Raw genomic sequence first — 57,671 nt, 5'->3', positions numbered from 1 at the left:
TTGCCCCGGCGAAAGCGCTAGTGCAGCTCAATGTGCCGGGCTGGCCGCGCTCGGTGGCGATCGATCTGGTCTGGAATAAACGCTCCCCACCGGGGACGGCAGGCAACTGGCTGCGCCATTATTTACAGCAAAAAGCGGATCCGCGGTGATCTCTGCCCCCCGTCAGTGGCGACATTAAAACGAACTACACTTAGCGGAGTGCAATGACTGACTGAGAAGAGACCATGACTGCTAAAGAGACAATCACGCCCCGGACGCTGATGCTCTCCGCCAGAGACTGGGTGCCGAATAATCCCCATTTGCCGGTGCTGCTTTATAAAGGGGTGATAACGGATGGCGATCGCGCAAGCCAGTTTGAACAACGATTTGCCGACAACGGTTGGCCGCCTCAGTGGCGCGATGGGGTTTTTGATTATCACCACTACCACTCTAATGGGCATGAAGTCTTAGGTATTGCCCGGGGCGCGGCGCGCCTGATCGTTGGCGGACCAGGGGGCGAAGAGATCGAAGTAGCAGCGGGAGACGCACTGTTATTGCCTGCCGGAACCGGGCACTGCCGGATATCTGCAACCGACGATTTTCTGGTGGTGGGAGCCTATCCGCCGGGTACGGATGTGGATCTCTGCAAGCAGGCGGCAACGCCAGCAATGCTGGCGCGGATCGTGGCGTTGCCGTTTCCTGAGCAGGATCCGGTAAATGGAAACTCGCCCGCCTTAACCCAGTACTGGAGATCTTGACCCGCTTTGCCCTGCGCCCGCGCAGGGTAAGTTTCCCGGTATCGGCAGAACATTCATTTCTCTCGGCCCTCCAGAATCCTTTGTGATAAAACTCACTTTTTTTAAACAATTACATCATTAGTTGATAACAATCCTCTACTATGAGCGGTGTCATTTTGCGCAGAGGTAGAGATGAAAGACGTCGTGATAGTCGGTGCATTGCGTACCGCAATCGGCTGTTTCCAGGGAGCGCTCTCACGCCACTCGGCGGTTGAGTTAGGCAGCGTGGTGGTTCGCGCGCTGGTGGAGCGCAGCGGCATTGAGGCACACGAGATCGACGAAGTGATCCTCGGTCAGGTGCTGACCGCAGGCGCCGGGCAAAACCCTGCCCGTCAGGCCGCGCTGAAGGGCGGATTACCCAATACCGTCTCTGCCATTACCATCAACGACGTGTGTGGCTCCGGTTTGAAGGCGCTGCATCTGGCGACCCAGGCGATACAGTGCGGCGAAGCCGATGTGGTGATCGCCGGCGGCCAGGAGAACATGAGTCGTGCCCCGCACGTGCTCACCGACAGCCGTACCGGCGCCCAGCTGGGTAATAGTCAGCTTATCGACAGCCTGGTGCATGACGGGCTGTGGGATGCCTTCAACGATTACCATATGGGCGTCACGGCGGAGAACCTGGCGCGCGAATATGGCATCTCCCGTGAGCTGCAGGATGCCTATGCCCTCAGCTCCCAGCATAAGGCCCGGGCGGCCATCGACGCGGGCCGTTTTCGTGACGAGATCGTCCCGGTTGTCGCCCAGAAGCAGGGTGGGGAGAGCCTGCTGGTGGATACTGATGAACAGCCGCGCACCGATGCCAGCGCAGAGGGGCTGGCGCAGCTGAACCCTGCCTTTGAACTCACCGGTTCGGTCACTGCCGGGAATGCCTCCTCAATTAACGACGGGGCCGCCGCGGTGATGATGATGAGCGAGAGCAAAGCCGAAGCGCTGAATCTGCCGGTGCTGGCGCGCATCAAAGCCTTTGCCAGCGTGGGTGTCGATCCCGCCCTAATGGGCATCGCCCCGGTCCATGCCACGCGCCGCTGCCTTGAGCGGGCAGGCTGGCAACTGGCGGATGTTGATCTGATCGAAGTGAATGAAGCCTTTGCTGCCCAGGCGCTGTCGGTGGGCAAAATGCTGGAGTGGGACGAACGCCGGGTGAATGTCAACGGCGGAGCGATCGCCCTGGGCCACCCCATTGGCGCATCGGGTTGCCGTATTCTGGTCTCACTGGTGCATGAGATGGTGAAACGCGATGCGCGTAAAGGGCTGGCTACGCTCTGCATCGGCGGCGGGCAGGGCGTGGCATTAGCTATAGAAAGATAATTCGCGTTGATATATATCAACCCAAATAAGCCTCCGACCCCGGAGGCTTATTTGTTTGTGAGCACCGTCATATTTTACCCTCCTGTAAGTAAAATCTTAAGCACCCGCAAAATATTTAACGTATTCGCTGAATCTGTAATAACGATTTAGTGTGATCGTGATCCGTTAAATTCCGCTTAAAAGGCCTGTTTTGTTGATATTGCTCACGGCTGGGTTTGCCAAAAAAAATGAAACAAATAATTACGATCGCGATCACTAAAATTACGTTTATTAAAAAATAAAATGCAATTCCATAAAAACGAAACATCATTTTAAACGAGGGTTTTTCCATGTTTAAGAAATCTCTGGTCCTTGCTTCACTTATTGGCGCTTCTTTCGCAGCTCAGGCTGTCACCGTGGATCTGCGTCACGAATATATCGATAGCGGCTCGAACGCAGACCGTGTTTCGGTTTCGCACCGTTTCGAAAATGGCTTTGGTTTCTCTGTAGAAGCAAAATGGAAATCTGGCGGCGATAAAGCTGACCAGCCATTTGCGGACGTGGTGGGTAACGGCCACGAAGATCAGATTAGCTGGCGCTGGAAAGCGAACCAGAACATTGCGTTAACACCAGGCTTTACGCTCGAAAGTAAAGACAGCTTCACTATTTATAAACCTTATCTGCACGCGCAATATAGCTTCGATAATGGCTTCTATGTGGCAGCCCGTTATCGCTATGACTACACCCGTTATCCGTCAAACGCGAATAAAGACGACGATAAAGTTAACCGTGGCGATGCCTGGGTTGGTTGGGTAATGGGCGACTGGCGTACCGAGCTGAACTACGTATACGCGAAAAGTACAGAAGGGAATATTCGTAACAACAATAAAGATTACTCCCAGGAATATAACGTCAAGCTGGCGTACAAAATTGATAAGAACTGGGCTCCGTATGGCGAAGTGGGTAACGTCGGTGTGAAAGATACCGATGAGCGTCAGACCCGTCTTCGTGTCGGCGTAGCTTATTCATTCTGATAACAAGCAGTACCTCCGGGATAAACCGGCTCTCAGGAGCCGGTTTTTTTACGCCTGTACTTTATTATTTTTTGCCGTCTCTACCGAATCAGCCAATAAAAAAAGCCCTCCATAAAGGAGGGCAAGGCCAGTTACAGGAACACAAACACAAACATTATTCTCGCAACAGTTCTGGTTGCTCAGGAAGCTTCGCAATATAGAGAGCAGGTTTGCCATCTTTATCGGAACTAAACAGCACCGCTTTATCATCCGGAGTAAAGGAGGGATGCGGGTGGGTGACCTGGCGGCTATTTGCCACGGTTGCCCAGGAAGTATCGTGACGCGCGATGCGGAAATAAGCCTTTTTCGCCACGTCGAATGCGTAGAGATACGGGTCGTTGTCGATGGTGTAACCGCTGGTATCTTTCACATCGACCGGCGTACCGGAACCATCCCCTACCAGCAGCGTACCGTCAAAGTTACTCATCAGGTGTGAACAGGCTGGCATCTTCATTACCGCGCGGTTCTCACCGGTATCCGGGTTGAAGCTATATACGGTACGCCCTTGCTCACCCTTCAGGTAAGAGACATAGACCAGCGCTGAGCCGTTCGGTACCCAGAACTCATGGGTGCAGCTTTCGCCTTCGGCGTGCTCTTTCACCTTGCGAACGTTGCTGCCGTCTTCGTTGACTATCCACATACGGGCATCCACCAGATCGTGCGGGCCTTCATGACAGAACGCGACGGTGTTGTCGTCAAACGGACGGTAAATCGGGTGACCCAGCCAGTTCTTCTCTTCGTGGATGACGCTGCTTTCACCGGTCTGCAGATCGACCCGCAGCAGGCGGCAGTGTGGGCCTTTATGGAAGAAGTCGTGGAAGATTTTCCAGTCGTTGAGCGGCGTCCAGTCGCTTTTCGCGATTTCAATGCCCACCAGTTTGGTGCAGTCGCTGTTGGCTACCCAGGTGCCATAGCCGACCCAGTCGTCGCTGACGCGATAGACTTCACGCTCTTCGAGAGTGGTCAGATTGACTTCCCGCAGGGTGCGATCATTCTTAACGTAATAGAGGGATTTATCATCCGGTGAGAGGAAACCGCCAAAGGTGTTATCGCCAGCGCCTTCGGTTAACTGCACCGCTTCGGCCTTTTTCAGATCCAGCAGATAGTAGTTCCAGTGGCCATCGAATTCACCCGCAAACAGCAGTTGGCTGCCATCGTTGAAAAAGCACTTTTGATAGAAGTAGTTACGGTGACAAGTAACTTCAGGGGGGGTCAGGCGGGTCACTTCCACGCCTGTATCCGGATCGCGGCTGACCTCATAGTTCAGTTTGACCCGCATACCTTTTGCCATGATGCGCTCCTTGAATTCGACGGCAGGATCGCGCCTGCGGTCCGATCGGTAAAATATGAATTTAAAAACTGGGTGTTAAAATATCAAAACAATGTTTCACTATGTGTGACTGGTGGCGCACTTCTGAAGGAAAACCCTGCGGATTCATCAATATCTTTAAATTCGTTCAGTTTTTTCTGATGGCTGCACCCATTTTTTATTTTTTCATAACCTTTTGTTTATTATAAAAAATAAGAAGGGGTATTTAAAAAAATGGTGAAGGAAAGCCTTGTCAACTCCCTGACAATCGTGATCGAAACTACAGTTTTGAGATTAACTTGCAGAAAAAGTGAAACATCGTTTTGAATGTAATTGAAAACCTATTTCACAGCAGATAATATGTGCTCATCATGAAAACGGAACACCGTTTTGTTAATTATCCAGGCCGTCGGGGCCGATAAATTCTGGAGGTTAATGTGGAAGTCAGACAAAGCATCCACAGCGCGCATGCAAAAACGCTGGATACCCAGTGTCTGCGTGATGAGTTTTTAGTCGAGAAAGTGTTTGTCGCAGATGAATACACCATGGTGTACAGCCACATTGACCGCATCATCGTTGGCGGCATTATGCCGGTTGCCAAAACGGTTTCTGTGGGTGGGGAAGTGGGCAAGCAGCTCGGCGTCAGCTTCTTCCTGGAGCGTCGCGAGTTGGGCGTGATTAACATTGGCGGCCCGGGCACCATCACCGTTGACGGCCAGTGCTATGAGATCGGCCATCGCGATGCGCTGTACGTCGGGAAAGGCGCGCAGGAAGTGGTCTTTGCCAGCGTCGATAGCAACAAACCGGCGAAGTTCTACTATAACTGCGCCCCGGCACACACCACCTACCCAACCAAAAAAGTGACCCCGGCTGACGTTGCTCCGGTCACTTTGGGTGACAACCTCACCAGCAACCGCCGCACCATCAACAAATACTTCGTTCCTGATGTGCTGGAAACCTGCCAGCTCAGCATGGGTCTGACCGAGCTTGAGCCGGGCAACCTGTGGAACACCATGCCGTGCCATACCCACGAGCGCCGCATGGAAGTCTACTTCTACTTCAATATGGAAGAGGACGCCTGCGTATTCCACATGATGGGTCAGCCGCAGGAGACGCGCCATATCGTGATGCATAACGAGCAGGCGGTTATCTCTCCAAGCTGGTCTATTCACTCCGGCGTAGGCACGCGTGCCTATACCTTCATCTGGGGCATGGTGGGTGAGAACCAGGTCTTCGATGATATGGACCACGTAGCCGTTAAGGATCTGCGCTAGTCGCGGACAGTTAAGCACAAACTTGCCTGTTCGTTCAGGCGCTGAAAGACTAAGGATAAAAAAATGATTCTGGATGCATTTTCTTTGCAAGGTAAAGTTGCAGTCGTGACCGGTTGTGACACTGGCCTCGGTCAGGGCATGGCGTTGGGTCTGGCGGAAGCGGGCTGCGACATCGTGGGTATCAACATCGTTGAACCGCAGGAGACCATCGAGCGTGTAACTGCGCTGGGCCGTCGTTTCCTGAGCCTGACCGCTGACCTGCGTAAGATCGACGCTATTCCTGAGCTGCTGGATCGTGCGGTTGCGGAATTCGGTAAAATCGACATTCTGGTGAACAACGCCGGTCTGATCCGTCGTGAAGATGCGATCAACTTCAGCGAGCAGGACTGGGACGACGTCATGAACCTGAACATCAAGAGCGTGTTCTTCATGTCTCAGGCGGCGGCGAAGCACTTCATTGCCCAGGGCAACGGCGGCAAAATCATCAACATCGCCTCCATGCTCTCCTTCCAGGGTGGCATCCGTGTGCCTTCTTATACCGCTTCCAAGAGCGGCGTCATGGGCGTAACCCGTCTGCTGGCGAACGAATGGGCGCAGCACAACATCAACGTGAACGCCATTGCGCCGGGTTACATGGCCACCAACAACACCCAGCAGCTGCGTGCTGACGAAGAGCGTAGCGCAGCTATCCTCGAGCGTATCCCTGCGGGTCGTTGGGGTCTGCCAAGCGATCTGATGGGGCCGGTGGTGTTCCTGGCCTCCAGCGCATCTGACTATATCAACGGCTACACCGTAGCGGTTGACGGCGGCTGGCTGGCGCGTTAATTCCTGCTCAGGTCAAAAAACCTCTGCCCCAGGGCAGAGGTTTTTTTTGACCTGGATAAGCCATTGTCCATATTCAAAAAAGAGAAAAATCCATAAGCATTTTACGAAAATTGCATGGATCACACATTTACCATCCAGAAATCAGTTGATTAACAATAATTGAGTAATTTTTACCCTTCTTTTAAAGTGTAATGTCCATCACAGATCGAACCCTGCCAGCTGATATATCCATATTTTCACGTTTTACGACCTGACACTTTTTCAGGGTTTCTCGTAATTTCGATTAACGTCTTACGCTGTTCAGGCAGGAAAATATGACATCTATAAATGACTCTACCTTTATGCCCCGCGCCCTTCGCGATACCCGAAGGATGAATATGTTTGTTTCTGTTTCCGCGGCGGTGGCCGGTTTACTGTTTGGGCTGGATATCGGCGTTATTGCCGGTGCGTTACCCTTTATCACCGATCACTTTACGCTCAGCAATCGCCTGCAGGAGTGGGTGGTGAGCAGTATGATGCTGGGCGCAGCGGTGGGAGCCTTGTTCAATGGCTGGCTCTCGTTCCGGCTGGGGCGGAAATACAGCCTGATGGTCGGCGCCATTCTCTTTGTCGCCGGCTCGATAGGATCCGCTTTCGCCACCAACGTGGAGGTGCTGTTGCTCTCGCGCGTCCTGCTGGGCGTGGCGGTGGGGATTGCCTCCTATACCGCTCCCCTTTATCTGTCAGAGATGGCGAGCGAGGACGTGCGCGGCAAAATGATCAGCATGTACCAGCTGATGGTGACCCTTGGAATTGTGCTGGCCTTTCTTTCTGATACATATTTCAGCTACAGCGGCAACTGGCGCGCCATGCTGGGTGTACTGGCATTACCGGCAATAGTGCTGATTGTGCTGGTGATTTTTTTGCCCAACAGTCCACGTTGGCTGGCGCAAAAAGGGCGCCACGTCGAAGCGGAAGAAGTGCTGCGGATGCTGCGCGACACCTCCGAGAAAGCGCGTGAAGAGCTGAACGAGATCCGCGAAAGCCTCAAGCTTAAGCAGGGCGGCTGGTCGTTGTTCAAAGTCAACCGCAACGTGCGTCGCGCGGTATTCCTCGGCATGCTGTTGCAGGCGATGCAGCAGTTTACCGGCATGAACATCATCATGTATTACGCGCCACGTATTTTTAAAATGGCCGGATTCACCACCACCGAGCAGCAGATGATCGCCACACTGGTGGTGGGGCTGACCTTTATGTTTGCCACCTTTATTGCGGTATTTACCGTCGATAAAGCGGGCCGTAAGCCTGCCCTTAAAATTGGTTTCAGTGTGATGGCGCTGGGGACGCTGATCCTGGGCTACTGCCTGATGCAGTTTGATAACGGTACGGCGTCCAGCAGCTTATCCTGGTTGTCCGTGGGTATGACGATGATGTGCATTGCCGGTTACGCGATGAGTGCCGCGCCGGTGGTGTGGATCCTCTGCTCTGAAATTCAGCCACTAAAATGCCGCGACTTTGGGATCACCTGTTCCACCACCACGAACTGGGTGTCGAACATGATCATTGGCGCCACCTTCCTGACCCTGCTGGATGCGATCGGCGCGGCGGGAACCTTCTGGCTTTATACGGTGCTGAACGTGGTCTTTATTGGCATCACCTTCTGGCTGATCCCGGAAACGAAAGGTGTCACCCTGGAGCATATCGAGCGCAAGCTGATGACAGGGGAGAAGTTACGCAATATTGGGGTATAGCAGATTGCCCGGCAGCACTTGCCGGGCATGGGGTTTTGTAGGCCGGGTAAGGCGTAGCCGCCACCCGGCTTTTTTACACCCGGGCGAGATAGAGCGCCGGCATCCCTTCTTCGTCGGAGGTGTACAGCACCCACTGATTATCCGGTGAAAACGACGGATGCGGATGGGTCACCTGGCGGTCGCCGTCCAGCACTTTCCAGCTGGTGTTGTGCTGGCAGATGGCGGTTTGCGTGCCTTTGGCAATATCGAACACCCAGATAAAGGGATCGTTCAGGCTGATATCACCGGTGTTGTGTGGCGCACCATCGCCGACGATCAGCGACCCGTCGTGGTTACTCATCAGATGGGAGCAGGGCGGGATCGCCATCAGCTGGCGGTTTTCCAGGGTGGCGGGATCGGCGCTGAACAGATAGCGCTGAGGATCGTTCTCCTTGTGCGCCACGTAATAGAGTGCGGAGCCGTCCGGCACCCAGAATTCGTGGGTAAAGCTCTCCCCCTCAGCATGCTGGCGCACCTTGCGCAGATTGCTGCCATCTTCGTTAATCAGCCACATGCGGGCGTCGATCGCATCGCGTGGCCCTTCGTGACAAAACGCCACGGTATTGTCGTCAAAAGGACGGTAGATCGGGTGTCCGAGCCAGCGCTTTTCCTGCAAAATCACGCGGCGCTCGCCGGTTTGCAGGTCGATATTGATCAGGCGACATTCCGGATTGGTAAAGTAAAATGCGCGGAATTTGCTCCAGTCGGTGAGCGGCTGCCAGTCGCTTTTTTTAATCTCGATACCCACCAGCTTCGTGCAGTCCGAGTTCGCCACCCAGGTACCGTAGGCGACCCATTCGTCATCGGCCTCATAGACCACATACTCTTCCAGACTCTCGAGGTCGACGCGCCGCAGTTCGCGGCTGTTTTTCACATACCACAGCGAGCGATCGTCCGTGGAGAGGAAGCCGCCAAAGGTGTTATCTCCGGCGCCGTCGGTAAGTTGGGTTGCCTGTTGCTGCGCAATGTCCAGCAGGTAGTAGTTCCAGTGGCCCTCAAAGGCACCACCAAAGATGAGCTTGCTGCCATCGCGGGTAAAGCATTTCTGATAGAAGTAGTTACGGTGACAGATGATGTGCGGCGGCGTCAGCCGTATCACCTCATGTCCGGTTTCACTGTCCTGACGAGGCCGAAAACTCAGGGGAATGATTTTTCCTTTCATAATATGTTCCTTCAGATAAAAAAATACCCCACCGCAGTCGCGGCAGGGTATTGATAACGTATGGGAATTAGCGCATTGCGCGTTTCAGGATACGTTCAGCCTGACGCTGGAAATCAGCAGCCGTCTCTTCAACGGTTTTCTGGCCATAGTCGATGTACTGCAGCGAAGTACCGAACTGCGCCACGATCTGCGGGTCATCGAAGTATGGCGACACAGAGAGTTTCGCTGGCAGAGATTGCGCCAGACGCAGACCCGCAACCGCCGGATCGTCCTCTTTGATAGCGCCGTTTTCGGTCAGGTATTTCACCGCTACTTTGCTCAGCGGTACGCCACGCTCCAGGCCCAGCGTCTCAACGCCTTCTTTGCTGTTCAGCAGGAAGTTGATCACTTTCGCGGCCGCTTCCGGGTTCTTGGTCGATTTACCGATAGAGAGCATCTGTGCTGGTTTGAAGAACAGACCGGCATCGGTTGCGCCCGGCAGCATTGGGTAGCTGCCCAGCTCCAGCTTCGCTGGTGGCTTCAGGTTGTCGGAATATTTTTTGATGGTGGAGTTCCACATGTAGGTGCCGCCCCATTCACCCTCGATCCACGGCTTCATCTCATACATGTTGCTCTTACCGAACGACGCATAGTACTTGGTGTCCGGCATCACATGGCTGTCGATCAGCTTTTTATAGGTCTGGAAGAACTCAACCCACTGCTCTTTGGTGTAGGAGAATTTTTTCGCCTTCTCGTCCACCGCCGGGATGTTGTACTTCTGGATCATGTAGGAGTTCAGCAGCGCCAGGGTATCCTGATGCTCGAGAATAACCGGGTAGTACTGTTTTCCCAGCTTGCTCTCAAAGGCTTTACCCGCCGCCATCAGCTCATCCCAGGTTTTCGGGTATTCGACGCCCGCTTTTTTCCAGGTTTCATCGTTGAAGTAGAAGACGCGCGCGGTCACGGAGATCGGAATACCGTTCAGCTTGCCGTTGACCGTGGTCGACTGCAGCTCTTTTGGATCGAACTGGGACAGATCGATCACATCCTTCATTTTGTTCAGATCGTAAAAGCCGTCGCCGGTTTTAGAGAAGATCGGCAGCCAGTTCCAGTTGGTCTGCATCACGTCCGGCTCGGTGCCGCCCGCAATCTGCGTGGTCAGACGCGACAGGTGACCATCCCAGCCGGTGTATTCCGACTTCACGTTAATGTCCGGGTTCTGTTTGTGGAACTCTTCCAGGGCTTTCAGTGTGACCTGGTGACGGCCATTGCCGCCCCACCAGGACATACGCAGATCGGTGCTGTCCGCAGCAAAAGTGGGTAGGGCACTCATTCCAAAGGTAGCGGAGATAACGGCGCTTAAAAGCACTTTTTTCATTTTTATAACTCCATTAAAGAGAGATGTTCTGTTCAGTTTTTGCGTCAAAAATATGACACTTATTCATATCAAACTTAAAGTAAACCTTACGGTGAAGGCCCTTGTTGATCATGGGTTTAGCTTCATCGGAAGGAATTCGGGCTGTCAGTTCGTACTCGCCAACTTTCAGGTATACAAAGAATTCATGGCCCATATTTTCGGCGCGGACCATCTCACCGGTGCAGCAACCTTCAGCGAACGGCTCATCGGAGATAGAGACAAAATCAGGGCGAATGCCGTAGAAAATCTCCTTATCCGCGTGGCCGGCCACTTTCTCTTTCAGCTCCGGGCTTAACGGCATGGTCTGGTTGCCGATGGTCAGGGAGAGTTGACCATCCTGTTGCACCAGCTTGCTGGCGCGGATGTTCATCTCCGGTGAGCCGATAAAGCCCGCGACGAACATGTTTTTCGGTTTGTGATACAGGTTGTCCGGGGTATCTACCTGCATGATGTGGCCGAGCTTCATCACGCAGATGCGGTCGCCCATGGTCATCGCTTCGGTCTGGTCGTGCGTCACGTAGACGGTGGTCGCCGGTTTGCCGGAAGCCTTCAGCTGCTTGTGCAGATCCGAAATACGGATACGCATCGAGGCACGCAGTTTGGCGTCGAGGTTGGAGAGCGGTTCGTCGAACAGGAACACGTCTGGCTTTTTCACAATCGCGCGGCCGACGGCCACACGCTGCGCCTGACCACCTGAAAGCTGGCGCGGCAGGCGGTCGAGCAGCTCTTCCAGCTCAAGGATTTTTGCCGCTTCGTTAACCTGGGTCTCAATCTGCGCTTTAGGCAGCTTGCTCAGCTTCAGGCCGAAGGCCAGGTTTTCCCGCACGGTCATGTGTGGGTAGAGCGCATAGTTCTGGAACACCATCGCAATCCCGCGCTCTTTTGGCGCGAGGTTGTTAACGATCTTGTCCCCGATACGCACTTCACCGCCGCTGATGGTCTCCAGACCGGCCAGCATACGCAGGGTAGTGGACTTCGCGCAGCCGGAAGGGCCGACGATAACCATGAACTCACCTTCAGCGATTTTCAGGTCGATAGCATGTACCGCTTTGAAGCCGTTGGAGTAGACCTTTTCCAGTTTGTTGAAAATAACTTCAGCCATGATATTTCCCTCTTAACCTTTAATTCCGCTGCTGGTTACGCCCTGTACGAAGTAGCGCTGTGCCAGGAAGAAGACAATGATGGATGGCAGGATGGAGATGCTCGCCATTGCCAGAATTTCGTTCCACGGCGCCCCTTCGGTGACGTCGATGGACATTTTCAGAGCCAGTGCAATCGGGTATTTATCCACGCTGTAGACATAAATCAGCGGCCCGATAAAGTCGTTCATTGACCACATGAACTGGAACAGCGCCACGGAGATGATGGCTGGCTTCAGGATTGGCACCACCACGTACCACAGCACCTGAATAGAGTTACAGCCGTCAATCTGCGCCGCCTCTTCCATGTCACGCGGTACGCCGCGCAGGAACTGGATCAGCATGAAGACGAAGAACCCTTGCGTGGCGAAGGCCAGCGGCAGGTAGAGCGGCATATAGCTGTTCAGCATGCCCATTTCACGGAACATCAGGTACTGCGGGATCAGCAGTACGGTGCTTGGCAGCAACATGGTGGTAATCAGCGTCGCGAACCAGAACTTCTTCCACGGGATCTCGAAGCGGGCAAAGCCGTACGCCACGATGGTGGAGGAGATAATGGTCAGGATCACTTTCGGGATTACATACTTAAAGGTATTCAGCATGTAATGGCCGAAGTTGTACTCAGTACCGGTTTTCCAGCCGTTTACAAAGCCGTCCCAGGTGGCGTGTGCGGGCCACAGGCTGAGGGTGGTGAAGATCTCGTGGTTCGGTTTGAACGACGCCGAGAACATCCACACCAGCGGATAGAGCATCAGCAGGCCAACAAACAGCAGGATCACATAGCGAATGGTGGCGCTAATTTTTTCACGACGCTGAGTACGCGCCACTTCACGCTCTGCGATGCTTCTCGCCGTGGAGAGTTGTTGAATATCAGCCATTTTTGCCTCCCTTATCGGCGGAGTAGAAGACCCAGTATTTCGAAGACTTAAAGGCGATAGCGGCAAAGACAGCGACCACCAGGAACAGGATCCAGGCCAGCGCAGCGCCGTAACCCATGTCAAAGTACTTAAATGCGGTATCGTAGATGTAAAGTGAGAACAGGTAGGTGGAGTAGGTTGGTCCACCGCCGGTAATAACATACGGACCGGTAAATTCCTGGAACGCCTGGGTGGTCTGCATGATGAAGTTGAAGAAGATAACCGGCGTGATCAGCGGCACGGTCACTTTCATGAACATCTGCCATTTGGAGGCACCGTCAATCATCGCCGCTTCGTACTGCGACTGCGGCACGTTCTGCAGGGCAGCCAGGAAGATCACCATTGCAGAGCCGAACTGCCAGACGCGCAGCAGGGTCACGGACATCAGCGCCAGAGACGGCTCGCCGAGCCAGTTCACCGCGTCGAAACCAAAGACGCCAATGAAGCTGTTAAGCAGGCCATCGATCGCGAACAGCGCACGCCACAGAACGGCAATGGCAACGGAGCTGCCGAGAATAGACGGAATATAATAAGCGGTACGGAAGAAGCCGATGCCGCGCAGTTTAAAGTTCAGAACAAACGCAATACCCAGCGCAAAGGCCAGCTTCAACGGGATAGTCAAAAATACGTAGGCAAAGGTCACGCCCATGGATTTCCAGAAGAGGGTATCTTCCGTAAACATGTAGCGATAGTTTTCTACGCCGTTAAATACGGGCGGGCTCATCAAATCGTACTCAGTAAAACTGAGGAAGAAAGATGAAACAAAGGGGAAAGCGGTGAAGAGTATCAACCCAATTATGTAGGGTGATATCCAGGCCAGCCCCAGCATCTTGTTTTCATTCATACATACCTACCTGGTAATTAATGGTTTAAAACGGAATCTGCCCGGCTCTGCCCGCTTAACAGCAAGCGAACAGCGGAATGCGTCTGGTGCGAAATTTCACTGCGGTATCTCCTTCTACCTGTTTATGAGTGCCGGTAATGCCGGGCGCATCCTGCCCGGTTAAGCAATTTTTTAAATCTTATGAACCACCGTTTTCAATTTGTAAAACGACGTTTTAATTTATTTTATTGTGATTTAAATCCACGTCATTCGATAAATAGTGGAAATGTGATCAAGGTCGAAACAGCGTTTCAATAAGGTGAGATGGGTGGCATTTTTATCGGTATGCGCGAAAAAATGAGGGAAGAGGGCCAGCTAAACGAGGACTTAGCTCACATATTCTGGGAATTATTGATAGCAGATACAAACTACTAATATTTGTAGCAAAACTGTAACATGAGAAGTAAGGTAGCGAGGATATAATTAACTTATTGAATGATTCTTCGCGGAAATAAAGTGAATTGCACTTAAGAAGAAAAAGGCGATGCCCGCGCATCGCCCTATTTTTTTATTTGAGGAAATCTTCACGAACCGGGGTGAAGGTATCCAGCAGTGTACCCGGTTTCAGGCAAACGCAGCCGTGCATAATATGCGGCTGCTTATAAAGCGTATCCCCGGCGGTCACCACATGCTTTTCTTCGCCGATGGTAAATTCAAACTCACCGGACAAAACATAGGTCAGCTGCTCATGGGGATGGTTATGCATTGGGCCAACGGCGCCTTGCTCAAAATTGACCTCTACCGCCATCATTTTGCCATCGTGCGCCAGAATACGGCGTGTCACGCCATTACCCAGATCTTCAAGCTGCGTCTCTTTATGGAAAATAAACATGCTCATGTCCTGTTATATAGTGAAACATCGTTTCATTTAATTTATCCCAGAGCCAGCTAAAAGGAAATGTTGAACCAGAGAACTGGAAACTCGATCACAAGTTTGCTTCACTGGATGAAACCGGAAAGGAGAGCAAGATGAAAACGATTGGCCTGTTGGGAGGAATGAGCTGGGAGTCCACCATTCCCTATTATCGTCTGATCAACGAAGGGGTAAAACAGCGCCTCGGGGGATTACACTCGGCCAGCCTGCTGCTGCACAGCGTCGATTTTCATGAAATCGAAGCCTGCCAGTCCAGCGGCGACTGGGGAAAGGCGGGAGAGATCCTGGCGGAGGCAGCACTGGGCTTGCAGGGTGCCGGGGCGCAGGCCATTTTGCTCTGCACCGACACCATGCACAAAGTCGCTGAGCAGATTGAAACCCGCTGTTCCCTGCCGTTCCTGCATATCGCCGATGCCACCGGGCGGGCGATTACCGCGGCGGGCATGAACCGCGTGGCGCTGCTGGGTACGCGCTATACCATGGAGCAGGATTTTTACCGCGGGCGGCTGGCGGCGCAGTACGGCATCGAGAGCCTGATCCCGGACGAGGCGGACCGGGCCTGGATCAATCAGATCATCTTTGAAGAGCTGTGTCTCGGCACCTTTAGCGAGACGTCACGCCACTACTACCTCAGCGTGATCCGCAAGCTCGCCGATCGAGGGGCGCAGGGGGTGATCTTTGGCTGCACCGAGATTGGCCTGCTGATCCCGGCGGATGAAAGCCCGATCCCGGTGTTCGATACCGCCGCGATCCACGCCGCCGATGCGGTGGAATTTATCCTTTCGTAACGGGCGAGGCTAAAAGCTGTTCCAGCGGGTCGGTGATCGCCGCCAGCCCCTGTTGCAGATGCGCGCTGAAAGCGTCCACCAGCGCCGAGGCCGGGCGGTGCAGCGGGCGGATCAGGCTCACCGTAAACGGCACCGAGATACTGAAGCGGCGAATAACAATCCCGCTGTCGGCATAATCCAGCGCCGTCAGCGGATTGACCACCGAAATCCCCACCCCTGCGCGCACCATCGCACAGATGGAGGCCGCGCTGTGCGTCTCCACCACCATGCGTCGCTTCACCTGATGTTCGGCAAAAAGCTGGTCCAGTAGCTGGCGATAACTGTCGGTGCGCGAGAGGCTGATGTAGTTCTCGCCCTGAAAATCACCCGGCGTCAGCACCGCTTTTGCGGCGAGGGGATGGCTGGCGGGCAGGACGCATACCTCATCTAAGGACAGCAGCTCGTGACGCGCGGTACCCGCTGGGGTCGCCAGGGTTTCGGTCAGGCCGAGATCGTGACGCTGGGCCGAGAGCCACTCCTCCAGCAGGGGCGACTCCTGGGGCACGATGGTCAGGTTCACGTCCGGGTAGCGGGCAAGAAACGGCTGTAGCAGGGCGGGTAAAAACGACTGGGAGAAGACCGGCAGGCAGACGACGGAGAGCTCGCCCTGGCGAAACTCTCGAAGGCTGTCGGCGGCGCTGACGATGCGGTCCAGCCCGTACCAGGAGCGCTGCACCTCTTCGAAGAGCCGCAGCCCCTGCACCGTAGGGTGCAGCCGCCCGCGGGTGCGCTCGAACAACGTCAGGCCGATCACCTTCTCGAAGCGCGCCAGCTCGCGGCTCACCGTCGGCTGCGAGGTGTGCAGCAGGCGTGCGGCTTCGGTCAGGTTCCCGGCGGTCATCACCGCGTGGAAAATCTCAATATGGCGTAAATTTACAGCGGGCATGGCAGCAACCTGGTTGAACATAATCCATATCATTTTTGCATAGAGTGGCGATAAAACGATATTTTTTATTCTCTTCGCGCTGTGGCGTAATCATAAAAAACGTATTCCCGGAGAGCACCATGCCACGCCCGCTGAACAACACCGATACCGATCTCAATGCCGACAATTTGCTGCGCCTGCCTGCCGAGTTTGGCTGCCCTGTCTGGGTGTACGACGCGCAGATCATCCGCGACAAAATTGCCGCCCTGTATCAGTTCGACGTGGTGCGCTTTGCCCAGAAAGCCTGCTCCAACATCCATATTCTGCGCCTGATGCGCGAGCAGGGCGTCAAGGTTGACTCCGTGTCGCTGGGTGAAATCGAGCGTGCGCTGGCGGCGGGATACGATCCACAGATCGATAGCGATGCGATTGTCTTTACCGCTGACCTGATTGACAGCGCCACCCTGGCGCGGGTGCATGAGCTGCAGATCCCGGTCAACGCCGGTTCTGTGGACATGCTGGAACAGCTCGGTCAGGTGTCGCCGGGCCATCGCGTCTGGCTGCGGGTGAACCCGGGCTTTGGTCACGGCCACAGCCAGAAGACCAATACCGGCGGCGAAAACAGCAAACATGGCATCTGGTACAGCGATCTCCCTGTGGCACTGACCGTACTGCAACGCTATAACCTGAAGCTGGTGGGCATTCATATGCATATCGGCTCCGGCGTGGATTACGGTCACCTTGAGCAGGTGTGCGGCGCCATGGTGCGCCAGGTGATTGAGTTTGGTCAGGATCTGGAGGCGATCTCCGCGGGCGGCGGGCTGTCGATCCCCTATCGTGAAGGGGAAGAGGCGATCGATACCGATCACTACTACGGCCTCTGGAATGGCGCCCGCGACAAAATCGCCGCCCATCTCGGCCACCCGGTGAAGCTGGAGATCGAGCCGGGGCGTTTCCTCGTCGCCGAATCGGGCGTTCTGGTGTCGCAGGTGCGCAGCGTGAAGGCGATGGGCAGCCGCCATTTCGTGCTGATCGATGCAGGCTTCAACGATCTGATGCGCCCGGCCATGTACGGCAGCTACCACCACATTTCGGCGCTGGCTGCCGATGGCCGCGACTTATCTCAGGCCGATCTCGTGGAGACGGTGGTGGCCGGGCCGCTGTGCGAATCCGGGGATGTGTTTACCCAGCTGGAGGGCGGAAAAGTGGAAACCCGCGCGCTGCCGCCGGTTGTACCGGGGGATTATCTGGTGCTGCACGATACCGGCGCATACGGCGCGTCTATGTCATCTAACTACAACAGCCGTCCGCTGCTGCCGGAAGTGCTGTTCGATAAGGGCGCGGCGCGGCTGATCCGCCGCCGCCAGACCATTCAGGAACTGCTCGCCCTCGAACTGTTCTGATCGCACCAGGGTCCCGTCGCCACCGAATCGCGTAACACCAGCGTGCCGGTGAAGGGCGGGATCGCTTCGATAGGCTCGTTTTTGACCAGCCGGATGGCCTGATCGATAGCGGTGGTGATCATGTTGTCGATGGGCAGATAGACGGTAGAGAGCCCCGGCTCCAGCCACTTCGCACAGGGTGCGTCATCGAAGCCGAACAACGACACATCCTGTGGAATGCGCAGCCCGGCCTGGTGCAGCGCCTTCGACGAGCCCAGCGCCATATCGTCGTTACAGGCAAACAGGGCGCTGAACGTCACCTTCTCGTTCAGCAGCTCCTGACACAGCTCGTATCCGCGCGTCATTCCCGAATCGCCATACTTCACCCGGTTCTCATCCCAGGGAATGCCGTGCTTCTCCAGCGCCTTGCGATAGCCCGTCAGCCGCGCCTTGCCGGTAGGGGTGTGGATCGGCACGGTTATGCAGGCGATCTCCCGGTGCCCCTGGCTTATCAGGTACTCCACCGCGTTGAAGGCCGCCTCCTGCTGCTCGAAGAAGACGCAGCGCTCCCGCGCCTGGCTGACGTCACGGTTGATCACGATAAGCGGCATCTGCACGCTGTTGATGAGCTTCATGATCGCTTTTTCGCTCATGTAGCGGGTGTAGAGCACGATGGCATCGCACTGGCGATCGGCCAGCATCTGCACCGCTTCCTCTTCCCGCTCCGGGGTGTCGTGACCGTCGGTGACAATCAGCTGCTTGCCGTGCGTTTCGGTCTGTCTTGAGGCCTGCTGCAGCAGGCGACCAAAGTAAAAACCGTCAAAGGTTGAGACCACCAGACCAATGCTGTTGCTGGTCCGGTTCGCCAGCGATCGCGCCAGGAAATTGGGGCGATAGCCCAGCTCTTCCATCGCGTTAAACACCTGCTGACGGGTGCTCTCTTTTACCTGACCTGTGCCGTTCAGTACGCGCGATACGGTGGCTTTCGACACGCCCGCACGCAGTGAGACATCCAGCATTGTTGCCATTCGATATTCCTGCTTCCACGTTATGCACGGAAGTTTATCACAGACGTTCAGAGGCATAAGCCGGGCGGGAGGGTGAAACCCCCATCACGATCACGCTTTCCGGCAACAGATGAGGGAGTAACGACAAGTGGCATACCAAAGTGATGATAAATCATACTCCGGGATACCTCTTATCGCGTTGGGAGCTTAATCACAGAACAAATCTTTACCAGAAGCTATTTTTGGTATGCCAATAGAAGCCGGCTGAACACCTAAATCCCAATAAAGGCCCTTTTACTGAGGTACTACCCTATGGCATTACAGGAAAAACTGATCAACTCTCTGGGCAGTTTCGCCACAAAGTTTAACAGTTATCGCTATATCATGGCGATAAAGTCCGCCTTCATCACCTTAATGCCGGTCATCATTGTTGGCGCATTTTCGGTGCTGATCTCCAACATGGTGCTGGATCCGAAAAACGGCTTAGCCAGCTTTGAGTCGCTTTCGTTTCTCGCCACGCTGAAACCGATCACCAGCGCCCTGAACTACGCCACGCTCAACTTCCTCAATATTGGGGCCGTGTTCCTGATCGGCATTGAGCTGGGGCGCATCAACGGCATTAAGTCGCTGTTCCCGGGGCTGCTGGCGGTGATCTGCTTTATCTGCGTCACCCCGACCACCGTTGAGATGATGGTCGATGGCGAAATGCACATGGTTAAAGATGTGCTCCTGCGCCAGTTCTCGGATACCCGCAGCCTCTTCCTCGGCATGTTTATCGCCATCCTGTCGGTAGAGATCTACTGCTGGCTGGAGGGGCGTCCGGGATTGAAAATCAGAATGCCGGACACCGTGCCGCCAAACGTCTCGGCCTCGTTCTCGGCCCTGATCCCAGCGATCATCACCACCACTACCATTGCCACCTTCGGCTTTGTCTTCCATCAGCTCACCGGCATGTATCTCTACGATGCGGTATACCAGGTGGTGCAGCAGCCGCTTGAGCGGGTAGTGCAAAGCCTGCCGGGGATCCTGCTGCTAATGTTCGTGGCCCAGCTCTTCTGGGTGATAGGGATCCACGGCAACCAGATGATCAAACCGATCCGCGAGCCGCTGCTGCTGGGGGCGATCACCGTCAACATGAGCGCTTTTGAGCAGGGCAAAGAGATCCCGAACATCATCACCATGCCGTTCTGGGATGTCTATATGAGCATCGGCGGCTCGGGTCTGACCATCGGCCTGCTCGTCGCGGTGATGATCGGCACCAAACGCAAAGAGATGAAGGAGATCGCCAAGCTCTCCATCGGCCCGGGGATCTTTAACATCAACGAGCCGGTGATCTTCGGTATGCCAATCATGCTCAACCCGATTCTGGCGATCCCGTTCATCATCACCCCGCTGGTGAACGGCACCATCGGCTACTTCGCCACCGTCACCGGCTTTGCCGGCAAAGCGGTGGTGATGGTGCCCTGGACCACGCCGCCGCTGATCAACGCCTGGCTCTCTACCGCCGGGTCGATGGGCGCGGTCGTAACCCAGCTGGTCTGCATTATCACCGCCGTACTGATCTATCTGCCGTTTGTGAAGATCGCCTCCCGCCGGGCAGAGCAGGCCGCGATGCAGGCCGCGAACCAGGAGGCGACGAATAACGCATGAGCATTAAACAGATGGCTATCCCCGAGGGGTTTATCCTTGGGGCCGCGGCCTCCGCCTGGCAAACCGAGGGCTGGAGCGGCAAAAAAGCCGGGCAGGATTCCTGGATCGATCTCTGGTACAAAAACGATCGTCAGGTGTGGCACAACGGCTACGGCCCGGCGGTGGCGACTGACTTTATCAACCGCTTCCGTGAAGATGTGGCGCTGATGAAGCAGGCGGGGCTGACCCACTACCGCACCTCCATCAACTGGTCGCGTTTTCTTACCGACTACGAAAACGCCACCGTTGATGAGGAGTACGCTGCGTATTACGATGCCCTGTTTGCCGAGATGCACCGGCAGGGCATTGAGCCGATGATCTGCTTCGAGCACTACGAGCTGCCGGGCACATTGCTGGAAACCTACGGCGGCTGGGCGTCGAAGCATGTGGTCGAGCTGTTCACCCGCTATGCTGAACAGGTCTTTGCCCGCTATCACCACGTGGTGAAGCGCTGGTTTACCTTCAACGAGCCGATTGTGGTGCAGACCCGGGTATACCTCGACGCCCTGCGCTGGCCCTATGAGCAGAACACCCATACCTGGATGCAGTGGAACCACCACAAAGTGCTGGCGACGGCGAAGGTGGTGAAGCTGTTCCGCGAGAAGGGCTACAGCGGCAGCGTAGGCTGCATTCTCAATCCGGAAGTCACTTATCCTCGCTCCCGGGCCGCCCACGACATAAAGGCTGCGGAGATCTACGATCTGTTCTACAACCGGGTGTTCCTCGATCCGCTGGTGCATGGGCGTTATCCCCAGGAACTGTTGACCCTGCTGGAAAAACATCAGGTGCGGTGGGAGTACAACGATGACGAACTGGCCCTGATTGCGGAAAACACCGTCGATGAGCTGGGGATCAACCTCTATTACCCGCACCGGGTGAAGGCGCCGTCCCGGGCCTGGCATCCCGAGACGCCGTTCCATCCGGCATACTACTACGAGCCGTTTGACCTGCCGGGGCGAAGGATGAACCCCTCCCGCGGCTGGGAGATCGCCCCGCGCATCATCTACGACATGGCGATGCGCATCAAAAACGACTACCGCAATATCGACTGGTTCGTGGCCGAAAGCGGGATGGGGGTGGAAAACGAAGGCCAGTACCGTAACCGCGATGGCATCATCGAGGACAACTACCGCATCAACTTTATCAGCGAACACCTCTATTACACGCTGCTGGCGCGGGAGGAGGGGGCCAACTGCCACGGTTACATGCTGTGGGCCTTTACCGATAACGTCTCGCCGATGAACGCCTTTAAGAACCGCTACGGCCTGATTGAGATCGATCTGGCGGACAACCGCGCCCGACGCCCCAAAAAATCGGCCAGCTGGTTCCGGCAACTGCGCGATAAGCGCGTGCTGACCCTGACCATTGATGATGAATGGAAGTAGGCGAAGAGTGCGACGCTTCTGGTAACATAGGGCACAAACTGGCCGGGAAGCTGCCCGGCCCGCGCATTAACTCTCAGTACAGGTGATAACGTGGATAAGGCTGTCGTCCCGGCGGAAAAGAAGCAGTACCAGGAGATTGGCGAGGATTTACGCGCCCAGATCGTCCAGGGGCACTATCCCGTGGGCTCACGTCTGCCGCCGGAGCGCAACATTGCGGAAACCTACGGCGTCAGCCGTACCATCGTGCGTGAGGCGCTGCTGATGCTGGAGCTACAGGGCACCGTGGATATTCGCCAGGGTTCCGGCGTCTACGTGATGCGCATTCCTGAAGAGCATGAGAACGAGGAAGAGCGCTTCTTTCACAGCGACGTTGGCCCGTTCGAGATTTTGCAGGCGCGCCAGCTGCTTGAAAGTAACATTGCCGCCTTTGCTGCGAAGATGGCGACCCGGGCAGATATCGACAACCTGCGTCGCATTATCGAGCAGGAGCAGCGGGCGATTGCCGCCAACGACAACAGCCAGGACAACAGTAAGATGTTCCACCTGGTGCTGGCGGGGGCCACGCAGAACCAGATGCTGCTGGCGACCGTAGAGAGCGTCTGGCACCACATGGACAGCAGCCCGCTCTGGCAGCAGTTCAACGCCCATATCGCCAGCCGGGCATATCGCCTGAAGTGGCTGGGCGACAGACAAACCATCCTCGCCGCCCTGCGCCGTCGTGACGTGATGGGTGCCTGGCAGGCGATGTGGCAGCATCTGGAAAATGTCAAAAAGAGCCTGCTGGAGCTCTCCGACGAGGACGCCCCTGACTTTGACGGCTACCTGTTTGAGTCGGTACCCCTTTTCCAGGGGAAACTGATGTGATTATTCAACCGCTGTACGCGGCTCCGCATCACGCGGAGCAGGTGATTGACTGGCTGTGGCAGGCTTTTGGTGATGGACTGTCGCGTGACTTTTTTGCCAGCGTCGTGACCTATAGCCAGACCCCCGGCGCGCTGCCGCTCACCTTTATTGCTACCGAAGGGAAACGCCTGCTCGGCACGGTGGGACTTTGGCGCTGCGATCTGATTACCCGCCAGGATCTCCATCCCTGGCTGGCAGCGCTGTATGTGGACGACGCGGCGCGCGGACAGGGGCTGGCGGGGAAGTTACAGCGGCACGTTCAGCGCTACGCCGCAGAGAGCGGCTTTAGCGAACTGCATCTCTGGTCTGCCTGCCGCGATTTTTATGAGCGCTACGGCTGGCATTACATCGGTGACGGTCTGGAGTACCCGGACAAAACCGTTCATCTCTACCGCTATTCGCTGGCGGACTCTGCCGGCGGCACAACGGAGTGACGGCGCACCAGCGTCGGGCTGAATAGGTGGGTGATCTCCGGCGGCTGGCGTTTATCCGCCAGTGACAGCGCCAGCTCCGCCGCCTGGGTCGCCATGGTGACGATAGGATAGCGCACCGTGGTCAGGCGCGGGCGCACATAGCGGGAGATGAGAATGTCATCGAAGCCAATCAGCGAAATATCCCCCGGCACGTCAATGCCGTTATCGTTCAGCACCCCCATCGCCCCGGCGGCCATCGAGTCGTTGTAACAGGCGATCGCCGTAAAGTTACGCCCCCGTCCCAGCAGCTCGGTCATCGCCTGCTCGCCGCCGCGCTCGTCAGGTTCACCATAAGTGACCAGGCGATCGTTGCAGGGCAGGTCATTCTCACGCAGCGCATCGTAATAACCCTGCAGCCGATCTTCGGCATCCGAAATGGGGTGGTTGGAGCAGAGATAGCCGATACGGGTATGCCCCTGCTGGATCAGATGGCGGGTGGCAAGCCAGGCGCCGTAGCGATCGTCCAGCGCCACGCAGCGCTGTTCATAGCCGGGAATAATGCGGTTCACAATCACCATGCCGGGGATCTGCTTCATCAGATGGACTAACTCGTCATCCGGCAGCTTTTTGGCATGCACCACCAGCGCCGCGCAGCGATGGCGGATCAGCTGCTCAATCGCCTGACGCTCTTTCTGCTCGTTGTGGTAGCCATTGCCGATCAGCAGAAAATTACCGGTCTGGTAGGCGACCTGCTCGACGGCTTTGACCATCGCGCCGAAAAAGGGATCGGAGACATCGCCCACCACCAGCCCGACGGTATCGGTAGACTGCTGAGCCAGCGCCCGGGCGTTGGCGTTGGGGTGATAGTTCAGGGATTCCATGGCGGTCAGCACCGCCTGGCGGGAGGTTTCACTGGCTTTCGGAGAGTTGTTGATCACACGTGAAACCGTGGCGACGGAAACACCCGCCAGTCGGGCCACATCCTTTATTGTCGCCATTCTCTACCTTCTTGTTAGGGTAAGCGTTTACACACTCAATAGTGTTGCGGAAAAGTGAGGTGTATTCAAGCGCAGGGCGGTGAGGCAATTCACAAAGGTGAGAAACACCGGCGGAAACGGTGTAATCGTTACACAGCGAAGCGTGACAGAAGAGGGTGAATTTGAATCTTTGGTTACACTTTGCCTCAGGCTGTTGCGATTGTCTGCTGGCGGGGGTTTGGGCCGCGTTGCTACATTTGAGATCCCAGAGGTATTGATAGGTGAAGTTGACCCCGGGTTAACTGACACGCTTTACACCAGCCTGCGTTCTTACGCAGGTTTTTTTTGCTTGTTGTTCAACATGTAACAGCCAGGGAGAAAATTCACACCTGGTTGCACTTCGGCTCATTCCCTTGCTTTTTTGCGCTGGTGAAGTCGAGGGCCCGGAGCCACAATCAAGATCCCAGAGGTATTGATTGGTGAGAATTCTTAGTACGTACTGCGTACTCATCTCTTGCACCAACCTGCGCAGATGCGCAGGTTTTTTTTTGTCCCTATCCGGTTGTCGCTCCCACCGCACTTCTCGTGTAATCTGCCACAATTTACCGTAACCCGGCTAATTGAAAAGCAAAGGGAGTTGAAATGCTATTTGGGTTTTTCCGCACACTGTTTCGTATCCTCTTTCGCGTCCGTCTGACTGGCGACACCCAGGCTCTGCACGCTGAACGCGTTATTATTACCCCCAACCATGTCTCTTTTATTGACGGCATTCTGCTGGCGCTGTTTTTACCCGTGCGCCCGGTCTTTGCGGTCTACACCTCCATCAGCCAGCAGTGGTACATGCGCTGGCTGTCGAGCGTGATTGAGTTCGTTCCGCTCGATCCCACCAAACCGATGATGATCAAACATCTGGTGCGTCTGATCGGGCAGGGACGCCCGGTGGTGATCTTCCCGGAAGGGCGCATCTCCATCACCGGCTCGCTGATGAAAATTTATGACGGCGCGGGCTTTGTGGCGGCGAAATCGGGCGCGACGTTAGTGCCGGTGCGCATTGAAGGCGCGGAGCTGACCTTTTTTAGCCGCCTGAAAGGACTGGTGAAGCAGCGCCTGTTCCCGCGGATTACCCTGCATCTGCTGCCGCCAACCACCTTGCCGATGCCCGATGCGCCCCGCGCCCGCGACCGACGTAAGATCGCCGGGGAGATGCTGCATCAGATCATGATGGAAGCCCGCATGGCGGTGCGTCCGCGTGAAACGCTGTATGAGTCGCTGCTGACGGCGATGTACCGTTATGGCGCGAAGAAAAACTGCATCGATGACATCAATTTTGCGCCTGATACTTATCGCAAGCTGCTGACCAAGACGCTGTTTGTCGGCCGTATTCTGGAGAAATACAGCCAGCAAGGGGAGAAGATTGGCCTGATGCTGCCGAACGCCGGGATCAGCGCGGCGGTGATCTTTGGCGCCGTCTCCCGTGGCCGTGTCCCGGCCATGCTCAACTACACCGCAGGGGGGAAAGGGCTCAGCAGCGCTTTCACCGCCGCGCAGATCAAGACCGTCTTCACCTCACGCACGTTTCTTGATAAAGGCAAACTCTGGCATCTGCCGGAGCAGCTTACTCAGGTACGCTGGGTCTTTCTGGAAGATCTTAAGGCGGAGGTCACCCTCGGCGACAAGCTGTGGATCTTTGCTCACCTGCTGATGCCGCACCTGGCGCAGGTTAAACAGCAGCCGGAAGATGCCGCCGTGATCCTCTTTACCTCCGGCTCGGAGGGGAACCCGAAGGGGGTGGTTCACAGCCACAAAAGCCTGCTGGCTAACGTCGAGCAGATAAAGACCATCGCCGACTTTACCGCCCGGGATCGCTTTATGTCGGCGCTGCCGCTGTTTCACTCCTTTGGCCTGACGGTGGGGCTGTTTACGCCGCTGCTGACCGGTGCCGAAGTATTCCTCTACCCGAGCCCGCTGCACTATCGCATCGTGCCGGAGCTGACCTATGACCGTAACTGTACGGTGATCTTCGGCACCTCGACCTTCCTTGGCAACTACGCCCGTTTTGCCAATCCGTATGATTTCCATCGCGTGCGCTACGTGGTGGCCGGGGCGGAAAAATTGCAGGAGAGCACCCGCCAGCTGTGGCAGGACAAATTTGGTCTGCGCATTCTGGAGGGCTACGGCGTCACCGAGTGCGCGCCGGTGGTCTCTATTAACGTGCCGATGGCGGCCAAACCGGGAACGGTAGGACGCATTCTGCCGGGAATGGATGCCCGTCTGCTCGCTGTGCCGGGCATTGAAGAGGGCGGACGTCTGCAGCTGAAAGGGCCGAACATCATGAACGGCTATCTGCGGGTGGAAAATCCGGGCGTGCTGGAAGCGCCAACGGCGGAAAACGCCAACGGCGAGGTGGAGATCGGCTGGTACGACACTGGCGATATCGTGCGCTTCGATGACCAGGGCTACGTGCAGATCCAGGGGCGGGCGAAGCGCTTCGCCAAAATCGCCGGTGAAATGGTCTCGCTGGAGATGGTGGAGCAGCTGGCGCTGGGGGTATCCCCTGACAAAATGCACGCCACCGCGGTGAAGGCCGACGCCAGTAAAGGTGAAGCCCTGGTGCTCTTTACCACCGACAGCGAACTGAAACGCGAGCGACTTCTGCAACAGGCGCGCGAACATGGCATCCCTGAACTGGCTGTGCCGCGTGATATTCGTTATCTCAAGCAACTTCCGGTGCTGGGCAGCGGTAAACCGGATTTTGTCACCCTGAAAGGCATGGTTGAACAGGCGGAGCCGCATGATGAGTGAGTCAGTACCTACTAACACATCCATCTGGTCGAAAGGGATGATGGCGGTTATCGCCGCCCAGTTTCTCTCTGCCTTTGGTGATAACGCGCTGCTGTTTGCCACTCTGGCGCTGCTTAAAGCTCAGTTTTACCCGGACTGGAGCCAGCCGATCCTGCAGATGGTGTTTGTGGGCGCTTACATCATTTTTGCCCCTTTTGTCGGCCAGGTGGCGGACAGCTTCGCCAAAGGGCGGGTGATGATGTTTGCCAACAGCCTGAAACTGCTGGGGGCGGCGAGTATCTGCTTTGGCGTCAATCCGTTTGTGGGCTATACGCTGGTGGGCGTCGGAGCGGCAGCCTACTCCCCGGCTAAATATGGCATTCTCGGGGAACTCACCACCGGCGATAAGCTGGTGAAAGCCAACGGGCTGATGGAGGCCTCCACCATTGCGGCGATCCTGCTGGGCTCGGTAGCCGGCGGCGTGCTGGCGGACTGGCACGTGCTGGCGGCGCTGGGGGTCTGTGCCGTGGTGTATGGCGGGGCGGTGATTGCCAACCTGTTTATCCCGAAACTGCCGGCGGCGCGTCCGGGGCAGTCCTGGCGCTTTACGCCGATGACCGCCAGCTTCTTTAACGCCTGTCGCGTACTGTGGCGTAACGGCGAAACCCGTTTCTCACTGATGGGCACCAGCATGTTCTGGGGTGCAGGGGTGACGCTGCGCTTCCTGCTGGTGCTCTGGGTGCCGACGGCGCTGGGCATTACCGATAACGCCACGCCGACCTATCTCAACGCCATGGTGGCGGTGGGGATCGTGCTGGGCGCGGGGGCCGCGGCGAAGCTGGTGACGCTGCAAACCGTCGCCCGTTGCATGCCTGCCGGGGTCCTGATCGGCCTGGTGGTGCTGATCTTCGCCCTGCAACATGCGCTGTTGCCTTCCTATGCGCTGCTCTTCCTGATGGGGATCTGCGGGGGCTTCTTTGTGGTGCCGCTGAACGCGCTGCTCCAGGAGCGCGGGAAGCATACCGTCGGCGCGGGAAATGCCATCGCGGTGCAAAATCTCGGCGAAAACGCCGCCATGCTGCTGATGCTCGGTCTTTACTCGCTTGCGGTGAAGGTGGGCGTGCCTGTAGTGGGCATTGGCGTCGGGTTTGGCGGACTGTTTGCGGTGGCGATAGCGGCGCTGTGGGTGTGGCAGCGTCGGCGATGATGTGGCGGCGGCTACGAAATCCGCCTTTGACCTTGTAGGCCCGGCAAGCGAAGCGCCGCCAGAGCGACAGGTCGGGTGGCGGCTTCGCCTTACCCGACTTGTGAAACTAAAAAGGCAACTGTCGTTGCCTTTTTGCGTTTATTACGGCGCCGGATAGGTATATACCTGATGCACCGCCTCAATTTCCGCTAACACCTCTTCGCTCAACTCCAGATGGAAGCTTTCGATATTCGTTTTCAGCTGCTCCATGGTGGTCGCGCCCAGCAGGGTGCTGGCGACAAACGGCTGACGGCGCACAAAGGCCAGCGCCATCTGCGCCGGATCGAGCCCGTGACGTCTGGCGATATCGACATAGGCTGCCACCGCTTTTTGCGTCTGCTCGCCGCTGTACCGGGTAAAGCGGCTAAAGAGGGTATTACGCGCTCCCGCCGGTTTTGCGCCGTTAAGATACTTACCGGTCAGCGTACCAAAGCCCAGGCAGGAGTACGCCAGCAGCTCAACGCCTTCATACTGGCTCACCTCCGCCAGACCCACTTCGTAGCTGCGGTTCAGCAGGCTGTACGGGTTCTGAATGGTCACGATACGCGGCAGGTCGTGCTTGTCCGCCAGGTGCAGATAACGCATCACGCCGAACGCCGTTTCGTTAGAGACGCCGATGTAGCGGATTTTGCCCGCGCGCTGGCACTCGGTTAACGCTTCCAGGGTTTCCAGCAGCGTGACGACTGGGGCACTGTCGCTCCAGCTGTAGCCCAGTTTGCCAAAGCAGTTTGTTGCGCGCTGCGGCCAGTGAACCTGATAGAGATCGAGATAATCGGTCTGCAGACGCGTCAGGCTGGCGTCCAGCGCGGCGCGGATGTTTTTACGATCGAGGACCTGATTCGGGCGAATGCCGCTGTCGTTATTGCGGGAGGGGCCGCTGACCTTGGAGGCGACAATCAGCTTTTCGCGATTACCGCGCTTTGCCAGCCAGTTGCCGACGTAGGTTTCAGTTAAGCCCTGCGTTTCAGGACGTGGCGGAACCGGGTACATTTCCGCGACATCAATCAGGTTAATGCCCTGGCTGACGGCGTAATCGAGTTGTGCATGGGCATCGGCTTCGCTATTTTGTTCACCAAATGTCATCGTGCCCAACCCCAGTTGGCTTATCTCAAGAGCGCTATGGGGGATACGGTGATAATGCATAGCCGGCTTCCTTATTTGACATGTTATCTGCGTCAGGAAATTCCCGACAAAGGACTATAAACATGACAGAGGGGAAGGGAAAAATCAAAAGGCCAGCAAGCCGCTGACCTTTATTATTATCTTTCTATAATCTGTGAAACTTCGTCGCGGTTAATCTGCATATTGTTACCCTGCTGATCGCGGTAGCTGACCAGCCCGGTATCATCGTCGACTTCGGGTTTGCCGTCGGTCAGAATCATACGACCATCTTTGGTCGCCATGACGTAGTCGCTGCTACAACCAGAAACGGCAAACGCTAAACCAACTGCCGAGATTATCACTGCCCATTTCTTCATTCTTGTTACCTCCGCCTGGCTCGTGTTAGTTATCAGTGTAGTAATAACTCTGCCGTTGTTTTTCTGAAAGTGGTCAATTCTGAAAAAACAGGGAAATGTGTGATAAAAAGCAACATTCTGGCTAAAAAGTCAGGTATTCAGAAGAAAGTGACGTGCCAGTAACGCGCCCGTGAAGTTTTTTTTCAAATAAAAGCCCCGAGGCAGGGTGAGGATCGGTTCTCCGCGTGCGCCAATGGCCTCGGTGAGCGCTTTACTGTTTGCGGCTTTTGGCCGTAGCTGGAGCACCTCGCCGTGGCGGGCAGTGATGCGCTCAACCTGACCCAGGACGATCATGTCCATCAACTCCTCCCAGTCCAGACGCAGCTGACGATCCTCTTCTTCGTTCGGGCTCCAGATCAACGGCGCCCCGACGCGACGGGCGGCCAGCGGGATCGCGCGATCCCCCTCAACCGGGATCCACAGCACGCGTTTCAGCTTATGCCGCACGTGACTGCTCTCCCATGTGATCCCCGTATTGCCGGTTAGCGGCGCCACGCAGACAAACGTCGTCTCCAGGGGGCGGCCTGCGCTGTCGATGGGGATGGTCTTGAGCTCCACCCCTAAGGCGGCAAAATCCTGTTCAGGCTTACTGCCCGCGCTGGCACCCAGCCACAGCTCCAGCAGAACGCCTGTCCAGCCTTTATCGCGCTTAAGATCGGGCGGAATGGGCAGGCCTGCCAGGGCAGCGAGTTCACCCAGCGAATAGCCCGCCAGACGCTGCGCTTGTTGTAGTAACACCGCTTCTGTAGCAGGAGGCGAAGAGAGGGGAGCGAGGGGAAGCATGATAATTGCCTTTTGGTTAAAAAATGAACAGCAGTTTTCCACCGCACTGAGAGAGTTTATCTTTTTCTTTTTGCATGTGCCAGGTTAATGATTTATATGTATTTTTATGGGCATTTTCCCCTGCGCTGCCAGTCGGTTATCCAGGTTGTCCAAATCTGGTCACTGACAATAAACAGGATCTTACACCCAGTTATCCACAGAAAAATGGGATAACTGGGAATAACCCCCACTACTGTTTCCATTTACAGCCTTGACGCGCGACGAAAATCGAAAATTCAGACAAAATGTGCCTAACTTATTGGCACAATCTGTGGATAAAACCGACGTTGCTCGATCTTTCATCAGCACAACGATCTTTCAGGTGACCTGCATCACACAATGCTGTGCATTTCACAGATAATCTCATTTAAACTAATGAAAAATAGAGAGTTGTAAAAAACGCTAATCTCTGCAATATTCAGAGTGATCTGGGTTGTCCATCGGTAATTCCATACTTCTTCACAACTCTATCCACAGAAAAAGTGTATAAAATTGCCCTTCCGGGCGTTCATCTGTTTATAACTCCGATGATAATTGTGAGTTATTCAAATGTTATTCGGCTCCAGGCCCGAAAGAGAGTGGTTTACCGCCTCACTGGAGTGTGAAACAATCATTTATATATAAGGTTTAGTTTGGGGTAGTCCGGTGATTGATGACGATGGCTACCGCCCGAATGTAGGTATCGTAATTTGTAATCGCCAGGGGCAGGTCATGTGGGCCCGGCGATATGGTCAGCACTCCTGGCAATTTCCCCAAGGCGGGATTAACCCTGGAGAGTCCGCAGAGCAAGCGATGTATCGGGAGCTGTTCGAAGAAGTTGGCTTAAGCCGCAAGGATGTTCGCATTCTGGCTTCGACCCGCAACTGGTTGCGTTACAAGTTACCGAAGCGTTTGGTGCGTTGGGACACAAAGCCGGTATGTATCGGCCAGAAACAGAAATGGTTTCTTCTGCAATTGGTGAGCAGCGATGCGGATATCAATATGCAAACCAGCAGCACGCCTGAGTTTGATGGCTGGCGCTGGGTCAGCTACTGGTATCCCGTTCGGCAGGTCGTGTCGTTTAAGCGCGATGTTTACCGCAGGGTGATGAAAGAGTTCGCAAGTGCCGTAATGATGCTTCAGGAGGTTCCTCCTAAGCCCCAGAGCGCACCTGCCTGGCGACGTAAAAGAGGTTAAGCTACGCACATTATGCTCACCCGCCTGCGCGAAATAGTCGAGAAGGTGGCCAGTGCCCCACGGCTCAACGAGGCGCTGGATATTCTGGTCACTGATATCTGCCTTGCGATGGAAACCGAGGTCTGTTCGGTCTATCTGGCCGACCACGACCGCAGGTGTTACTACCTTATGGCCACGCGCGGATTGAAAAAACCGCGTGGTCGTACCGTTGCGCTGGCGTTTGATGAAGGCGTAGTGGGTCTGGTCGGGCGTCTGGCCGAACCCATCAACCTTGCCGATGCGCAAAAGCACCCCAGCTTCAAATATATCCCCTCCGTAAAAGAGGAGCGTTTTCGCGCCTTCCTGGGCGTACCGATCATCCAGCGTCGTCAGCTGCTGGGTGTGCTGGTTGTGCAGCAGCGCGAACTGCGTCAGTACGACGAAAGCGAGGAGTCATTCCTCGTTACGCTGGCCACGCAAATGGCGGCTATTCTCTCCCAGTCCCAGCTCGCGGCACTGTTTGGTCAGTACCGGCAGACGCGCATTCGCGCCTTGCCGGCCTCACCCGGCGTCGCGATCGCCGAAGGGTGGATGGACGCCACGCTGCCGCTCATGGAGCAGGTTTACGAAGCCTCCACGCTGGACACCGCCCTTGAGCGCGAACGTCTGACCGGCGCGCTGGAGGAGGCTGCCAACGAATTTCGCCGCTACAGCAAGCGCTATGCCGCAGGTGCGCAAAAAGAGACGGCAGCGATCTTCGATCTTTATTCACACCTGTTGTCTGATGCCCGGCTGCGTCGGGAGCTGTTTGACGAGGTCGACAGGGGCTCGGTGGCGGAGTGGGCCGTCAAAAAGGTCGTCGAAAAATTCGCCGAACAGTTTGCCGCCCTGACCGATGGCTATCTGAAAGAGCGTGCCGGGGATCTGCGTACCTTAGGTCAGCGTCTGCTGTTCCATCTCGATGATACCATTCAGGCTGCCAATACCTGGCCGCCGCGCTTTGTGCTGGTGGCGGATGAACTCTCCGCCACCACGCTCGCGGAGTTGCCGCAGGACAGACTGGCCGGGATCGTGGTTCGCGACGGCGCCGCCAACTCCCATGCCGCCATTATGGTGCGGGCGCTTGGGATCCCGACCGTAATGGGGGCCGATATTCAGCCCTCCGCGCTGCACCGCCGAACGCTGGTGGTGGACGGTTATCGCGGCGAGCTGCTGGTCGATCCTGAACCGGTACTGTTGCAGGAATATCAGCGCCTTATCAGCGAAGAGAATGAGCTGAGCCGTCTGGCGGAAGACGACGTCAACCAGCCCGCGGCGCTGAAAAGCGGTGAGCGCATTAAGGTAATGCTCAATGCCGGGTTAAGCCCGGAACATGAAGAGAAGCTCGGCAGCCGTATTGATGGTATCGGTCTCTACCGCACCGAAATCCCGTTTATGCTGCAAAGCGGCTTCCCCTCTGAGGAGGAGCAGGTGGCGCAGTATCAGGGCATGCTGCAGATGTTCAACGACAAGCCGGTGACGCTACGTACGCTGGACGTTGGCGCAGATAAGCAACTGCCGTACATGCCTATCAGCGAAGAGAATCCCTGCCTGGGCTGGCGAGGGATCCGTATTACCCTCGATCAGCCGGAGATCTTCCTGATCCAGGTGCGCGCCATGCTGCGCGCCAATGCTGCGACCGGCAACCTCAGTATTTTGCTGCCGATGGTCACCAGCATTGACGAAATCGACGAAGCCCGCCGCCTGATCGAGCGTGCCGGACGCGAAGTCGAAGAGATGATCGGCTACGAAATACCGAAGCCGCGCATTGGCGTGATGCTGGAAGTCCCGTCGATGGTCTTTATGCTCCCGCAGCTGGCCACGCGCGTCGACTTTGTTTCGGTGGGCACCAACGACCTGACCCAGTACATGCTGGCGGTGGATCGCAATAACACCCGGGTGGCGAGCATCTACGACAGCCTGCATCCGGCGATGCTGCGCGCGCTGGCGATGATTGCCCGCGAAGCGGACGCCAACGGTATTGATCTGCGTTTATGCGGCGAGATGGCGGGCGACTCAATGTGTGTAGCGATCCTGATTGGTCTCGGCTTCCGCCACTTGTCCATGAACGGACGTTCCGTTGCCCGCGTGAAGTATCTGCTGCGCCATATCGACTTTGAAGAGGCTCAGCAGCTGGCGAAACGCAGTCTTGAAGCCCAGCTGGCAACGGAGGTGCGGCATCAGGTGGCGGCCTTTATGGAGCGTCGCGGCATGGGCGGGCTGATCCGCGGCGGACGTTAGGCACCAGGTATCCCTCAGCGTCTGCGCCGGGGGATACAAACCCCTATACACATCTTTTACATCTCTGGCGCAACCTCCACGCTCGCTTGTGCTATGATTCGCAACTTTGGAGCGCAGGGTACTCCTCTGCGCGCTTCTCTACCGCTGTCCACTTTCAGCGGAATAACAACATCTTGTGGTGACAGATGAACAGTGGCTATCTGCATTTTCCGGAGTTTGATCCGGTCATTTTCTCAGTAGGACCCGTCGCGCTGCACTGGTACGGATTAATGTATCTGGTCGGTTTCGTCTTTGCCATGTGGCTGGCTGGCCGTCGCGCCAAACGCCCGGGCAGCGGCTGGACCAAAGACGAAGTGGAAAACCTGCTGTATGCCGGTTTCCTCGGCGTTTTCCTCGGTGGGCGTATCGGCTATGTGCTGTTTTACAACTTCCCGGTCTTCCTGAACGATCCGCTCTACCTGTTCCGCGTCTGGGACGGCGGCATGTCCTTCCACGGTGGCCTGATTGGCGTCATTCTGGTGATGGTCATTTTCGCGAAGCGCACCAAACGCAGCTTCTTCCAGGTCTCTGACTTTATTGCGCCGCTGATCCCGTTCGGTCTGGGCGCAGGCCGTCTCGGTAACTTTATCAACGGCGAGCTGTGGGGCCGCGTCGACCCGAGCGTACCGTTTACTATGCTGTTCCCGCAGTCCCGTGCCGAAGATATGGCCCTGCTGCCGTCGCACCCGGAATGGCAGTCGATTTTCGACACCTACGGCGTCCTGCCGCGCCATATGTCGCAACTGTATGAAATGGCGCTGGAAGGGGTGGTGCTGTTTATCATTCTGAACCTGTTCATCCGTAAACCGCGCCCGACGGGCTCCGTCTCTGGCCTGTTCCTGATCGGTTATGGCGCGTTCCGCATTATCGTGGAATTCTTCCGCCAGCCGGATGCGCAATTTACCGGGACATGGGTCCAGTACATCAGCATGGGGCAGATCCTCTCCATTCCGATGATCGTCGCGGGTATCGCAATGATGGTCTGGGCGTACCGTCGTCCACAGCAACAGGTCTCCTGAGGAATCATGAAACAGTATCTTGAACTGATGCAAAAAGTGCTCGATGAGGGCACGCCAAAAAACGATCGTACCGGCACCGGTACTCTCTCCATTTTTGGGCACCAGATGCGCTTCAACCTGCAGGAAGGCTTTCCGCTGGTGACGACCAAGCGCTGCCACTTACGCTCAATTATTCACGAGCTGCTCTGGTTCCTGCAGGGCGACACCAACATCGCTTATCTACGCGAGAACAATGTCTCTATCTGGGACGAATGGGCAGACGAGAACGGCGACTTGGGCCCGGTATACGGCAAGCAGTGGCGCGCCTGGCCGACGCCGGATGGCCGCCACATTGACCAGATCACCACCGTGATGAACCAGCTGAAAAACGATCCCGACTCGCGCCGTATCATCGTGTCGGCCTGGAACGTGGGCGAACTGGACAAGATGGCCCTGGCTCCGTGCCATGCGTTTTTCCAGTTCTATGTCGCGGATGGCAAGCTCTCCTGCCAGCTCTATCAGCGCTCCTGCGATGTCTTCCTCGGCCTGCCGTTCAACATAGCCAGCTATGCGCTGCTGGTGCATATGATGGCCCAGCAGTGCGACCTGGAAGTGGGTGATTTTGTCTGGACCGGGGGGGATACCCACCTCTACAGCAACCATATGGAGCAGACCCACTTGCAGCTGACTCGCGAGCCGCGCGCGCTGCCGAAGCTGATTATCAAACGTAAGCCGGACTCCATTTTCGACTATCGCTTTGAAGATTTCGAAATCGAAGGCTACGACCCGCATCCGGGGATCAAAGCGCCTGTAGCGGTCTGATGCTGCAATCCTGACACAACCGGCGCACTCTGCGCCGGTTTTTTTATGCCTGTCGTCGTCTTTTGCGAGCCTGCTTCCGCGAGAATTGCAACGGGCTGCAATCCCCCATAAAGCGCGGAAAGCGCCTCGTAATTCGCCTAATGTCGCCTCGACCTGTTTCTTTCCCCCCGGCACACTGCCGCCATGAAAAAGGAAAAGGGGTTTACCCTCATGGAAATGCTGATCGCCCTCTCGCTCATCATGACGCTGAGCGCTGCGGGGCTGTACGGCTGGCGATCCTGGCAGCAGCAACAGCAGCTATGGCAGACGGCGCGCCAGGTGCGCGATTTTCTGGTGATGCTACGCAATGATGCCTGGCGAAATAACCGCGACCATATCGTCACACTCAAACAGGACGGCAAGCGATGGTGCCTGTTAAAGACGGGGATTCCTGCGTGTGAGGCGGACAACGCCTTTGTGCTAATCCCGCAGTGGGCGGATATCAGCCTTACTGAGTTAACGCCGGGGTTGGGATTTTACGGTTTGCGGGATACCGCCTGGGCCGGAAGGGTGCGTCTGCAAAGCCAGGCCGGCGAGTGGCTTATTCTCATCTCCTCATGGGGACGTATTCGGATGTGCAACGGCAAGGGAGCGTTCGCATGTCGGTAAAGCAGCGGGGATTTTCCCTCACGGAAGTGCTCATCGCGATGGCGGTAAGCAGCGTGCTGCTGTTAAGCGCAGCGCGGTTTTTGCCCGCGCTACAGCAGTCAGTCACGCGGCTCACGAAACAGCAGGAGCTTGAAGAAGAGCTTTGGCTACGCATAACCACTATCGGTAAACATCTGCAGCGGGCGGGGTATTGCGCGGGCGAGTGCACTGGCGAGGCGTTAAAAGTGGGGCAGGGTGGTGAATGTGTCATTGTGCAGTGGGACGAAAACAGCAATGGCCGCTGGGAAACCTCCCCGCCTGCCGCGGCGGAACAGACCGGGTTTCGCCTGAACGGCGGTGCGCTGGAAACAGTGCGCGGCGCGACACAGTGTGAAGGTAAGGGGTGGGAGAGAATAACCGATCCCGACCGGATCACGGTCCTGCGTTTTCAGGTGCAGCGCATTGCCCGCGCAGGCTTTGCGCCGGAGCTGAGTCTGATGCTCGCGGCCGCCGTCAACGGGCAGCGTGACGGCGGCGTTGAGGTGCGCCACATCGTTACCGGATTTAATTTATGAGCCGCGAGCGGGGAATGTCATCGCTGGCGCTGGTGCTCCTGCTGTTAATTCTGGGTAGCCTGATGCTGGCGGGACTTAACCAGCAGCTCGACGCGCTACTGCGTATCGTCAGTGCAGAACGGCAGGCGATACAGCATCAGGCTGCCGCCCAGTCGGCGCTGGAGTGGGGAAGAACGCTCGACTGGCAAACGCAGGTGGACTACGCGTGCCAGCAGCATCCTCTGCAGCCCTGGCGAGTCTGTTTGCGTCTGACCGGGGGGCGCGCACTGCTTATCGCCAGCAGCGACAGCATCACGTTGTGGCGGCAGGGCGAGCTAAAGGCAGACGGCGTACATTTTTTGCCCCACGGCTGGAGCGATTTTTGTCCCCTGAAGGAGAGGGCGTTATGTCAGCCACAATAGCCAGACAGAAAGGGTTCAGCATCGTGGAGGTCCTGCTGGCAATGGTGCTGATGGTCATGGTCGTCACCGCGCTGGCGGGTTACCATCGTGTTTTAGCCAGTCGGTTTGTCACGCTTGAGCAGTATCGCCAGCTCTGGCGTCATGCTCAGACGCTGTCCCAGCTGAGCGCCGGGGATGCGCCTGGCGGCTGGCAGGTAAACAGGATGCAGACAACACAGGCTGGATGTGTCAGCATCTCGGTCAAACTTATTTCTCCTCGGGGTCGGCAGGGTCAAATGACACGCCTGCACTGCCCGGTTAGCCAGTAGTTGGAGCAGCAATGTTAAGGGTCTACCACTCAAACCGTCTTGATGTGCTGGAAGCACTGATGGAATTTATTGTCGAGCAGCAGCGGCTCGACGATCCCTTTGAACCAGAGATGATCATGGTTCAGAGCACCGGTATGGCGCAGTGGTTACAGATGTCCCTTTCACAGAAGTTTGGTATCGCCGCCAATATTGATTTCCCGCTGCCGGCCAGCTTTATCTGGGATATGTTCGTCCGCGTACTGCCGGAGATCCCAAAACAGAGCGCATTCAGCAAACAGAGCATGAGCTGGAAGCTGATGTCGCTGCTGCCTGAGATGCTGACCCATGACGAGTTTGTCATGCTGCGCCACTACCTGAATGACGATACCGATAAACGGAAGCTGTTCCAGCTGGCGTCACGTACGGCGGATCTCTATGACCAGTATCTGGTCTATCGGCCGGAGTGGTTAACGCGCTGGGAGGCGGGCGAGCTTGTCGACGGTCTCGACCAGGCGCAAATCTGGCAGGCGCCGCTGTGGAAAGCGTTGGTCGCCCATACTGAGGCGCTGGGCCAGCCGCAGTGGCACCGCGCAAATTTATATGAGCGTTTTATCGCGACCCTGGAGTCCGCCTCTGAGACGCCTGCCGGTTTGCCGTCCCGGATCTTTATCTGCGGAATATCCGCACTGCCGCCGGTCTACCTGAAAGCGCTGAATGCCCTGGGCAAGCATATCGACATTCATATTCTCTTCACCAACCCCTGCCGCCATTACTGGGGAGATATTCAGGATGCCCGCTGGCTGGCCCGCATGGTGACGCGCCAGCGTCGTCGCCTGTTTGACGACGGCACGGTACCGCTGTTTAAAGACAGCGAGACGGCCTCTGAACTCTTTGACGAACAGGGGATCCAGCACTTGCCGAACCCGCTGCTCGCCTCCTGGGGCAAGCTGGGGCGCGACTATATCTATATGCTCTCGGAGCTGACCGCCTCCGGGGAAGGGGATGTCGACGCCTTTGCGGATATCACCCCGGACAGCCTGCTGCATAATATACAGCGGGACATTCTGGAGCTGGATAACCGCGCGGTGACAGGCATCACCGCTACGGAGTTTGCCCGCAGTGACAGCAAACGCCGGCTCGATCCTGACGATCGCAGCGTGACCGTTCACCTGTGCCATAGCCCGCAGCGCGAAGTGGAGGTGCTACACGACAAACTGCTGGCGATGCTGGAGGAGGATCCGCAGCTGACGCCGCGCGATATCGTGGTAATGGTGGCGGATATCGACAGCTACAGCCCCTATATCCAGGCCGTTTTTGGGAGTGCGACGGGCGACCGCTACCTGCCGTTTGCCATATCAGACCGTCGTGCGCGTCAATCGCACCCGGCCCTGCAGGCGTTTGTCAGCCTGCTCTCTCTACCGGACAGCCGCTTCGTCCCGGAAGATGTGCTGGCCCTGCTGGATGTCCCGGTCCTGGCGGCTCGTTTTGATATTGATGAGGAGGCGCTGCGCTACCTGCGTCAGTGGGTTAACGAGTCGGGCGTGCGCTGGGGCATGGACGATGACAACGTGCAGGAGTTTGAGTTGCCCGTCACTGGCCAGCACACCTGGCAGTTTGGCCTGACGCGTATGCTGCTCGGGTACGCCATGGAGAGTAGCCAGGGGGAGTGGAATGCCGTGCTGCCTTATGATGAGTCCAGCGGCTTAATTGCCGAGTTGGTCGGGCATCTGGCGTCACTGCTGATGCAGCTTAACCGCTGGCGTCGGGAGCTGATGAAAGCCCGCCCGCTCGACGAGTGGATGCCGGTATGTCGCGAAATGCTTAATGATTTCTTCCTGCCGGATCAGGAAACCGAAGCGGCGATGGCGTTAATCGAGCAGCAGTGGCAGGCGATCATCGATGAGGGGATCTCCTCGCACTATGGTGAAGCGATCCCCCTGTCGTTGTTGCGGGATGAATTAACCCTGCGTCTCGACCAGGAGCGTATCAGCCAGCGTTTTCTCGCCGGGCCGGTAAACATCTGCACCCTGATGCCGATGCGATCCATTCCGTTTAAGGTCGTCTGCCTGCTGGGCATGAACGACGGCATTTACCCACGCGCGCTGGCGCCGCTGGGCTTTGATTTAATGAGTCAGAATGCGCAGCGCGGCGACCGCAGTCGTCGCGATGATGACCGCTATCTGTTTCTTGAGGCGCTGATCTCCGCGCAACAGCAACTCTATATCAGCTATATCGGCCGCTCTATCCAGGACAACAGTGAACGGTTCCCCTCCGTGCTGGTGCAGGAACTGGTGGACTACATCGGGCAAAGCCACTACCTGCCGGGCGATGAGGCGCTCAACTGTGATGAGAGCGAAAAGCGCGTAAAAGCGCATATCACTTGTTGTCACAGCCGTATGCCGTTTGATGCGGAGAACTACAAAGCTAACGAGCAGCAGAGCTATGCCCGGGAATGGCTGCCCGCCGCGAAACGGGAGGGCGTAGCCCATGGCGACTTTATTCAGACGCTGAAGCCGTTAGCGCTTGATACCGTTCCCTTTGAGCAGCTTCAGCGTTTCTGGGCGCACCCGGTGCGGGCGTTTTTCCAGATGCGGTTGCAGGTTAACTTCCGCTCCGAAGAGAGCGAGATCCCGGATGCCGAGCCGTTTACGCTGGATGGCTTAAGCCGCTACCAGCTCAATCAGCAATTGCTGAATGCGCTGGTGGAGCAGGAAGATGCGCAGAAGCTGTTCCGTCAATATCGCGCGGCAGGTCAACTGCCCTATGGCGCCTTCGGCGAGATCGTCTGGGAGGCTCAGTGTCAGGAAATGCAGGCCCTGGCTGGTCGGGTGATTGAGTGCCGTCAGCCGGGTACGAGCATGGAGATCGATCTCAATTGCAACGGTGTGAATCTGACGGGATGGCTACAGCACGTGCAGCCCGACGGGCTGTTGCGCTGGCGACCGTCAATGCTCAGCGTTTCGCAAGGTTTGCAACTTTGGCTGGAACACCTTGTCTACTGTGCGAGCGGTGGCGAAGGTGAGAGCCGGTTATTTGTCCGCAAAGAGGGTGAATGGCGCTTCCCGGCGCTCTCTGCTGAACAGGCCATGAACTATCTGTCGCAGCTGGTTGAGGGTTACCAGCAGGGGATGAACACGCCGCTGCTACTGCTGCCAGAAAGTGGGGGGGCATGGATTAAAACCTGTTATGACGCCACAAATGATGCCATGTTAACGGATGAGGCGACCCTGCAAAAAGCGCGCAGCAAATTTTTGCAGGCCTACGAAGGCAACATGATCGTCCGCGGGGAAGGTGACGACGTCTGGTATCAACGCCTGTGGCGAACCCTTGAACCTGAGTACTTCGAGGCCATCACCGACGAGGCCCGACGCTACCTGTTACCGCTGTATAAATTTAATCAGTCCTGACGCCTGTATAAAAATTGCACGGATTTGGGCATTCATTTATGATGCGCAACTTGTCATGGACTGATGTACCAAAACAAAGAGATGCTGGCGTGTCCGGCACGAAGCTTGTTAATGATGATGTCCGTGATGAAGAGGTAGTGAATGCCAGGCAGCACCTTGTTGAAAACGTTAGTTTTGTTCGTCGCTCTTTGGGCCCCCCTCAGTCAGGCAAATACCGGTTGGCAACCCGTTCAGGAAACGATCCGCAAAAGTGATAAAGATACCCGTGAATATCAGGCGATCCGCCTTGATAACGGGATGGTCGTGCTGCTGGTTTCCGATCCTCAGGCCGTAAAGTCACTGTCGGCGTTGGTGGTGCCGGTGGGCTCGCTGGAAGATCCTGAATCCCATCCAGGGCTCGCACACTATCTTGAACATATGACCCTGATGGGCTCAAAGAACTATCCGCAGCCTGACAGCCTGGCCGAATTCTTGAAAATGCACGGTGGCAGCCATAACGCCAGCACCGCGCCGTACCGTACGGCTTTTTATCTTGAAGTGGAAAACGATGCGCTGGAAGGTGCCGTCGATCGTCTGGCGGATGCCATTGCTGCCCCGCTGCTGGATAAAAAATATGCCGATCGTGAGCGCAACGCCGTGAATGCGGAGCTGACGCTGGCGCGTACCCGGGACGGGATGCGGATGGCGCAGGTCAGCGCCGAAACCATCAACCCCGCGCACCCTGGATCGCGCTTCTCCGGCGGAAATCTTGAGACGCTGAGCGACAAGCCGGGTAGCCCGGTGCTTGATGCGCTGCACGCGTTTCGCGACAAATACTACTCCGCTAACCTGATGAAGGCCGTGGTCTACAGCAATAAGCCGCTGCCGGAACTGGCGCAGCTGGCTGCCCAGACCTATGGCCGGGTGCCGAATAAAAATATCACCCGCCCGGAAATCACCGTGCCGGTGGTCACCGACGCGCAGAAAGGCCTGATCATTCACTATGTTCCCGCGATGCCCCGCAAGGTGCTGCGCGTGGAGTTCCGTATTGATAACAATACGCCGCAGTTTCGCAGTAAAACCGACGAGCTGGTTAACTACCTGATTGGCAACCGTAGCCCGGACACCCTCTCCGACTGGCTGCAAAAGCAGGGGCTGGTGGAAGGTATTCGCGCCGACTCCGATCCCGTCGTCAATGGCAACAGCGGTGTGCTGGCGATCTCCGCCACCTTAACCGATAAAGGTCTGGCCCATCGCGATGGCGTTGTCGCCGCGATTTTTAGCTACCTTTCGCTGCTGCGTGAAAAAGGGGTGGATAAACGCTACTTTGACGAGCTGGCGCACGTGCTGGATCTCGACTTCCGTTATCCTTCCATTACCCGCGATATGGACTACGTCGAGTGGCTGGCCGATACCATGATCCGCGTGCCGGTTGAGCACACACTGGATGCGGTCAATATCGCCGATCAATACGATGCCGACGCCGTCAAAGCCCGACTGGCGATGATGACGCCGCAGAACGCCCGTATCTGGTATATCAGCCCGAACGAGCCGCATAACAAGACCGCTTACTTTGTGAACGCCGAATATCAGGTGGACAAAATCAGCGAGCAAACTTTTGCCGACTGGCAGAAGAGATCCGCCGGGATCGCCCTTAAGCTGCCGGAGGTGAACCCTTACATCCCGGACGACTTTACCCTCATCAAACCGACTAAAGATTATCCACAGCCGCAGCTGATTGTGGATGAGCCTGACCTGCGCGTGGTCTATACCCCGAGCCGCTATTTCGCCAGCGAGCCAAAAGCCAACGTCAGCATGGTGCTGCGTAACCCTGCGGCGATGAATACCGCTAAAAACCAGGTGATGTTTGCGCTGAATGACTATCTGGCCGGTATCGCGCTGGATCAGCTCAGCAACCAGGCCGCAGTAGGCGGGATCGGTTTCTCGACCAACGCCAATAATGGCCTGATGCTCAACGCCAACGGTTACACTCAGCGTCTGCCGCAACTCTTTAAAGCGCTGCTGGAAGGCTATTTCAGCTACACCGCCACCGAGGAGCAGCTGGAGCAGGCTAAGTCCTGGTACGCGCAGATGATGGATTCCGCAGAAAAGGGCAAAGCCTTCGATCAGGCTATTATGCCGGTGCAGATGCTCTCGCAGGTTCCCTACTTCCAGCGTGAGGAGCGCCGGGAACTGCTGCCGTCTATTACGCTGGACGAGGTAATGGCCTACCGTGCCGCGCTGAAAACCAATGCCCGACCGGAGTTTCTGGTGGTGGGCAACATGAGCGAAGATCAGGCGAAAACCCTGGCGCAGGATGTGCGTACTCAGCTGGGTGCGAAGGGGACCGAATGGTGTCGTAACCAGGACGTGCTGGTCGAAAAACAGCAGAACGTGATTTTCGAAAAAGCGGGCAGCAGTACGGATTCCGCACTGGCAGCGGTCTTTGTCCCGACCGGCTATGACGAATACGCCAGTTCAGCATACAGCGCCGTACTCGGACAGATCGTGCAGCCCTGGTTCTACACCCAGTTACGTACCGAAGAGCAGCTGGGCTATGCCGTCTTTGCCTTTTCGATGAACGTTGGTCGCCAGTGGGGGATGGGCTTCCTGCTGCAAAGCAGTGATAAACAGCCAGATTATCTCTGGCAGCGTTTCCAGGCCTTCTTCCCGCAGGCAGAAGCGAAGCTGCGTGCGATGAAGCCGGAAGAGTTTGCCCAGATTCAACAGGCGGTGATTGCCCAGATTATGCAGCCGCCGCAGACGCTGGCTGAAGAAGCGTCAAAAATCAGCAAAGATTTTGATCGGGGTAATATGCGCTTCGATTCGCATGATAAAGTAGTGGCCGAGATAAAACAGCTCACGCCACAGAAAGTGGCCGACTTCTTCCACCAGGCCGTGGTCGCCCCGCAGGGGATGGCTATCCTGTCACAGGTTTCCGGTAGCCAGAGTAAGAAAGCCGATGTCACCCCGCCGGCGGGCTGGACGGTATGGAAGAGCGTGAGCGCATTGCAGCAATCTTTGCCCAGGAGTAAGAACGAATGACCGATACCGCTGAGTCCCTTAACCCCTTACGTTTACCGTTACAGGGGGAGCGACTGATAGAGGCCTCAGCGGGAACCGGAAAAACCTTCACCATCGCTGCACTCTATCTGCGACTGCTGCTCGGTCTGGGCGGCAGCGCGGCGTTTAGCCGCCCGCTCAACGTGGAAGAGCTACTGGTGGTAACCTTCACCGAAGCCGCGACGGAAGAGCTGCGCGGACGTATCCGCGCCAACATTCATGAGCTGCGCATCGCCTGCCTGCGACAGAGTACAGATAACCCGCTGTATGCCAGCCTGCTGGATGAGATTGACGATAAACAGCAGGCGGCACAGTGGCTGCTGCTGGCGGAACGGCAGATGGATGAGGCTGCCGTGTTTACTATCCACGGCTTCTGCCAGCGCATGCTCAGCCTGAATGCCTTTGAATCAGGCATGCTTTTTGAGCAGCAACTCATCGAAGATGAATCCCAGCTGCGCTACCAGGCGTGCGCCGACTTCTGGCGTCGCCATTGCTACCCTCTGCCACGTGATATCGCCGAAGCGGTACATAATCTCTGGAAAGGCCCGGACGAGCTACTGCGGACCATCGATCGCTATCTGCAGGGAGAAGCCCCGGTCATCAAATCTGCCCCGCCTGCGGACGAAACGCTGGCTTCACGCCATGAGAAGATTGTCGGCCTGATCGCCGCCATGAAACAGCAGTGGTCTGACAGCGTGGCGGAAATCGAGGCGGTGATTGAGCGCTCCGGCATCGACCGGCGTAAATTCAACCGCGGCAACCAGACAAAATATATCGAGCGCGTGACGGCCTGGGCTCAGGAAGAGAAGCACAGCTATCAGCTGCCTGACGCGCTGGAAAAATTCTCCCAGTCGTTCCTTGCCGAGCGCACGAAAGCGGGCGGCGAGGTGCCGGAACACCCGCTCTTTTCCGCCATCGATAATCTGCTGGCAGAGCCGTTAACCCTTAACGATCTGATGATCACCCGTGCTCTGTCAGAGATCCGCGAAGCGGTGGCGCGGGAAAAGCGCCGTCGCGGCGAGCTGGGCTTCGACGATATGCTCAGCCGTCTCGATGATGCCCTCAACAGCGACAATGGCGAGGCGCTGGCTGACGCCATCCGGACCCGTTTTCCGGTGGCGATGATCGATGAATTTCAGGATACCGATCCCCAGCAGTACCGGATTTTCCGCCGCATCTGGCGCCAGCAGCCGGATACCGCTCTGCTGCTGATTGGCGACCCGAAACAGGCGATCTACGCCTTCCGTGGGGCGGATATTTTCACCTACATGAAAGCGCGTGGCGAAGTGGCCGCGCACTATACGCTGGATACCAACTGGCGCTCGGCCCCCGGCATGGTGGAGAGCGTGAACACGCTCTTTTCACAGATGAACGATGCCTTCATGTTCCGTGAGATCCCCTTCTTACCGGTCAAATCTGCCCCGAGAAACGCCACGCTGCGTTTCGAGTATAAAGGCGATTTCCAGCCCGCGATGCGCATCTGGCTGATGGAGGGCGAAGGGTGTGGCGTCGGAGATTACCAGACCTTTATGGCCCAGCACTGCGCGGCGCAAATCCGCGACTGGCTGAGCGCTGGCGTACGCGGCGAAGCCATTTTGCACCGGGGCGAGGATGCCCAACCGGTGAAGGCGTCAGACATTACGGTGCTGGTGCGCAGCCGTCAGGAGGCGGCGTTGATCCGTGATGCGCTGACCCTGCTTGGCATTCCTTCGGTCTATCTCTCCAACCGCGACAGCGTATTTGAAACGCTGGAAGCCCAGGAGATGCTCTGGCTGTTGCAGGCGGTGCTGGCGCCGGAGCGTGAAAGTACCCTGCGCAGCGCCCTGGCAAGCGCCATGCTCGGCCTTAACGCCCAGGATATCGATACGCTGAATAACAGTGAGACACTCTGGGATGAGGCGGTAGAAGAGTTTACCCGCTACCGTGAGCGCTGGCAGAAGCGGGGCGTAATGGCGATGCTGCGCGACCTCATGACCCAGCGCAACATCGCCGAAAATATGCTGGCAACTGCCGGAGGGGAACGCCGCCTGACCGATATTCTGCACATCAGCGAACTGTTGCAGGAGGCGGGGGCCCAGCTTGAGAGTGAATATGCCCTCGTGCGCTGGCTGGCGCAGCACATTGCCGAGCCGAACAGCAACGCCTCAAGCCAGCAAATGCGTCTCGAAAGTGACAAGCATCTGGTTAAAATCGTCACCATTCACAAATCGAAAGGGCTGGAGTATCCGCTGGTCTGGCTGCCCTTTATTGCCAACTACCGGGTTCAGGATCAAGCCTTTTATCACGATCGTAAGACCTTTGAAGCGGTGCTTGACCTCAGCAAGGCCGACGACAGCGTGGAGCTGGCCGAGGCGGAACGGCTGGCGGAAGATTTACGCCTGCTCTATGTGGCACTGACCCGTTCGGTGTGGCACTGCAGCTTAGGCGTGGCGCCGCTGTTCCGTCGGCGTGGCGAAAAATCGGGTGACAGCGACTTCCACCTGAGCGCGCTTGGACGCCTGATCCAGCGCGGTGAGCCGAAAGATGCCGCCGGTCTGCGCCAGTGTCTGGAGGCGTTGTGCAATGAGCACATTGCATTGCAGGTTGCCGGTGTGGCAGACGCCGCCCGCTGGCATATGCCGGATCCGGTGTTACCGGATCTGCAGGCGCGGCAGGTGGCCCGCATGCTGTATGACGACTGGCGGGTCACCAGCTATTCCGGGCTTCAGCAGCACGGGCACAGTATCGCCCAGGATCTGATGCCACGCCTCGATGTTGATGCCGCAGGCACCGGTGAAGTGCCGCAGGAGCCAGAGCTGACGCCGCACCAGTTTCCGCGCGGCGCCTCGCCGGGCACCTTTTTACACAGCCTGTTTGAAGCACTCGATTTTACGCAGCCCGTCTCCCCGGAGTGGGTGCTGGAGATGCTGCAAAAAGGGGGATACGATGCCCGCTGGGAGCCGGTGTTAACCCGCTGGATCGCGCAGGTGCTGGAGACTCCGCTCAATGAGGAGGGGATCTCACTGAGCCAGCTGACAGCCGCTGATAAACAGGTTGAGATGGAGTTTTATCTGCCCATCGCCGGGCCGCTCACCGCCGGGGCGCTGGATGCGTTGATCCGCGAGTACGATCCACTCTCCCGGGGCTGCCCGCCGCTCGATTTTCGTCAGGTGCGCGGCATGCTGAAAGGCTTTATCGACCTGGTCTTCCGCCATAATGGCCGCTATTACCTGCTGGACTATAAATCCAACTGGCTGGGTGAAAACAGCGAGGCTTATACCCCGCAGGCTATGGCCCGGGCGATGCAGTCGCACCGCTACGATCTGCAGTACCAGCTCTACACCCTGGCGCTGCACCGATATTTGCGTCACCGTATTGCCGACTATGACTATCAACACCATTTCGGTGGGGTGATCTACCTGTTTTTACGTGGCGTGGATGGCAGCTCGCCGGGCGCCGGTTGCTTTGCCACCCGTCCGGATGAAGCGTTAATTGAACAAATGGATAGCCTGTTTTCTGCCAGCAACGAGGAGCTAACACAATGACGATGCAGGAACACTTGCTGGAAGCCGTTGAGCAGCGCGTGCTGCGTCGTCTGGATGTACAGTTTGCGATGATGGTAGCAGGGAACGACGAACCGGCGGTGATGCTGGCGGCGGCAATCTTAAGCCGTGATGCGGGAGAAGGGCACGTTTGCCTGCCGTTGTCCCGGCTGCGTGCCGAGGCGAAAAGCGCCGCGCTGCAGGCCTGTTTTGCGCTGTTTGACCAGGAGCCGGACTGGACCGCTACGCTGCTGCGCTCCCGCGCGGTGAGTGCAGGGGATGAACCGACGCCGCTGGTGCTCACCGGCGAGCGGCTCTACCTCAACCGGATGTGGCGCTATGAGCGGGCGGTGGCCAGCTTCTTTAGCGAAGCCAATCAGCCGTTGCCCCATGACAGCGCCGACGTTCAGCGCACGCTGAATGCGCTGTTCACCTCTGACGAAGCCGTCAACTGGCAAAAGGTGGCTGCGGCAGTCGCGTTAACGCGGCGTATTTCCGTGATTTCCGGCGGACCGGGGACCGGCAAAACGACCACCGTTGCCCGCCTGCTGGCGGCGCTGATCCAGATGGCGGGAGAGGAGAAATGCCGGATCCGGCTGGCGGCACCCACCGGCAAAGCGGCCGCTCGTCTGACCGAATCGCTGGGCGGCGCGCTGCAAAAACTGCCCCTGACCGAGGCCCAGCGCGCGCGATTCCCGACGGAAGCGAGCACGCTGCACCGTTTGCTTGGCGCGCAGCCGGGCAGCCAGCGCCTGCGTTACCATGCAGGTAATCCGCTGCACCTGGATGTGCTGGTGGTGGATGAGGCGTCGATGATTGATCTGACGATGATGTCGCGTCTGATTGAAGCCCTGCCGCCTCATGCCCGGGTGATCTTCCTCGGCGATCGCGACCAGTTGGCCTCCGTCGAAGCGGGCGCGGTGCTGGGTGATATCTGTACCTGGGCCAGCGCCGGCTTTACGGTCCGGCGCGCGCAGGAGCTTGCCAGCATGACGGGATGCGAGATGGAGGGCAACGTCAGCCCGGTCGCAGGCGCGCTACGTGACAGCCTGTGTCTGCTGCAAAAAAGCTACCGTTTTGGCAGCGATTCTGGCATCGGGCAATTGGCGGCCGCGGTCAACCGGGGCGATCGCCACGCTATCCGCTCGGTATTTGATGGCAAATTCAGTGATATTGAGAAAAAGCAGCTCCAGAGCGGGGAAGAGTATCTGGCGATGCTGGAAGATGCTCTGCAGGGGTATCAACATTTTCTCGACAGCGTGCAGCAGCAGGCCTCCGAAGCGGAGATCCTGGCGGCATTTGGCCGCTACCAGCTGCTTTGCGCCTTACGGGATGGCCCTTTCGGCGTCGCCGGGCTTAACGAAAGGCTTGAGCAGGTCCTGGCGCAAAAACGCCGTATTGGCCGTCAGCCCCATTCGCGCTGGTATGAAGGCAGGCCGGTGATGATTTCACGCAACGACAGCGCGCTGGGCCTGTTTAACGGCGATATCGGGATTGCGCTGGATCGGGGTCAGGGTCTGCGGGTCTGGTTCCAGATGTCGGACGGCAGCGTGAAGTCCGTGCAGCCCAGCCGCCTGCCGGAGCATGAAACCGCCTGGGCCATGACGGTGCATAAATCCCAGGGCTCTGAGTTCGATCACGCGGCACTGATTTTACCTAACCAGATGTCGCCCGTCGTGACCCGCGAGCTGGTCTATACCGCTATTACCCGCGCCCGTCGGCGGTTGTCGTTGTATGCGGATGAAGGGGTGCTGACGCAGGCTGTCACCACCCGTACGGAGCGGCGCAGCGGGCTGAGCGCGATTTTTGAAGCCTTATAAGCGTGTGAAAAGCCGGGCGACGTTTGCCCGGCCTGTGGGTGATGACCGTTATCCCAGATCCGCCATCAGCACTTTTGAACGGCGCTGATAGTTGTACATCTCTTTCTTGGTTTCCGGCAGGGAATCAATGTCCACCGGCGTGAAACCCCGCTCCTGGAACCAGTGAATACTGCGGGTCGTCAGCACAAACAGCTTGCTCAGCCCCATCTGCCGCGCCTGGAGGGCGATGCGCTCCAGCAACACTTCGCCGCGCGATGAGCTGCGGTAATCCGGATGCACCGCCACGCAGGCCATTTCACCGATCTTCTCTTCCGGGAAGGGGTAGAGCGCCGCACAGGCGATGGTGAGGTTATCACGCTGAATAATGGTGAACTTGTCGATCTCCATCTCCAGCTGTTCGCGGGAGCGGCGCACCAGGATCCCCTGCTGCTCCAGCGGGCGGATGAGTTCCAGAATGCCGCCGATGTCGTTGATGGTGGCGCGACGGATCTGCTCGGCGCTCTCCATCACAATCTGCGTCCCGATACCGTCGCGGGAGAAGAGCTCCTGCAGCAGGGCGCCATCTTCCTGATAGCTGATCAGGTGGCTTCGACGCACGCCGCTGCGGCAGGCTTTGATTGCACCCCGCAGGAAACGTACGGTACCGGAGTAGTAATCCCCCTGCGCCTCAAGGGCATCGACGCGCGCCTGAGCCTCGTTAGGGAACAGCTCAGAGACAATGTTCCCGAGCTCGTTCATCACGCCCTGCGAGGAGCAGAAGCCGATCATTTTTTCTGCTTTCAGCTTGATCGCCAGCTGGGTGGCAATCTCTTCAGAGGTGAGATTGAAACTTTCGCCCGTGACAGAGACGGCAACCGGGCCGGTCAGCACAATCGCGCCGCCGTCGAGCTGACGGTGGATCGCCTCTTCATCAATACGACGAATACGGCCGCTGTGGCAGTAATCCACGCCATCATCCACGCCGAGCGGCTGGGCGATAATAAAATTACCGCTGACCACGTTAATATGTGCCCCCTGCAGCGGGGTGTTGTTAAGGCTCATCGACAGACGCGCGGTGATGTCCAGCTGCAGCAGACCGGCGGCCTGCTTAACCAGCTCCAGCGTTTTAGCGTCGGTGACGCGGGTATGTTTGTGGTAGATCGGCTCGTGATGATGCGCGGCCAGATTCGCCTCAATCTGCGGGCGAGCGCCATACACGACGACCAGGCGAATACCCAGGCTATGCAGCAGGCCGATGTCATTGACAATGCTGGAGAAATTCTCATGCTCAATGGCTTCACCACCCAGCATGACGACAAACGTCTTTCCCCGGTGGGCGTTGATATAGGGAACAGAATGGCGGAATCCCTGGACCAGTTCGATTCTACGTTCCTTCACCACGGCACAACCCCTCAATGAATGTTTATTCGTAATTTTTGTATTTTTATTCGAATATCGCGCTGTGCGCAAGCCAAACTTTTCTGCGAAGCAAAGAAAAGATTCAGTTAAGTTATCGTTAACGCATGATTGTTACCCTTTTAGGGATGACAGGTTATGCATCATTCGTTAAAGTTTTCGGTCAATTTGGACGTTATGAAAAGTTATTCGATATCTTTGCTCGGGAGAAGCATGTCGGGATCCAGTAAAGCATTAAGTCGCCGTCGCCTGTTACAAGGGGCTGGGGCAATGTGGTTGCTTAGCGTTAGTCAGGTCGGGTTTGCCGCTGTCAGTCAGGTTGTTGCGGTGCGCGTCTGGCCGTCTTCGACCTATACGCGCGTGACGGTCGAGTCAAACCGGGTGCTGAACTATAAGCAATTCGCGTTGAGCAACCCGGAGCGGGTGGTGGTGGATATCGAAGGCGTAAATCTTAACTCGGTGCTGAAAGGAATGAGCGCCCAGATCCGCGGCGACGATCCCTTTATCAAATCCGCGCGGGTAGGGCAGTTTGATCCGAAAACCGTGCGCATGGTGTTTGAGCTCAAGCAGAACGTCAAACCGCAGCTGTTTGCTCTCGCGCCGGTGGCCGGTTTCAAAGAACGTCTGGTTATGGACCTCTATCCTGCCAACGCGACCGATATTCAGGATCCGCTGCTGGCCCTGCTGGAGGATTACAACAAAGGCGATCTGGAAAAACAGGTACCGCCTGCGCAAAGCGGCCCACAGCCCGGCAAAGCGGGACGCGATCGCCCGATTGTGATCATGCTCGATCCGGGGCACGGCGGCGAGGACTCCGGCGCGGTAGGCAAATACCGGACCCGGGAAAAAGATGTGGTGCTGCAAATCGCCCGTCGCCTGAAGGCGATGATCGACAGAGAAGGCAACATGCGCGCCTATATGACGCGCAACGAAGATGTCTTTATTCCGTTAAAAGTGCGTGTGGCCAAAGCGCAAAAGCAGCGTGCGGATCTCTTCATCTCTATCCATGCGGACGCCTTTACCAGCCGTCAGCCCAGCGGGTCATCAGTGTTTGCCCTCTCCACCAAAGGGGCGACCAGTACCGCAGCACGCTATCTTGCCGATACCCAGAACGCCTCCGACCTTATCGGTGGGGTAGGGCGGAGCGGCGATCGCTACGTCGACCACACCATGTTCGATATGGTCCAGTCGCTGACCATCACCGACAGCCTGAAGTTTGGTAAAGCGGTGCTGGGCAGGCTTGGGCATGTGAACAAACTGCATAAGAACAGCGTCGAACAGGCCGGATTTGCGGTGTTAAAAGCGCCGGACATCCCGTCGATTCTGGTGGAAACCGCGTTTATCAGTAACGTGGAAGAGGAGCGCAAACTTAAAACGGCTAAGTTCCAGCAGGAAGTGGCGGAGTCGATACTGGCGGGGATTAAGGCCTATTTCTCTGACGGGGCGACGCTGGCGAGACGCGGATAAGATCAATACTGCCCGGCGGCTCTGCGCTTGCGCGGGCCTACGGGTGGGCTGACGACAAAAACAAAAAAACACCCGGAAGGGTGTTTATTGTTTTTAGAAGTGTTGGTTGCGGGGGCCGGATTTGAACCGACGACCTTCGGGTTATGAGCCCGACGAGCTACCAGGCTGCTCCACCCCGCGTCCGTCTTTATACTTAGCATTTCAAACCACATGTGCGTTGGCTTTCCTCGTTCACCTCAGTCACTTACTGGAGTAAGCTCCTAAGGATTCACTGCGTCGCCGCCTTCCTGTGATTCGAACTGCTTTGTATAAACTTACTTCTTTAAATTTGATTGGTTGCGGGGGCCGGATTTGAACCGACGACCTTCGGGTTATGAGCCCGACGAGCTACCAGGCTGCTCCACCCCGCGTCCGTCTTTCTGCTTTGCAGAAGATACTTCATCAAATTTTAATTGGTTGCGGGGGCCGGATTTGAACCGACGACCTTCGGGTTATGAGCCCGACGAGCTACCAGGCTGCTCCACCCCGCGTCCGTGGAAGCGCACTATACTCGGATGACTTTTTGATGCAACCCTTTTTCGTAAAAATCACCAAATTAGACGTTGATTTGTCCGCTCTGTCGTCGATTTGAATATTTTTTGCGCAAAATTTGCCTAAGGGGAGGCAATCGCATTTCAATACCTTTGCCGGTTTGTTATCTTCGTTGCGCAGAATGGGGCAACTTGAAGATGGGATATATGAAAGGACGTTGGGCGAAGTATCTGATGACAGGCGCACTGGTAGCAATTCTCGCCGCCTGTTCCTCCAAACCGACCGATCGCGGTCAGCAATATAAAGACGGGAAACTGACCCAGCCTTTCTCTTTAGTAAACCAGCCGGACGCCGTGGGCGCGCCCATTAATGGCGGGGATTTCGCCGAGCAGGTGAGCCAGATCCGCACCGCATCGCCGCGGCTGTATAGCTCGCAGAACGCCGTCTATAACGCCGTGCAGGACTGGTTACGCGCCGGGGGCGATACCCGGACCATGCGCCAGTTCGGCATTGATGCCTGGCAGATGGAGGGCACCGATAACTACGGTAACGTCCAGTTTACCGGCTACTACACCCCGGTGGTACAGGCCCGCCATACCGCGCAGGGTGAGTTCAAATACCCTATCTACCGCATGCCGCCAAAACGTGGCCGCCTGCCGTCCCGCGCCGAAATCTACTCGGGCGCGCTGAGCGACAACTATGTTCTCGCTTACAGCAACTCGCTGATGGATAACTTCATCATGGATGTGCAGGGCAGCGGCTATATCGATTTTGGCGACGGCAGCCCGCTTAACTTCTTCAGCTATGCCGGTAAAAACGGCCATGCCTACCGCAGTATCGGTAAAGTGCTGATCGATCGCGGAGAAGTGAAACGCGAAGATATGTCGATGCAGGCGATCCGCGAGTGGGGCGAGAAGCACAGCGAATATGAAGTGCGTGAGCTGCTTGAGCAGAACCCGTCGTTTGTCTTCTTCAAACCGCAAAACTTTGCCCCGGTGAAAGGTGCCAGCGCGGTGCCGCTGATTGGCCGCGCGTCGGTCGCCTCTGACAAGACAGTGATCCCGCCGGGCACCACGCTGCTGGCCGAAGTCCCGCTGTTGAATAACGAAGGCAAATTCAGCGGCCAGTACGAGCTGCGCCTGATGGTGGCGCTGGACGTGGGTGGCGCGATTAAAGGCCAGCACTTTGATATCTATCAGGGCATTGGTGCCGATGCCGGCCACCGCGCGGGCTGGTATAACCACTACGGCCGCGTGTGGGTGCTGAAAACCGCCGCAAGTACGGGCAACGTCTTTAGCGGCTGAGTGTGGTAATATTGACGCTATGTTTTCCGGGGTGAGGGGTAACTCTCACCCTTTTTACATCTGAGGTCTTATGTCTGTGGTAATGAGCGAAGCCTGGCGCCAGCGTTTTGGTGGCACCGCACGTTTATATGGTGAAAAAGCCCTGCAACTGTTTGCCGATGCGCACATCTGCGTGGTCGGCATTGGCGGCGTCGGCTCATGGGCAGCGGAAGCACTGGCACGAACCGGGATCGGCGCCATTACGCTTATCGACATGGACGATGTCTGCGTCACCAACACTAACCGGCAGATCCACGCCCTGCGCGACAGCGTCGGGCTGGCAAAATCCGAGGTGATGGCGGATCGCATTCGCCAGATCAACCCGGAGTGTCGCGTCACGGTGATTGATGATTTCGTGACCGCCGATAACGTTGCCCAGTATATGGGGGCTGGTTACAGCTACGTGATCGACGCCATCGACAGCGTGCGCCCGAAAGCGGCGCTGATCGCCTGGTGTCGTCGCAATAAAGTGCCGCTGGTGACCACCGGCGGTGCGGGCGGGCAGATCGACCCGACGCAGATCCAGGTGACGGACCTGGCGAAAACCATTCAGGATCCACTCGCGGCCAAGCTGCGCGAGCGTCTGAAAAGCGATTTTGGCGTAGTGAAAAACAGCAAAGGCAAGCTCGGCATCGACTGCGTCTTTTCAACGGAAGCGCTGGTCTATCCGCAGGCAGACGGTTCAGTCTGCGCCATGAAAAGCACTGCGGAAGGGCCAAAACGGATGGATTGTGCCTCCGGGTTTGGCGCGGCCACGATGGTGACCGCGAGCTTTGGTTTTATCGCCGTCTCTCATGCCCTGAAAAAGATGATGGCGAAGGCGGAACGTCAGGCCTGACGCGCCGCTTCCAGTACCGCGTCACTGAGCGCAGCCAGCCCCTGGCTGCGCGAGGCGCTAAGCTGGCCGCGAAGCCCCAGCGCATCAAACAGCGCCAGCGGGTTCTCCTCCAGAATCTGCGCGGCGCTTTTTCCCTCAATGGCGGTCAGCAGCACGGCCAGCAAGCCGCGAACAATCCGCCCTTCGCTGTCGCCATAAAAATGCAGCTTATCCCCAATTCGTGTAACCCCAAGCCAGACGCGGTTCTCACAGCCGGGGATCTCTTTGGCCTGCGCTTTGAGTTCATCGGACAGCGCAGGGAGCTGCTTGCCCAGCAGGATCAGCTGGCGATATTTGTCTTCCCACTGGGTCAGCGGGGCAAAGGTCTGTTTTAACGTCTCTTCAGTGATGACGGTGCCGAACGGATGTCCGGCCAGGGTTGGGCTTGTCATTAATCCACCAGTAAAGCAAGAGCGCGATCGACGGCGGCAACCAGCGCGTCGACATCGCTTTGGGTGTTATAGGGAGCAAACGAGGCGCGCAGCGTGCCGTTGACGCCTAGCGCCGCCAGCAGCGGCTGGGCGCAGTGCTGACCGGCGCGCAGGGCAATGCCATACTCCGCCAGCAGCGTCACCATGTCGCTGTGATGTACCCCGGCAAAGTCGAATGCCAGCAGGCTCGAATCCTGTACCCGGAAGGAGCGAAAACCGGGGCGTTGTTTCAGCGCCTCTTCCGCCAGCGTTGCCAGCCCGCGGCTCCAGCTCTCTGCCTGTTGCAGATCGATATCCGCCAGCCACTCCAGCGCCGCGCTCAGACCAATGACCCCCGCGACATTTGGCGTCCCGGCTTCCAGACGATAAGGCACTTGCTGAGTTTTAAAGCCGTCGAAAGTCACCTCGGTGATCATCTTGCCGCCGCCGAGCCACGGGGACATCTCCTCCAGCAGCGCCGCTTTGCCGTACAGTGCGCCAATCCCGGTAGGGCCGTACAGCTTATGTGCGGAGAAGGCATAGAAATCGATATCCAGCGCCTGCACGTCCGCCGGGAAGTGGACCACGCCCTGGGCGCCATCCACCATCACTACCATCCCGCTGGCATGGGCGAGCTGAATAGCGCGGGCCAGATCCGGGCAGCCGCCGGTGACGTTGGACATCTGCCCCAGCGCGAGAATGCGGCTACGCGGGGTGATCAACTCAGGCAGGCGAGCCACATCCGCCAGGCAGTCTGTGCCAATCGGGAGCTTAACCACCTTCGCGCCGGTCTGTTCGGCCACCATCAGCCACGGCACGAGGTTAGCGTGGTGCTCCGCCTCGCTGACGATAATCTCATCGCCCGGCTGCAGGCGCGGGCGGGCATAACATTGCGCCACCATGTTGATGGCTTCGGTGGTGCCCCGCGTCCAGACAATATTTTTGCCGCTTTCAGCGTTAAGCAGACGGGCAACCTGATCCCGCGCCGCTTCATAGCGTGCGGTTAAGCGCTGCGCCTCGGCAAACTGGCTGCGATGCACATTGCCAGCGCTCAGGCTATAAAACTGGTTGGTGGCCTCAATCACGGCCTGAGGCTTAAGGGCTGTCGCAGCGCTATCAAGATAGACACCGGCATCGGCCAGGGCCGGAAACTGGGCGCGAAAATGGGCAGGGCTGAATGCGTTCATGGAATTCCTCTTCGTGATGATGAGATCGTCGCGCAAATTCCGCAGCAGGGCAAGAAGGTTGATCTCTATCGGAATTGTCTGTTTATCCTGGCGCAGCAGACGAAGCAGGTTATGCTGAAATAGAGTCAGGAGAATGTCTTAGCCTGTTAATAAACACGCTTGAAATAGCATTAATTGCTGAAGGAGAAGAAAATGAAAAAGACTATCGCAATCGCCTCTGCCTGTATGCTTACCTTTGCCCTGAGCGCCTGTTCTGGCAACAACTATGTTATGCACACTAACGATGGCCGCTCCATCGTCTCAGAAGGTAAGCCGCAGACTGATAATGATACCGGCATGATCTCGTATAAGGACGCGAACGGGAATAAACAGCAGATCAACCGCAGTGATGTGAAAGAGATGGTTGAGCTGGATCACTAACGGAATTGCAGACAAAAAAAAGCACCGCAATTGGGCGGTGCTACATTAATCACTATGGACAGACAGGGTAAATGTACAGGAAGTGAAAAGGTGGTAGTTTTCCTACCGTGGTCTGAATCGCAGACCAATTGCAAACACAACAACACAACATCACAACCGTAAGCCAAAAGCCCATCAGAACACGCATTCCAAAAAAAGCTTTTCGTTCCGGCTCAGGAAGTGCCGCCACTATAGGTATTTGCTGGTAGTTCCTCAACGGACAATTTATAATGGCTCAGATAAAAAAAACTAATAGGTTAAACGTTGTTTCCTGTTTGTTAAAAGCCGTTAACATCTAAGCCAGATAACCATGTCCAAGCGATTACCACCACTTAATGCATTACGTGTATTTGATGCTGCTGCGCGCCACCTGAGCTTCACGCGCGCGGCCGATGAGCTTTTTGTGACGCAGGCCGCAGTCAGTCATCAAATCAAGTCTCTTGAGGATTTTCTGGGCCTCAAGCTGTTCCGCCGCCGCAACCGTTCCCTGCTTCTGACGGAAGAGGGGCAGAGCTATTTTCAGGATA

General features: G+C 56.8%; 48 protein-coding genes and 3 tRNA genes (2 of these 51 cut by a window edge). 32 read left to right on the top strand and 19 right to left on the bottom strand.

Features of this window, described 5'->3' with window-relative positions; translation table 11 throughout:
* The 4 genes from C3406_RS06180 to C3406_RS06160 all read left to right on the top strand — a co-directional run.
* A protein-coding gene (locus C3406_RS06180) for a LysR family transcriptional regulator (protein WP_103822760.1) crosses the window boundary here: on the top strand, positions 1-149 show its end. Its footprint begins 727 nt before the window's first position; only the last 149 of its 876 coding nucleotides appear in the window; its start codon lies off the left edge, out of view; its stop codon occupies positions 147-149.
* 75 nt (positions 150-224) lie between these two features.
* Positions 225-737, top strand: a complete 513-nt coding sequence (locus C3406_RS06175) for a cupin domain-containing protein (protein ID WP_103822759.1) — start codon at positions 225-227, stop codon at positions 735-737.
* A 171-nt stretch (positions 738-908) separates the two neighbouring features.
* Entirely contained in the window at positions 909-2,087 is a 1,179-nt protein-coding gene (locus tag C3406_RS06170; protein WP_103822758.1) for an acetyl-CoA C-acetyltransferase, read from the top strand.
* A gap of 329 nt (positions 2,088-2,416) precedes the next feature.
* A complete protein-coding gene (locus C3406_RS06160) occupies positions 2,417-3,100 on the top strand; it encodes an oligogalacturonate-specific porin KdgM family protein (RefSeq protein ID WP_103822756.1) in 684 nt (227 codons plus the stop codon).
* A gap of 154 nt (positions 3,101-3,254) precedes the next feature.
* On the opposite strand, the gene C3406_RS06155 is transcribed toward C3406_RS06160, so the two are convergent.
* Positions 3,255-4,430, bottom strand: a complete 1,176-nt coding sequence (locus tag C3406_RS06155) for an oligogalacturonate lyase family protein (protein WP_103822755.1) — start codon at positions 4,428-4,430, stop codon at positions 3,255-3,257.
* A 455-nt stretch (positions 4,431-4,885) separates the two neighbouring features.
* Between C3406_RS06155 and kduI the strand changes: the two genes are divergently transcribed.
* The 3 genes from kduI to araE all read left to right on the top strand — a co-directional run bounded on the left by kduI (position 4,886) and on the right by araE (position 8,277).
* A complete protein-coding gene (kduI, locus tag C3406_RS06150) occupies positions 4,886-5,722 on the top strand; it encodes a 5-dehydro-4-deoxy-D-glucuronate isomerase (protein ID WP_103822754.1) in 837 nt (278 codons plus the stop codon).
* A 63-nt stretch (positions 5,723-5,785) separates the two neighbouring features.
* The gene (kduD, locus tag C3406_RS06145) at positions 5,786-6,547 is read left to right on the top strand and encodes a 2-dehydro-3-deoxy-D-gluconate 5-dehydrogenase KduD (protein ID WP_103176854.1); all 762 of its coding nucleotides are present in this window, start codon (positions 5,786-5,788) and stop codon (positions 6,545-6,547) included.
* 296 nt (positions 6,548-6,843) lie between these two features.
* Positions 6,844-8,277 (top strand): arabinose-proton symporter AraE, encoded by a 1,434-nt coding sequence (gene araE, locus C3406_RS06140; RefSeq protein WP_255410166.1) that lies wholly within the window; start codon positions 6,844-6,846, stop codon positions 8,275-8,277.
* A gap of 73 nt (positions 8,278-8,350) precedes the next feature.
* On the opposite strand, the gene C3406_RS06135 is transcribed toward araE, so the two are convergent.
* The 6 genes from C3406_RS06135 to C3406_RS06110 form a co-directional block, all read right to left on the bottom strand.
* Positions 8,351-9,478, bottom strand: a complete 1,128-nt coding sequence (locus C3406_RS06135) for an oligogalacturonate lyase family protein (RefSeq protein WP_103822752.1) — start codon at positions 9,476-9,478, stop codon at positions 8,351-8,353.
* Positions 9,479-9,545: 67 nt separating this feature from the next.
* Complete coding sequence (locus C3406_RS06130; protein WP_103822751.1) at positions 9,546-10,835, bottom strand: ABC transporter substrate-binding protein; 1,290 nt, start codon at positions 10,833-10,835, stop codon at positions 9,546-9,548.
* A gap of 13 nt (positions 10,836-10,848) precedes the next feature.
* Positions 10,849-11,976, bottom strand: a complete 1,128-nt coding sequence (locus C3406_RS06125) for an ABC transporter ATP-binding protein (RefSeq protein ID WP_103822750.1) — start codon at positions 11,974-11,976, stop codon at positions 10,849-10,851.
* Between the two features lie 12 nt (positions 11,977-11,988).
* The gene (locus C3406_RS06120) at positions 11,989-12,891 is read right to left on the bottom strand and encodes a carbohydrate ABC transporter permease (protein WP_103176849.1); all 903 of its coding nucleotides are present in this window, start codon (positions 12,889-12,891) and stop codon (positions 11,989-11,991) included.
* Positions 12,884-13,774, bottom strand: a complete 891-nt coding sequence (locus C3406_RS06115; RefSeq protein ID WP_103822749.1) for a carbohydrate ABC transporter permease — start codon at positions 13,772-13,774, stop codon at positions 12,884-12,886. The genes C3406_RS06120 and C3406_RS06115 overlap by 8 nt, the downstream gene beginning before the upstream one ends.
* A 547-nt stretch (positions 13,775-14,321) precedes the next feature.
* A complete protein-coding gene (locus C3406_RS06110) occupies positions 14,322-14,645 on the bottom strand; it encodes a cupin domain-containing protein (protein ID WP_039029883.1) in 324 nt (107 codons plus the stop codon).
* Between the two features lie 137 nt (positions 14,646-14,782).
* Here C3406_RS06110 and C3406_RS06105 point away from each other — a divergent pair, with 137 nt between their 5' ends.
* Positions 14,783-15,475 (top strand): aspartate/glutamate racemase, encoded by a 693-nt coding sequence (locus tag C3406_RS06105; RefSeq protein ID WP_103822748.1) that lies wholly within the window; start codon positions 14,783-14,785, stop codon positions 15,473-15,475.
* Here C3406_RS06105 and C3406_RS06100 read toward each other — a convergent pair.
* The gene (locus tag C3406_RS06100) at positions 15,462-16,400 is read right to left on the bottom strand and encodes a LysR family transcriptional regulator (RefSeq protein ID WP_103822958.1); all 939 of its coding nucleotides are present in this window, start codon (positions 16,398-16,400) and stop codon (positions 15,462-15,464) included. The two genes, C3406_RS06105 and C3406_RS06100, sit on opposite strands and share 14 nt — an antisense overlap.
* Before the next feature lie 119 nt (positions 16,401-16,519).
* Here C3406_RS06100 and lysA point away from each other — a divergent pair, with 119 nt between their 5' ends.
* Positions 16,520-17,782, top strand: coding sequence for a diaminopimelate decarboxylase (gene lysA, locus C3406_RS06095; RefSeq protein ID WP_103822747.1), 1,263 nt, complete (start codon positions 16,520-16,522; stop codon positions 17,780-17,782).
* Here lysA and C3406_RS06090 read toward each other — a convergent pair.
* On the bottom strand, positions 17,752-18,789 hold the full coding sequence (locus tag C3406_RS06090) for a LacI family DNA-binding transcriptional regulator (protein WP_103822746.1): 1,038 nt from the start codon (positions 18,787-18,789) through the stop codon (positions 17,752-17,754). The two genes, lysA and C3406_RS06090, sit on opposite strands and share 31 nt — an antisense overlap.
* 291 nt (positions 18,790-19,080) lie before the next feature.
* On the opposite strand from C3406_RS06090, the gene C3406_RS06085 reads away from it, so the two are divergent.
* The 4 genes from C3406_RS06085 to C3406_RS06070 all read left to right on the top strand — a co-directional run bounded on the left by C3406_RS06085 (position 19,081) and on the right by C3406_RS06070 (position 23,179).
* Positions 19,081-20,418, top strand: a complete 1,338-nt coding sequence (locus tag C3406_RS06085) for a PTS sugar transporter subunit IIC (RefSeq protein ID WP_103822745.1) — start codon at positions 19,081-19,083, stop codon at positions 20,416-20,418.
* Positions 20,415-21,842: a glycoside hydrolase family 1 protein gene (locus C3406_RS06080; RefSeq protein ID WP_103822744.1), complete on the top strand. Its 1,428-nt coding sequence runs from the start codon at positions 20,415-20,417 to the stop codon at positions 21,840-21,842. Before C3406_RS06085 ends, C3406_RS06080 begins: the two co-directional genes overlap by 4 nt.
* A gap of 90 nt (positions 21,843-21,932) precedes the next feature.
* Positions 21,933-22,706 carry a GntR family transcriptional regulator gene (locus C3406_RS06075; protein WP_103822743.1) on the top strand — a complete coding sequence of 258 codons (774 nt, stop codon included), beginning with the start codon at positions 21,933-21,935 and terminating at the stop codon, positions 22,704-22,706.
* Positions 22,703-23,179 carry a GNAT family N-acetyltransferase gene (locus C3406_RS06070; RefSeq protein WP_103822742.1) on the top strand — a complete coding sequence of 159 codons (477 nt, stop codon included), beginning with the start codon at positions 22,703-22,705 and terminating at the stop codon, positions 23,177-23,179. Before C3406_RS06075 ends, C3406_RS06070 begins: the two co-directional genes overlap by 4 nt.
* Here C3406_RS06070 and galR read toward each other — a convergent pair.
* Positions 23,140-24,156, bottom strand: coding sequence for an HTH-type transcriptional regulator GalR (gene galR, locus C3406_RS06065; RefSeq protein ID WP_103822741.1), 1,017 nt, complete (start codon positions 24,154-24,156; stop codon positions 23,140-23,142). The genes C3406_RS06070 and galR overlap by 40 nt on opposite strands.
* 621 nt (positions 24,157-24,777) lie before the next feature.
* Here galR and aas point away from each other — a divergent pair.
* Positions 24,778-26,937: a bifunctional acyl-ACP--phospholipid O-acyltransferase/long-chain-fatty-acid--ACP ligase gene (gene aas, locus C3406_RS06055; protein ID WP_103822740.1), complete on the top strand. Its 2,160-nt coding sequence runs from the start codon at positions 24,778-24,780 to the stop codon at positions 26,935-26,937.
* On the top strand, positions 26,930-28,123 hold the full coding sequence (gene lplT, locus C3406_RS06050) for a lysophospholipid transporter LplT (RefSeq protein WP_103822957.1): 1,194 nt from the start codon (positions 26,930-26,932) through the stop codon (positions 28,121-28,123). Before aas ends, lplT begins: the two co-directional genes overlap by 8 nt.
* Before the next feature lie 141 nt (positions 28,124-28,264).
* Here lplT and C3406_RS06045 read toward each other — a convergent pair whose 3' ends face one another.
* From C3406_RS06045 to mutH, 3 genes are all read right to left on the bottom strand, one after another.
* On the bottom strand, positions 28,265-29,305 hold the full coding sequence (locus C3406_RS06045; protein ID WP_103180970.1) for an NADP(H)-dependent aldo-keto reductase: 1,041 nt from the start codon (positions 29,303-29,305) through the stop codon (positions 28,265-28,267).
* A gap of 116 nt (positions 29,306-29,421) precedes the next feature.
* A complete protein-coding gene (locus tag C3406_RS06040) occupies positions 29,422-29,640 on the bottom strand; it encodes a YgdI/YgdR family lipoprotein (RefSeq protein WP_039029896.1) in 219 nt (72 codons plus the stop codon).
* Between the two features lie 129 nt (positions 29,641-29,769).
* Positions 29,770-30,462, bottom strand: a complete 693-nt coding sequence (mutH, locus tag C3406_RS06035) for a DNA mismatch repair endonuclease MutH (RefSeq protein WP_103822739.1) — start codon at positions 30,460-30,462, stop codon at positions 29,770-29,772.
* 684 nt (positions 30,463-31,146) lie between these two features.
* Between mutH and rppH the strand changes: the two genes are divergently transcribed.
* The 12 genes from rppH (at position 31,147) to recD (ending at position 49,475) form a co-directional block, all read left to right on the top strand.
* The gene (gene rppH / locus C3406_RS06030) at positions 31,147-31,677 is read left to right on the top strand and encodes an RNA pyrophosphohydrolase (RefSeq protein WP_103180968.1); all 531 of its coding nucleotides are present in this window, start codon (positions 31,147-31,149) and stop codon (positions 31,675-31,677) included.
* A gap of 12 nt (positions 31,678-31,689) precedes the next feature.
* Positions 31,690-33,936 (top strand): phosphoenolpyruvate--protein phosphotransferase, encoded by a 2,247-nt coding sequence (gene ptsP, locus C3406_RS06025; protein ID WP_103822738.1) that lies wholly within the window; start codon positions 31,690-31,692, stop codon positions 33,934-33,936.
* Positions 33,937-34,121: 185 nt separating this feature from the next.
* The gene (gene lgt, locus C3406_RS06020) at positions 34,122-34,994 is read left to right on the top strand and encodes a prolipoprotein diacylglyceryl transferase (RefSeq protein WP_103180966.1); all 873 of its coding nucleotides are present in this window, start codon (positions 34,122-34,124) and stop codon (positions 34,992-34,994) included.
* Between the two features lie 6 nt (positions 34,995-35,000).
* A complete protein-coding gene (gene thyA, locus C3406_RS06015) occupies positions 35,001-35,795 on the top strand; it encodes a thymidylate synthase (protein ID WP_103180965.1) in 795 nt (264 codons plus the stop codon).
* A gap of 183 nt (positions 35,796-35,978) precedes the next feature.
* Positions 35,979-36,443 carry a prepilin peptidase-dependent protein gene (locus C3406_RS06010; protein ID WP_103822737.1) on the top strand — a complete coding sequence of 155 codons (465 nt, stop codon included), beginning with the start codon at positions 35,979-35,981 and terminating at the stop codon, positions 36,441-36,443.
* On the top strand, positions 36,434-36,997 hold the full coding sequence (locus C3406_RS06005; RefSeq protein WP_103822736.1) for a prepilin peptidase-dependent protein: 564 nt from the start codon (positions 36,434-36,436) through the stop codon (positions 36,995-36,997). Before C3406_RS06010 ends, C3406_RS06005 begins: the two co-directional genes overlap by 10 nt.
* Entirely contained in the window at positions 36,994-37,398 is a 405-nt protein-coding gene (locus tag C3406_RS06000) for a DUF2509 family protein (protein WP_103822735.1), read from the top strand. Before C3406_RS06005 ends, C3406_RS06000 begins: the two co-directional genes overlap by 4 nt.
* The gene (locus C3406_RS05995) at positions 37,383-37,706 is read left to right on the top strand and encodes a prepilin-type N-terminal cleavage/methylation domain-containing protein (RefSeq protein WP_103822734.1); all 324 of its coding nucleotides are present in this window, start codon (positions 37,383-37,385) and stop codon (positions 37,704-37,706) included. Before C3406_RS06000 ends, C3406_RS05995 begins: the two co-directional genes overlap by 16 nt.
* A gap of 11 nt (positions 37,707-37,717) precedes the next feature.
* Complete coding sequence (gene recC, locus C3406_RS05990; protein ID WP_103822733.1) at positions 37,718-41,092, top strand: exodeoxyribonuclease V subunit gamma; 3,375 nt, start codon at positions 37,718-37,720, stop codon at positions 41,090-41,092.
* Positions 41,093-41,233: 141 nt separating this feature from the next.
* Positions 41,234-44,116, top strand: a complete 2,883-nt coding sequence (gene ptrA / locus C3406_RS05985) for a pitrilysin (RefSeq protein ID WP_103822732.1) — start codon at positions 41,234-41,236, stop codon at positions 44,114-44,116.
* Positions 44,113-47,658: an exodeoxyribonuclease V subunit beta gene (gene recB / locus C3406_RS05980; RefSeq protein WP_103822731.1), complete on the top strand. Its 3,546-nt coding sequence runs from the start codon at positions 44,113-44,115 to the stop codon at positions 47,656-47,658. The genes ptrA and recB overlap by 4 nt, the downstream gene beginning before the upstream one ends.
* A complete protein-coding gene (recD, locus tag C3406_RS05975; protein ID WP_103822730.1) occupies positions 47,655-49,475 on the top strand; it encodes an exodeoxyribonuclease V subunit alpha in 1,821 nt (606 codons plus the stop codon). Before recB ends, recD begins: the two co-directional genes overlap by 4 nt.
* Positions 49,476-49,523: 48 nt before the next feature.
* Here the strand turns inward: recD and argA are convergent, their stop codons facing one another.
* A complete protein-coding gene (gene argA, locus C3406_RS05970) occupies positions 49,524-50,855 on the bottom strand; it encodes an amino-acid N-acetyltransferase (RefSeq protein ID WP_103180956.1) in 1,332 nt (443 codons plus the stop codon).
* A gap of 228 nt (positions 50,856-51,083) precedes the next feature.
* On the opposite strand from argA, the gene amiC reads away from it, so the two are divergent.
* Positions 51,084-52,337 (top strand): N-acetylmuramoyl-L-alanine amidase AmiC, encoded by a 1,254-nt coding sequence (gene amiC / locus C3406_RS05965; RefSeq protein ID WP_103180955.1) that lies wholly within the window; start codon positions 51,084-51,086, stop codon positions 52,335-52,337.
* Positions 52,338-52,440: 103 nt separating this feature from the next.
* Here the strand turns inward: amiC and C3406_RS05960 are convergent.
* The 3 genes from C3406_RS05960 to C3406_RS05950 all read right to left on the bottom strand — a co-directional run bounded on the left by C3406_RS05960 (position 52,441) and on the right by C3406_RS05950 (position 52,867).
* Positions 52,441-52,517 (bottom strand) — tRNA-Met (locus C3406_RS05960).
* Between the two features lie 153 nt (positions 52,518-52,670).
* Positions 52,671-52,747, bottom strand: a tRNA-Met gene (locus C3406_RS05955).
* A gap of 43 nt (positions 52,748-52,790) precedes the next feature.
* Positions 52,791-52,867: transfer RNA gene (locus tag C3406_RS05950), tRNA-Met, on the bottom strand.
* A gap of 207 nt (positions 52,868-53,074) precedes the next feature.
* Here C3406_RS05950 and mltA point away from each other — a divergent pair.
* Together mltA and tcdA are read left to right on the top strand one after the other, a co-directional pair.
* Positions 53,075-54,172, top strand: coding sequence for a murein transglycosylase A (gene mltA, locus C3406_RS05945; protein ID WP_103822729.1), 1,098 nt, complete (start codon positions 53,075-53,077; stop codon positions 54,170-54,172).
* A 70-nt stretch (positions 54,173-54,242) separates the two neighbouring features.
* Positions 54,243-55,049, top strand: coding sequence for a tRNA cyclic N6-threonylcarbamoyladenosine(37) synthase TcdA (tcdA, locus tag C3406_RS05940; protein ID WP_103822728.1), 807 nt, complete (start codon positions 54,243-54,245; stop codon positions 55,047-55,049).
* Here the strand turns inward: tcdA and csdE are convergent.
* Complete coding sequence (csdE, locus tag C3406_RS05935) at positions 55,040-55,480, bottom strand: cysteine desulfurase sulfur acceptor subunit CsdE (protein WP_103822727.1); 441 nt, start codon at positions 55,478-55,480, stop codon at positions 55,040-55,042. The two genes, tcdA and csdE, sit on opposite strands and share 10 nt — an antisense overlap.
* A complete protein-coding gene (csdA, locus tag C3406_RS05930; RefSeq protein ID WP_103822726.1) occupies positions 55,480-56,685 on the bottom strand; it encodes a cysteine desulfurase CsdA in 1,206 nt (401 codons plus the stop codon). Before csdA ends, csdE begins: the two co-directional genes overlap by 1 nt.
* A 192-nt stretch (positions 56,686-56,877) precedes the next feature.
* On the opposite strand from csdA, the gene C3406_RS05925 reads away from it, so the two are divergent.
* Both C3406_RS05925 and gcvA read left to right on the top strand, forming a co-directional pair.
* Positions 56,878-57,105 (top strand): YgdI/YgdR family lipoprotein, encoded by a 228-nt coding sequence (locus C3406_RS05925; protein WP_032613722.1) that lies wholly within the window; start codon positions 56,878-56,880, stop codon positions 57,103-57,105.
* A 349-nt stretch (positions 57,106-57,454) separates the two neighbouring features.
* On the top strand, positions 57,455-57,671 hold the 5' end (the start) of the coding sequence (gcvA, locus tag C3406_RS05920; protein ID WP_103180950.1) for a glycine cleavage system transcriptional regulator GcvA. The gene runs 698 nt beyond the window's last position; only the first 217 of its 915 coding nucleotides appear in the window; it begins with the start codon at positions 57,455-57,457; its stop codon lies beyond the right edge, outside the window.

This window comes from Leclercia sp. LSNIH8, from assembly GCF_002920195.1.
Taxonomy (GTDB): Bacteria; Pseudomonadota; Gammaproteobacteria; order Enterobacterales; family Enterobacteriaceae; genus Enterobacter.
The sequence above is the reverse complement of the archived record's forward strand: the minus strand, read 5'-3'. Positions and strand labels throughout refer to the sequence as shown.

Excerpts from the sequence above, each read along its gene's own strand:
- ptsP (WP_103822738.1), top strand. The coding sequence starts at position 31,690 with ATGCTCACCCGCCTGCGCGAAATAGTCGAGAAGGTGGCCAGTGCCCCA.
- tcdA (WP_103822728.1), top strand. The coding sequence starts at position 54,243 with ATGTCTGTGGTAATGAGCGAAGCCTGGCGCCAGCGTTTTGGTGGCACC.
- C3406_RS06120 (WP_103176849.1), bottom strand. The coding sequence starts at position 12,891 with ATGGCTGATATTCAACAACTCTCCACGGCGAGAAGCATCGCAGAGCGT.
- C3406_RS06170 (WP_103822758.1), top strand. The coding sequence starts at position 909 with ATGAAAGACGTCGTGATAGTCGGTGCATTGCGTACCGCAATCGGCTGT.
- C3406_RS06160 (WP_103822756.1), top strand. The coding sequence starts at position 2,417 with ATGTTTAAGAAATCTCTGGTCCTTGCTTCACTTATTGGCGCTTCTTTC.
- csdE (WP_103822727.1), bottom strand. The coding sequence starts at position 55,480 with ATGACAAGCCCAACCCTGGCCGGACATCCGTTCGGCACCGTCATCACT.
- aas (WP_103822740.1), top strand. The coding sequence starts at position 24,778 with ATGCTATTTGGGTTTTTCCGCACACTGTTTCGTATCCTCTTTCGCGTC.
- recB (WP_103822731.1), top strand. The coding sequence starts at position 44,113 with ATGACCGATACCGCTGAGTCCCTTAACCCCTTACGTTTACCGTTACAG.
- mltA (WP_103822729.1), top strand. The coding sequence starts at position 53,075 with ATGAAAGGACGTTGGGCGAAGTATCTGATGACAGGCGCACTGGTAGCA.
- C3406_RS05925 (WP_032613722.1), top strand. The coding sequence starts at position 56,878 with ATGAAAAAGACTATCGCAATCGCCTCTGCCTGTATGCTTACCTTTGCC.
- mutH (WP_103822739.1), bottom strand. The coding sequence starts at position 30,462 with ATGCTTCCCCTCGCTCCCCTCTCTTCGCCTCCTGCTACAGAAGCGGTG.
- C3406_RS06135 (WP_103822752.1), bottom strand. The coding sequence starts at position 9,478 with ATGAAAGGAAAAATCATTCCCCTGAGTTTTCGGCCTCGTCAGGACAGT.
- csdA (WP_103822726.1), bottom strand. The coding sequence starts at position 56,685 with ATGAACGCATTCAGCCCTGCCCATTTTCGCGCCCAGTTTCCGGCCCTG.
- lplT (WP_103822957.1), top strand. The coding sequence starts at position 26,930 with ATGAGTGAGTCAGTACCTACTAACACATCCATCTGGTCGAAAGGGATG.
- C3406_RS06085 (WP_103822745.1), top strand. The coding sequence starts at position 19,081 with ATGGCATTACAGGAAAAACTGATCAACTCTCTGGGCAGTTTCGCCACA.
- C3406_RS06175 (WP_103822759.1), top strand. The coding sequence starts at position 225 with ATGACTGCTAAAGAGACAATCACGCCCCGGACGCTGATGCTCTCCGCC.
- C3406_RS06105 (WP_103822748.1), top strand. The coding sequence starts at position 14,783 with ATGAAAACGATTGGCCTGTTGGGAGGAATGAGCTGGGAGTCCACCATT.
- C3406_RS05995 (WP_103822734.1), top strand. The coding sequence starts at position 37,383 with ATGTCAGCCACAATAGCCAGACAGAAAGGGTTCAGCATCGTGGAGGTC.
- lysA (WP_103822747.1), top strand. The coding sequence starts at position 16,520 with ATGCCACGCCCGCTGAACAACACCGATACCGATCTCAATGCCGACAAT.
- C3406_RS06155 (WP_103822755.1), bottom strand. The coding sequence starts at position 4,430 with ATGGCAAAAGGTATGCGGGTCAAACTGAACTATGAGGTCAGCCGCGAT.
- C3406_RS06110 (WP_039029883.1), bottom strand. The coding sequence starts at position 14,645 with ATGTTTATTTTCCATAAAGAGACGCAGCTTGAAGATCTGGGTAATGGC.
- kduD (WP_103176854.1), top strand. The coding sequence starts at position 5,786 with ATGATTCTGGATGCATTTTCTTTGCAAGGTAAAGTTGCAGTCGTGACC.
- galR (WP_103822741.1), bottom strand. The coding sequence starts at position 24,156 with ATGGCGACAATAAAGGATGTGGCCCGACTGGCGGGTGTTTCCGTCGCC.
- C3406_RS06000 (WP_103822735.1), top strand. The coding sequence starts at position 36,994 with ATGAGCCGCGAGCGGGGAATGTCATCGCTGGCGCTGGTGCTCCTGCTG.
- amiC (WP_103180955.1), top strand. The coding sequence starts at position 51,084 with ATGTCGGGATCCAGTAAAGCATTAAGTCGCCGTCGCCTGTTACAAGGG.
- C3406_RS06090 (WP_103822746.1), bottom strand. The coding sequence starts at position 18,789 with ATGGCAACAATGCTGGATGTCTCACTGCGTGCGGGCGTGTCGAAAGCC.
- C3406_RS06115 (WP_103822749.1), bottom strand. The coding sequence starts at position 13,774 with ATGAATGAAAACAAGATGCTGGGGCTGGCCTGGATATCACCCTACATA.
- C3406_RS06100 (WP_103822958.1), bottom strand. The coding sequence starts at position 16,400 with ATGCCCGCTGTAAATTTACGCCATATTGAGATTTTCCACGCGGTGATG.
- C3406_RS06040 (WP_039029896.1), bottom strand. The coding sequence starts at position 29,640 with ATGAAGAAATGGGCAGTGATAATCTCGGCAGTTGGTTTAGCGTTTGCC.
- C3406_RS06125 (WP_103822750.1), bottom strand. The coding sequence starts at position 11,976 with ATGGCTGAAGTTATTTTCAACAAACTGGAAAAGGTCTACTCCAACGGC.
- thyA (WP_103180965.1), top strand. The coding sequence starts at position 35,001 with ATGAAACAGTATCTTGAACTGATGCAAAAAGTGCTCGATGAGGGCACG.
- C3406_RS06130 (WP_103822751.1), bottom strand. The coding sequence starts at position 10,835 with ATGAAAAAAGTGCTTTTAAGCGCCGTTATCTCCGCTACCTTTGGAATG.
- recD (WP_103822730.1), top strand. The coding sequence starts at position 47,655 with ATGACGATGCAGGAACACTTGCTGGAAGCCGTTGAGCAGCGCGTGCTG.
- recC (WP_103822733.1), top strand. The coding sequence starts at position 37,718 with ATGTTAAGGGTCTACCACTCAAACCGTCTTGATGTGCTGGAAGCACTG.
- C3406_RS06080 (WP_103822744.1), top strand. The coding sequence starts at position 20,415 with ATGAGCATTAAACAGATGGCTATCCCCGAGGGGTTTATCCTTGGGGCC.
- C3406_RS06010 (WP_103822737.1), top strand. The coding sequence starts at position 35,979 with ATGAAAAAGGAAAAGGGGTTTACCCTCATGGAAATGCTGATCGCCCTC.
- lgt (WP_103180966.1), top strand. The coding sequence starts at position 34,122 with ATGAACAGTGGCTATCTGCATTTTCCGGAGTTTGATCCGGTCATTTTC.
- C3406_RS06045 (WP_103180970.1), bottom strand. The coding sequence starts at position 29,305 with ATGCATTATCACCGTATCCCCCATAGCGCTCTTGAGATAAGCCAACTG.
- ptrA (WP_103822732.1), top strand. The coding sequence starts at position 41,234 with ATGCCAGGCAGCACCTTGTTGAAAACGTTAGTTTTGTTCGTCGCTCTT.
- C3406_RS06005 (WP_103822736.1), top strand. The coding sequence starts at position 36,434 with ATGTCGGTAAAGCAGCGGGGATTTTCCCTCACGGAAGTGCTCATCGCG.